The sequence below is a fragment of the Pantoea sp. JGM49 genome (assembly GCF_018257655.1).
In the GTDB taxonomy this organism is placed as follows: Bacteria; Pseudomonadota; Gammaproteobacteria; order Enterobacterales; family Enterobacteriaceae; genus Pantoea; species Pantoea communis.
The window spans coordinates 572,154-629,824 of record NZ_JAERJM010000001.1 but is presented as its reverse complement, the minus strand read 5'-3'; the positions used below and the strand labels follow the sequence as shown (position 1 = coordinate 629,824).

Here is a 57,671-nt window from a genome sequence, read left to right as displayed (position 1 = left end):
CTGCATCGCTTGTGGTGTCGACAAACTGATGGCGGAAGCGGGCGGTCCGGCATGGCAACAGGAGAATTTCGAGCAACTACGCGACAAAGTGCGTGCTGAATTGAACGAAACTGTGGTGACGATTGCCAAACAGGTCGAGCAGATTCTGACCAGCGTGTTCAATATTAACAAGTTCCTGAAGGGGCGTGTCGACATGACGCTGGCGCTGGCACTGTCTGATATTAAAGCGCAAATGAGTGGTCTGGTATACCGCGGCTTTGTCACCGGTAATGGCTATCAGCATCTGGGCGATACGTTGCGCTATTTGCAGGGCATCGAACGCCGCCTTGAAAAACTGCCGACTGACCCTTACAGCGATCGTGCGCGCATGCTGAAAGTGCAGGCCACAGAGCAGGCGTGGCAAGCATGGCGCAATAAACTGCCCCCGCAGCGTCAGGATGATGCTGAAGTTCAGGCGATCCGCTGGATGCTTGAGGAGTTACGGATTAGCTATTTTGCTCAGCAGCTGGGCACACCTTATCCTATCTCTGATAAGCGTATTCTGCAGGCGATGGAACAGATTAGCTGAGTCAACAAAAGCACAGAGGCGCTATTTCTGCGCCTCTGTGAGTGAAATATCGCTGACTGCGCATGAAACTCCCTGGCGCGAAGAAGGTGAGCGATTCTGTGGCGAAAATCTTATTTCGCCAGCTCTTCCAGACTGTCTTTAAACGACGTCACCGCGATGGCACGGTTATCCGCGCGATAACGGTCCGCCGGTGCGGGTGCAGAGCTTTGCACCGCAATCAGTTTCCAGCCATCACCACTTTTCAGTAGCAGCGGCGATCCGCTGTCGCCTGGCAACGTATCACATTGATGAGACAGCACCGCGCGTTGCGCCCAGCCGGTAATCAGGCAGTCGCTGTGAGAATAGAGCGTGTCGAGGTGATCAGCCGGGTAACCGGCTTGTGTCACTTTGCGTTCGGTGGTTTTCAACGCATCGGTTAAATCGCTACGTGAGCCGTCAAATAAGGGGATGGGTACGATACCCGACGGCGGATTATGCAAAATGACCAGCCCGTAATCGTAAGGTGCCGCGCCCGGTGGCACGATCCAGCCCTCACCATCGGCCTGTAGCCTGCGCGCCAGTGAAGGTTCTACACGCGCATCAATATCATGTATTTCGTAACGCCAGCCTTTAGCACCTGACATAAAACGCAGCGCCACCGGTTTATCAAATTTACCCGGAGGGGCGAGCAGGCAGTGTCCAGCGGTTAATGCCAGATGGGCGGATATCAGGGTGGCCGTGCAGAGGTTGCCACTTTCGGTCTCCAGTTGGCCAATGGCATCCCAGGGAGCGGCACTCACATCCGTAATGGCTTTGCGGTGGTCTTTGCCAAAAAATAGCGTCTTGATGTCTTCCGGGCTTGGCCCATCTTCATCATCGGCATGTGCTGCGAGGTTAAAACTGAAAATACCAACAAGTAACAGGATAGCCAGGCGCATAGTTCTCTCAATGGCGAGAATAAGAAGTGGTTATTGTCATCACGCTTGAGCGATAACTATAGTCGGAGAGCGGGAAAAAAGGGAGAAATATTGGAGTAATCAGCACGCTACAACGACTAGATAAAAAAGCTGGCTGCAACAATGCCGCACAGGATCATCACAATCAGGATAATTTCGAAGCGATAGCGACGCACCATTTTTCGCTACTCCAGTAAATAAACACCCGGCATAACCGGGTGTTTTCAATCGTTAATGCGGTGTTGGCGCTAAGAGGCCGACTTATTTAGCCGCTTTTTTCACTTTGTGGTGCTTTTTAGCAGCCTGAGCTTTCTGTGCAGCTGGTTTAGTTACTTTTTTGTGGTGCTTTTTAGCAGCCTGGGCTTTCTGTGCAGCTGGTTTGGTTGCTTTTTTGTGGTGCTTTTTAGCAGCCTGAGCTTTCTGTGCAGCTGGCGCTTTCTTCTCTACTTTTTTGTGTTTCTTAGCTGCCTGCGCTTTCTGGGCAACTTTCTTATGATGAACCGCTTTATGTTTAACAGGTGCTGCGGTAGTGGTAGCGGCAGCAGCCGGAGCAGCTGTAGTGGTCTCAGCAGCGAAAGCAACAGAAGACATACCCATAGCAGCGGCGATCACCAGTGCAACTAATTTTTTCATCGCAAAATCCTCGAACTATTTTTTCATGTGTAGCCCACTGCGGGGCCGGTGAAAGAACTATATGAAAAACAATTCAGTCTTTCCGTGAGGCATTGGTATCGGCGTGTAACGGAATGTACAAAGGCGGGTAAAGGAAGTGAAAAGGGCGGCCGATTGGGCCGCCGCGCAGTTTACGCAGAGAGGTAGCGTTGTTCAAGGTGCTGACGGAAATAGTGCGGATTGAGCGTTTCGCCCGTGGCATTCACTAACAGTTGTTGCGTCGGGAAGCGGCTGCCGTGCTGCCAGATGTTCTGTTGTAACCAGTCAAACACCGGCTGCAACTCTCCGTTACGGATCAGATCTTCCACTTGAGGAATCGCGCGCTTCACCGCCTGGAACAGCTGGGCAGCGTACATGGCACCTAAGGTGTACGTCGGGAAGTAACCGAAAGCGCCATCGGTCCAGTGAATATCCTGCATGCAGCCATCACGATAATTGCCACGGGTATCTATTCCCAGCGATTGCTGCATTTTTTCATCCCACAGCGCGGGGATGTCATCAACTTCAATCTCACCTTCAATCAACGCACGTTCGATTTCGTAACGCAGAATCACGTGAGCTGGATAGCTCAGTTCATCCGCGTCCACGCGAATAAAGCCTGGCTTCACGCGTTGTGTCTGGCGAACAAAGTTATCCAACGCTAATGCCGGCTGGTCACCCATTAAGGCGACAACCTGCGGATGGATATGCTGCAGGAATGCCTTGCTGCGCCCTAATTGCATCTCCATAAACAGGCTTTGGGATTCATGCATGGCAGTCGAGCGAGCGTGGGCCACCGGTTGTCCACGCCATTGCTTTGGTAGGTTCTGCTCGTAACGTGCGTGACCGGTTTCGTGGATCACGCCCATCATGGCACTGAGGAAGTCGCTCTCATTGTAACGGGTGGTAATGCGCACATCTTCCGGCACGCCGCCACAGAAGGGGTGTGCACTGACATCCAGGCGACCATGATTGAAATCAAAGCCCAGCGTTTTCATCACACTCAAACCGAGCTGCTTCTGCGCTTCAATAGCAAAGGGACCCACCGGCGCCGAGATGGCGGTTTTCTGCTGCTTCTCGACGGCTTTCTGCAGCAGCGCGGGCAGCCAGCTTTTTAATTCGCCAAAGGTATTGTCGAGTTGTGCACTGGTCATGCCCGGTTCGAACACATCCAGTAACGCGTCATAACGAGACACACCCAGCGCTTCGGCGCGTAACTGGGCTTCCTCACGGCTGAGTTTCACCACTTCTTTTAGGTTAGCCGAGAAGCCTTGCCAGTCGTTGGCAGGGCGCTGTTGGCGCCAGGCATGCTCACAACGCGAACCGGCCAGCGATTTGGCTTCAACCAACGAAGCAGGCAGAATCGTTGCTTGCTGCCACGCACGCTGCATCTCGCTCAGGTTAGCGTGCTCTACATCGTTCAACGATTCCTGCTGGGCGGCGTCGAATAAGCCGGCAAGGCGTTTATCGGTCAACAGTTCATGCAAAAACACACTGAGTTCCGCCATGGCTTCACCGCGCGCCTGGCTGCCGCCGGGTGGCATAGTGGTTTGCATATCGACACCGGCAATAGCCCCAAGATGGCCAAAGCGTGCCAGGCGCTGGAAAGTTTTGCTAAGTTCCTGATAAGCAGAAGTCACAATTAAAGCTCCTTATGACGGTAAACGGGGCGAAATATCTCGCAAGGGTAGATCAACCGGCCAGCAGAAGCGAACGCTGGCGCCACCGAGCGGGCTGCTCTCAATGGTGACCTGTCCCTGCAGTGCCTGTGCAATAGAGTGGACAATCGCCAGCCCGAGCCCACAGCCGCCGGTCGCGCGATCGCGACTAGGATCGAGACGCACAAAAGGTTCAAAAACGCGTGCGCGCTCTTCAGGTGGAATACCTGGACCATCATCTTCTACCTGTAAATTACCGATGGCGCCGTCAAACCACAGACTGACGCGCAGACGCTGTTGGGCATAACGCAGCGCATTATTCACCAGATTATCCAGCACGCGTTCCATCAAACGGGTATCGGCGGAGCCCACATTCTCAAGTTGCGGAATATCCAGCGCGATATGCGCTTGAGGATTCATGGTTTGCACATCTTCGATATGCACACGCAACCACTGCGCCAAATCAAACGACTGAAGATTAAGATCGACACGCGGGCGGTCGAGGCGGGCATAGGTTAACAGCTCTTCAATCAGGCTCTCTAACTGGCCGACATCGCGATTGAGTGCCGCCGACTCGGCTTCGCTAAGATTGTCACTCATCTCTAAGCGATAACGCAGGCGAACCAGCGGGGTTCTTAACTCATGAGCAATGCCATCAATCAACTGTTTCTTACTGGCGACCAGCGTGTTGATGTTATCGGCCATCTGGTTAAACGCCACGCCAAGACTGTGCAGACTTGATGTGCTTTCGAAATGGGTACGTACATCCAGCTCGCCGCGACCAAAACGCTGCGCGGCTTTCTCCAGCCGCTGCATCTCCTGCCAGTGCGGTCGTAGCCAGATAAACACCGGCAGCGCCAAAGACATACCGATGAAGGCCAGCAACGCGATATCCAAAATGCGCATTTGATGCAGATAAAACAGATAAGGAATCGGGCCGACCGACAGCACATAATGGCTGCGTGGAATGTGCTGCAGGAAGGTGTATTGATCGTCGAGCGCGACAATCTCCCCGGCGCGCAGGCGGCGCATGTCCGGTTCATCCAGCTGATATTTACTCATCGGTTCGATATGCAGCTCAAACGACAGATCGAGGTCGAGGTTGCGGATGGTTTTGTTCCAGTCTCGCGGGGGAATCTCACGCAGTTCGCTGCGCATGAGAAACAGCGAACTCGCCATCAAATCATTCATTGACTGGCGGCCCGCACGCTCAGCGGTGAACTTGTACACCAGGCCCACCAGCAAAGTCATCACCAGAAAGCAGACGAACAGCAGCAGATAGAACTGGATAAAGAGCTTTCTCATGCGGAGCGGGTATCCCAGGCCTGAGGCGCGAACAGGTAACCTTTATTGCGGATGGTTTTGATGCGGAACGGTTCGGTGGCGCTGTCATACAGCTTTTTGCGCAGACGAGAAATCGCCACATCAATACTGCGATCCATGCCGTCGTAGCTCACCCCTCGCAAGGTTTTCAGCAAGGCATCACGATTCAGGATCTGGCCTGCATGCGTGGCCAGCTCCCACAGCAGATCAAAATCGGCGGTGGAAAGGGTGATGTTCTCGTCAAACAGCGTGACCTGGCGATTGAGGGAGTCGATGGTCAGCGAACCAAAACGCAAAACCCGCTGGGAACTTTGAATAGCGGGCGCCACTTCAGGCTGAGAACCCTGCGCCTGGCGCAGATGCAGACGCAAGCGTGCCAGCAGAACAGCGGGCGGCGTGGTTTTCAGAATGTAATCGTTGGCGCCCATCTCCAGCGCCAGAATGTGGTTCATGTCACTGTCGAGCGAGGTCAGCAGCACAATCGGCCCTGACCAGTGCGCGCGCAAGTCGCGGCAAACGGTCATGCCATCTTTGCCCGGCAACATAATATCCAGTAGCACCAGATCGGGATCGGCTTCTAAAATAGTCGCTTCAGCACGGTCACCGCGCGTTTCAACAGTCACTTCAATATCGTGGCGGCCAAGATAAGCGGCGATCAATTCACCGACTTCTGGCTCATCTTCCACATAGACAATTTTGTTCATATTTCACGGCAAGTGATGAGAATGACAGCAGCATAACTTTTCCTGGTCCTGAGCTCTACGCTATCGCACGAAATATCCCTGCCTGACTGGTATATTTACGCTGAAATGTGCCATTATTAGCGGCGCGTTGTAGCGCAAGGTTCGGAACCGTAACGAAAACCAGGAGGAGTGCGAGGGTGTCTGATAAAGAGCTGGCTTCAGCCGGATACAGTGACCGCATCTGCTTCAATTACAGCGATTTTCTCTCTGCTTCCTGCAAAAAACGCTGGAGTTTCGTTGACGCCATTTACGGTGTCATGCCGATTTTTGGCATGGTGACGCGTAAATCTGCACATGGCTTAGCGGCAAGCGACGATCATCTGAAAGAATTAGCATTACAAATCATTTCAACGCAGGTCAGCGACGAGATCAATATTGCGCGACTGATTACCCTCGCGGAACAACAGCACATCAGCCGTTTTGACATCCAACTGCCTTATCCGTTGTCAGAAGATCAGCTGGACGCGATTCATCAGGAATATCGTAAAGCGCTCAATCTGACACAGCAGGATGACCTGCTGTGCGTTTCCATCCCGGTTCAGCCTCACTAATTACTGCGTGAGCTGCCACATCGCTGGCAGTGCTGCCGCAATCAGTAATCCAATCGCGATGCGCTCAAGTTGTGACAACACTCTGTTACCACGGCCGCCGCGTCGCGCGTAAAGGAACAGCAGTAATCCCGGCGCGTAAAGCACCACAGACAACAGCAGGTGCAGCGGGCCAGAAGCATAAAGCAGCCAGAATCCGTAAGCACTGGCACCCAATCCTACCGCCAATGCCAGCGGATTTTTTTGTCCGCGAACCACTTTAATTAAATACAGCCCCACCAGCAGATACGGCACCAGAATCATCTCTGACGCGATGGTCAGCAGCGTATTGTAATCCGCGCCAGTGGCCGCAATCAGGATCAGACAAACCTGCACGCTGCCGTTGGTGAGCCACAACGAAGCGGCTGGCGAATTGTGACTATTCTGTCGCGCAATGCTGCGGGGAAAAGCCCCTTGCTGTGCCGCCAGAAAAGGGACTTCTGCCGCCATAATTGTCCAGCTTAAATACGCGCCACACACGGAAATAATCAGACCCACCGCAATCACCGTATTACCCCAATGCCCCAACAGATGCTGCATCAAGCCGGCCATGGAAGGATTTCGCATTTGCGCCAGCTCTGCACGCGGCACCACGCCCAGCGCCAGCAGGGTAACCAGCAAGTAAACCAGCAGTGCGGCGATAACCGCCAGCATGGTGGCGCGTCCCACATCTTTCTTATGACGTGCACGCGCGGAGACCACCACCGCGCCTTCCACGCCAATAAACACCCACAAGGTGATCAACATGGTCTGCTTGACCTGCTGCCAGAGCGGCTGGCCTAACGCAACGCCGCTGAAGTCGAAGTGGAAGCGATCGTAGTTGAATGCCAGCAGGGCCAGAACCACAAACAGCAGCAGTGGCACCAGTTTCCCCAGGGTAGCGAGCAGGTTGATGCTGGCGGCGGTTTGCACGCCACGCAATACCAGCCAGTGCACCAGCCATAAAAGTACCGACGCACCGAGCATCGCTTGCCAGGTATTGCCATCGCCAAACACCACGTGGTCAGGCGAATCGGTGAAGAAACTCAGCGCCGAAAAGACAATCACCAGATACGACACGTTGGCGATGACCGCACAGAGCCAGTAGCCCCAGGCAGAACAAAATCCTACCAACTCACCAAATCCGGCGCGCGCATAGGTAAAAATCCCGCCGTCCAGTTCGGGTTTTAAGCGTGTCAGCAGCAGCATGGCAAACGCAAGAAACAGGATGCCCACACCAGTGATCAGCCAGCCAATCAGCAGTGCAGCGGGGCCGGCGACGGCAGCCATATTTTGTGGCAGGCTAAACACACCCGCACCGAGCATCGAGCTGAGTACCAACGCAGTGAGCGCGCTCAAACCTAATTTTTTATCCAAAACACCATTCCTGGGCAGCAGAGTATGCTGGTTAGTGACGATTCCGCTGGAGTGTAACGTGGCAATTGGCCGGATTTAAAACGGAATACCCTGAAAACAGGCGAAGGATTTTACGGAGAGCGAAAAGGGAAGGCAATGCAGGATTATGCAGATCTGCGCAGAGACTATGCAAACAGAAGCACAGGGCGACAAAAGCCGCCCTGCAGGGGAATTACTTGAACAGATCCGCGGTCACGGTCAGGTTGCCACCGCTCTGGCTCGACCATTGACGGGTGATGTGATAGTACTTCGCACCCTTATCTGCTGCGCGTTTTGCCACGGCTTCAGACACTTCAGTCGGCGTTCCGAAGTGATCAGAGAAGGTCACAGTATCAAACGGCTGCATCTGTGCGGCAGTAATCGCATTCACTTCCTGCACGCTACGACCATCTGCCAGCTTAACGGTATAGCGCTGACCCGTTGAACTCTGCGTTTCAAAGAAACGGCCTACGCTACGGCTAGGGGTATCAGAAGAGGCAACACCCGGAATGGCCACTTTGCTGGCTGCAGCGCCGCCAGCAGCCAGTGCTGCTTTGCCGGCTTCAGAATCGGCAGGAATCGAATCTGAAACATTCTGCACCTTACGTTCTGGTGCATCCGCTTTATAGACATAAGCAGTCACGTACTGGTTACCGCCGTTATTGGCATCAACCTGACGCACAATAAAGAAGGATGCCGCGCCTTTGTCTTTCGCCTGTTTGGCAATGGCATCATTCACATCTGGCTGGCTGGCGAAGAAACCGCTAACAGAAACAGTATCGAATGGCTCTAAACGATAGGCTTCGGCTTTTGGCAACTCTTTCACACCGCTAAAGATGCGGTATTTGGTGGTGTCATCCGCTTTTGGGGCATCAGCTTTGTACAAATCAGCCGTGACGCGCCAGTTGCCGCCGTTGCCGTTGGTATCGTTGATACCCTGTACATAGAAGGAGTCAGCGCCTTTTTCATCGGCTGCTTTAGAGATGGCATCGGTAGCATCACCGATGGCATTGAAACGACCGCTGATATTAATACGTTCGAATGGTTTCAACGCGGCCGCTTGTTCTGGCGTCAACTCTTTGGCGGCAAATGCATTTGCTGCCAACAGGGATAACAAAGTGGTCGCCAGAATGGTGTTCTTCAGCTTCATAAAAATGATCCTTCGCCTTACGCAAAATGAGTACGAAAACGTGCTGGACTCTTGATGTATAACAGATTAGCCGCTGATTATTGCATGTAATAATCAACCTGTCTCAGCCAATTTATGCGCATAAGATTGACAATCTCCGCAAATAATTCATCAACATGTCATTTACCTATGCTATGGCTTTTTTTTGACCGCTTTACCACTTATTCTGGTAACACATAGCATCATAATAGTTAAAGTATTGTTAAATAAAGGTTTTTGAAAACACTAAATTCGACATGACACGATTTTGCGCAGCAGAATATTTTTTATTATGTCGCAAAACTAGTGGCAAAAGGCGGCATTCAATCTTTGCATCTGAATATTAGTGTGAATGTCATAAGTGTGCGTTATCGCTGTGGATCACTTTTCACATTTTCAGTAGGTTATAAAGACTTTGTTACATTGCGCATTTTGCTCATAAAAAGCTGAAACGCTGTTTCAGCCTTATGGGCTTGTGCCACTTACAGAACCTCATCCTTTAATTGTTGAAAGGAAACAGTATGTTAATTGGGATACCCAAAGAGCGGTTAGCCAATGAGTCGCGCGTTGCTGCAACGCCAAAGACCGTTGAGCAACTGATCAAGCTGGGATTCAGCGTCACGGTCGAGCAGGGCGCAGGTATTCGCGCAAGTTTTGACGATGAGAGCTTTATCGCCGCTGGTGCCACTGTCAGCACCACCGAAAGTGTCTGGCAGTCTGACATCGTGTTAAAAGTGAATGCGCCAGACGATCAGGAGATCGAACTGACACGCGCGGGCAGCACTTTAGTTAGCTTTATCTGGCCCGCACAAAATCCGGCACTGCTGGAAAAACTGGCGGCGCGCCAGGTTACCGTCATGGCGATGGATTCTGTGCCACGTATTTCTCGTGCCCAGGCACTGGATGCGCTGAGTTCCATGGCGAACATCGCGGGTTACCGTGCCATTGTTGAAGCGGCGCATGAATTTGGCCGCTTCTTTACCGGGCAAATCACCGCCGCGGGTAAAGTACCACCGGCGAAAGTGATGATTATCGGCGCGGGCGTGGCGGGTCTGGCGGCAATCGGTGCAGCGGGCAGCCTTGGGGCTATCGTTCGTGCGTTCGATACCCGTCCAGAAGTGAAAGAACAGGTGCAGAGTATGGGCGCCGAGTTCCTTGAGCTGGATTTCGAAGAAGAAGCCGGCAGTGGCGATGGCTATGCCAAAGTGATGTCAGAAGCCTTTATTAAGGCAGAGATGGAGCTGTTTGCCGCGCAGGCGAAAGAAGTCGATATCATCGTCACTACCGCTTTAATCCCGGGCAAACCGGCACCGAAGCTGATTACCGCTGAAATGGTTGCCAGCATGAAGCCAGGTAGCGTGATTGTCGATCTGGCGGCAGCAACCGGCGGTAACTGCGATCTCACGGTAGCTGATCAGGTGACTTTAACCAGCAACGGTGTGAAGATCATTGGTTATACCGATCTGCCTAGCCGTCTGCCAACACAGTCCTCTCAGCTTTACGGTACCAACCTGGTGAACCTGCTGAAACTGCTGTGCAAAGAGAAAAACGGCGAAATCACCGTCGACTTCGATGATGTGGTTGTGCGTGGCGTCACCGTGATTCGTGAAGGCGAAGTGACCTGGCCAGCGCCACCGATTCAGGTATCAGCTGCACCGAAAGCGGCGCAGGCGGCCATTGAGCCAAAAGCAAAACTGGAAGCCAAACCGGTTTCACCGTGGCGCAAATATCTGCTGCTGGCATTGGCTGTGGTGCTCTTTGCCTGCCTCGCTAACGTGGCACCGCCTGAATTCCTCTCCCACTTTACTGTCTTCGCGCTCTCCTGTGTCGTCGGTTACTACGTGGTGTGGAACGTCAGTCACGCTTTGCATACGCCATTGATGTCCGTCACTAACGCCATTTCCGGCATAATTGTGGTGGGTGCGGTGCTGCAGATGGGACACGGCGGGTGGGTGACTTTCCTTGCCTTCGTCGCAGTACTGATTGCCAGCATCAATATCTTCGGTGGATTCACCGTCACCCAGCGCATGCTGAAAATGTTTCGTAAGAATTAAGGGGTAACAACATGTCTGGCGGATTAGTGACTGCAGCATACATTGTTGCCGCAATTCTGTTTATTTTCAGCCTGGCTGGCCTCTCAAAACACGAGACGTCAAAGCAGGGTAACATCTTTGGTGTCAGCGGCATGGCGATTGCGCTGCTGGCGACCATCTTCGGCCCCAACAGCGGCAACGTGGCGTGGATCCTGCTGGCGATGGTGATCGGGGGTGCAATCGGTGTGCGTCTGGCGAAGAAAGTCGAAATGACTGAAATGCCAGAGCTGGTAGCGATTCTGCACAGCTTTGTCGGTTTGGCTGCGGTGCTGGTGGGTTTCAACAGCTACATCGATCATGCACCAGGACTGGCGCCGGTGATGGAAAATATCCATCTGACGGAAGTGTTCCTCGGCATCTTTATCGGCGCGGTGACCTTCACCGGTTCTATCGTGGCGTTTGGTAAACTGCGCGGCAAGATTTCGTCGAAAGCGCTGATGTTACCACATCGTCATAAAATGAACCTGGCAGCGCTGGTGGTTTCCTTCTTGCTGATGCTGTGGTTTGTACAGACGAATAGCACCGGTTCACAAGTCGTCGCGCTGTTGTTGATGACGGTGATTGCGCTGGTGTTCGGCTGGCATCTGGTGGCGTCGATTGGCGGTGCGGATATGCCGGTTGTGGTGTCGATGCTCAACTCCTACTCCGGTTGGGCGGCAGCGGCTGCGGGCTTTATGCTCAGCAACGACCTGCTGATTGTCACCGGTGCGCTGGTGGGTTCTTCGGGTGCCATCCTGTCCTACATTATGTGTAAGGCGATGAACCGCTCGTTCATTAGCGTGATTGCCGGTGGTTTTGGTACCGATGTGAGTGTCGGTGGCGAGAGCGAAGAAGAGGGTGAACATCGCGAAATCACGGCAGAAGACACGGCGGAATTGCTGAAAGGCTCAACGTCAGTGATCATCACCCCAGGCTACGGCATGGCAGTGGCGCAGGCACAGTACCCGGTGGCGGAAATTACCGAAAAACTGCGTGCGCGTGGCATCAAAGTGCGTTTCGGCATCCACCCGGTTGCTGGCCGTTTGCCTGGCCACATGAACGTGTTACTGGCTGAAGCCAAAGTGCCGTATGACGTGGTGCTGGAAATGGACGAGATTAACGATGATTTCAGCGATACCGATACCGTGCTGGTGATCGGTGCCAATGACACCGTTAACCCGGCGGCGCAGGAAGATCCGCGCAGCCCAATCGCTGGTATGCCCGTACTGGAAGTGTGGAAAGCGCAGAACGTTATCGTGTTTAAACGTTCAATGAATACCGGTTACGCTGGGGTGCAGAACCCGCTGTTCTTCAAAGACAACACGCAAATGTTGTTTGGTGATGCGAAGGCGAGTGTAGAAGGTATCCTGCGCGCGCTGTAATCTGTAGTGCGATTAAAAAGGCGACCATCTGGTCGCCTTTGTTGTTTTAATCGTCTTCGTCTTCTTCATCGTCATAATCAATCGGCGATTTGAAATCGTCCGGTTTGATTGCCAGCAAATCACAGCGGAGATGATCGATAACCTGCTCAGCGGTATTCCCCAGGAACGCGGCCGAAAGGCCAGTGCGGCCGATGGTGCCGAGTACCACAATTCCCGCCTCCAGATGAGAGGCGATATCCGGTATCACTTCCTCCGGCAAGCCTTTTGCCACATGCGTAAACTCTTCGCCGATGGAGAATTTCTGGCGTAGCGCTTTCATCGCCACCAGATGTTGTCCGCGAATCGCATCGTTATACACGCTGGGGTCAAAGTCGGGGAGTTCAATGGCGATATTGATTGGCGTGATGGGATAAGCACCGACAAGGTGCACTTCTGTGTGATTGACCATATCGGCCAGCAGCACTGTTTCACGAATCAGCTTTTGGTTTAATTCATCGTGATGGGGCTCTTCACTGGCCAGATTGACCGCCACAACGGCTCTGCCACCTTCCGGCCACGGCTGATCTTTCACCATCCACACCGGGCAGGGGCATTTGCGTAGCAGATGCCAGTCTGTCGGGGTAAAAATCACTGCTTCCAGGCGATCGTGCTGATGGGCCATTTTCAACACCAGGTCGTGCTGGTGCGCCATCACTTCCTGAATGATCGCTTCGTACGGACGGTTATGCCACACCACTTTAATTTCAATATCAACACCGGCCTCAAGATAGGCGTGGGCCTGTTGACGAATCCATTCAGTACGCTGACTGATCACACCTTTACGCATGTTGGATCGCTCATCAGGCGACAACAAGGTGGTCATTTCATAGGAGAAGTCGTAGATAGGCAGGAAAGCTTTGATTTTTCCGCCGATACGTTGATTCAGATACACCGCACGACGCAGCGCGGGTTGATCGTCCTGTTGGGCGTCAATCGCCACCAGAATATTTTGGTACCGGGACATAAGGCAATCTCCTCAAACCAAAGCAAGTTGGATTAAAGATAGCCTAAGTTGGCGCAGGGCAGAAGGGGAAAAGTTGTTGCCGGATCAATAAACTAACATTTATCGACCCGGCATAGAATCACGCAGCTTGTTCAGTCTGACCCGCCAGTTCTGCCAGCAACGCATGGTTCTCGATAGTGATATATTTGCCTTTAACGGCCAGCATGCCACTTTTCTGGAAGCGGCCCAGCAGACGGCTAATGGTTTCTACGGTTAGTCCCAGGTAGTTACCAATGTCACCACGCGTCATGGTCAGGCGGAATTCGCGTTGTGAGAAGCCACGTTGACCAAAGCGGCGTGACAAATTCCAGACAAAGGCCGCCAGACGCTCTTCCGCGTTTTTCTTGGAGAGCAGCAGGATCATATCCTGATCGCCTTTAATCTCACCGCTCATCAGACGCATCATCTGCTGGCGCAGTGCCGGCATTTTACCGGAGAGATCGTCGAGAGTTTCGAAAGGAATTTCACACACCATCGCTGTTTCCAGCGCCTGAGCAAAACTCGGGTGGTGCGCGCCGACAATCGCATCAAAGCCCACTAAATCCCCTGCCAGATGGAAGCCGGTAATCTGCTCGTCACCCTGTTCAGTAATGGTATAACTTTTGATGGTGCCGGAGCGGATAGCGTAAAGCGATTTCAGTTCATCACCGGCTTTGAACAACGTCTGACCTTTCTGAATCGGCTTTTTGCGCTCAATGATATTGTCCAGCTGATCCAGCTCATGCTCGTTCAGTGTGAAAGGGATACACAACTGGCTGATACTGCAATCCTGACAGTGAATGGCACAACCGCCAGACTGAATACGTCGAATGCTGCGTTTTTCCGGGATCATATAGGTACGCTCGATGATTATTGACTGCCGTCAATTTTAACATTTTTACGCGTTAAGGGAACTCATCCGAGCAGTAATTCCCCTTAAACCCCCACTAACGTAGGGTATACCTGAGTTTGCGCAAGGTTTGCCTGACATTATTTTTTGACCTGGAACGTTTTGTTGCCATATTTACATCTGGTCACAACTTGTCTCAGCGCAAAAAGTGACAGATGTGATGCCAAAAATCCTTTGCTACTATTTTGTTTTTGAGCGGCAACTTGCGCTCAGCAAACCACCAGGCGTGAGAAAACACCATGAACCTAGACGATGAAGACCTTTTCCGGGATGCCATGGGCGATGTGACGCCACTGAAAGATTGTGCCAATACCCAATGGTTGCGTTCCCCTTCGACCAAAGCGCCGCGCCCGACGCAAGCCAATGACGAACAGGAAAATTTCCTCACGCGGGGCTTTCTCGACATCATCCCGCTGACGACTCCGCTGGAATACAAAACAGAAGGGATTCAACAAGGTGTGTTGGATAAGTTGCGGCTGGGGAAATATTCCCTGGACGCCAGCCTGAACCTGCTGCGTCAGCCGATAGAAACCTGTCGAAAGTCATTGTTCAGTTTCATGCTGCAGGCACGCAAGCAGGGGCTACGCAATCTGCTGATTATCCACGGTAAAGGCCGTGATGATGAAGCCCATGCCAATATCGTACGCAGTTATCTGGCACACTGGCTGACGCAGTTTGACGAGGTGCAAAGCTTTTGCGTGGCGCAGCCCCAGCACGGAGGTGCCGGGGCACTGTATGTCAGTTTAAGAAAAACGGATCAGGCGCGGCTGGATAATCGTGAGCGCCACGCCAAACGCAGTCGCTAATCAGGTGTGAAATTTGCGAATGGTCGCCAGCAACACTTCGGCACTCAGGCTGAGATGACTGCCGCTGCGGGTGATAATCCCCACCGGCTCTCCCGGCCCAGGGGAGTTAATCGGCAGTGCAATAACGGCATTGTGGCTAAGGTCTTCCTTGATGGCGCCTGAGGGGACAAACCACACATAGTCATAACGCAGGGCCAGCTGACGCGCCAGCGAAGTGGATGAGGTTTCCACACAATTAGCGGGAAGCGCACAACCTTGCTCGTCCAGCATATGTTGAGCGATACGACGCGGGGCGGTGCCCTCCGGCGATATCACCACTGGCCACTGCATCGCGCGGGATAACGTGACGTTGTCACTGAGGAGCGGGTGTTCCGGACGTACCACCAGTTTAAGCGACTCGAGGAATAGCAATTCATAACTCAGACCCGCCATCATTTCACTGTCGGCCATGCGCCCAATGCCAATATCAAACTCACCCGCGCGCAACCCGGCCAGCAGAACATTATTATGTAATGTCGCCACTTGTACCGTGGTGTTCGGTTGTTGCTCGTGAAAGCGATCGAGAATCTGTGGCAGCATACCCATTGCCGCTGTGGTGAGCGCGCCGAGGCGAATCACGACCGGTCGGCCGGGTTGTGGGGCGTTAAAGCTTTGGCCTGCATGGTTAAGCGCATCCAGCACTTTTACCGCATGGACAAGAAATTGCTCGCCGAGCGTCGTTAACTGGGCACCGAGACGACCACGTTCAAACAGACGCGCGCCAGCCAGTTCTTCCAGCTCATTCAGGGTTTTTGAGAGCGCAGGCTGGCTGAGATTGAGTGTCTCTGCCGCGCGCCCCAGCGTGCCTTGCTGCGCGACCGCAACAAAGGTGTGTAAATGGCGCAAGCGAATGCGCTGATTGAAAAGGGAATTTTTGTCCATAGCCTCAAACATAATGACTTTTACCTGATGGCGGCAATGGGAAAACTGGAATTATGTTAACTTCACTGCAAAATTATATTAACAAAAGCCCTGATATTGCTAACCTGATGTTTTAACTCGAATTAGTAAAAATCAGCGCCAATGCAAAATTATCACCTATTGCAATATCAAGCGCTTAATCTCGCATAATTTGAATAATTCTCACTTACACCTAAAAATCCTGCCCGTTATTGTTAACGATGAGCTATCATTATCGCCGTTTTTTTTACCAAAACTGATGATTAAACGATGAATGTGCAGGAGTTGATCCGTGACCACCGTTGAGGCCGTAGATGTTCGCCAGCTGATTAATCAGAGTGCGCTTAGCCGTTGGCAAAAACGCCTGATTGCGCTGTGCTTCATCGTTGTTGCGTTGGATGGCATGGACATCGCGCTGATGGGCTTTATCGCTCCTACATTGAAAGCCAGTTGGGGCGTCACTAATCATCAGCTTGGCATGGTGATCAGCGCTGCGCTGATTGGCCTGGCCTTAGGTGCCATGGTGGCAGGGCCATTGGCCGATCGCTACGGGCGGCGTGTGATGATACTGCTCAGCGTGGGTTTTTTTGGCTTGTGGACGCTGGCCACCGCCATGGCGCAAAACATCGATCAAATGATGTTATTCCGTTTTCTCACCGGCCTTGGCCTCGGTGCAGCCATGCCAAACGTTGGAACGCTGGTAGCAGAGTATGCACCAGAGCGTCGACGTTCATTCATTATCACCGTGGTGTTCTGCGGTTTCACCTTTGGTGCCGCATCGGGCGGATTTGCAGCTTCCTGGCTGTTGCCTCGCTATGACTGGCACTCCGTGATGTTGATGGGTGGCGTCTTGCCGCTGATTGTTTTGCCTTTCCTGCTGCGCGGCTTACCGGAATCCGTGCGCTTCCTGATTAGCCGTCGCGCACCTGCTGCACGTATACATGCCATTTTGGATCGCATGCTGCCTGGCGTCGTTGAGCCGAACAGCCATTACCAGTCCACTGAACAGGTTATCGTGCGGCGTGGCGCAGTGGCGACGGTGGTTTCCCGGCGATATCTCTTCGGCAGCCTGATGTTATGGGGCGGCTACTTTATGGGGCTGTTCCTCGTCTATCTGATTGGCAGCTGGATGCCCTCGCTGATCAACACGCTGGGAATGTCGGTGACGGAAGCGGCTATCGTCACGGCGATGTACCAGGCGGGCGGCACGGTAGGTTCGCTGTTTGCGGGCTGGCTGATGGATCGCATTAATGCCAATATCGCGCTGGCGGTGATCTACTTCTGTGGCGGCATTGCGATTGTCGCGCTCGGCTTCTCCCCGGCGGAAGTGGGATTAATGAGTGCCATCGCCTTCTTTAGCGGCTTCTGCTTTAACGGCGCCAATACCGGCATGAATGCGCTGTCCGCCAGCTATTACCCTACGCACGCGCGTGCGACCGGTTCCAGCTGGATGCACGGTGTGGGTCGTGTCGGTGCGATTATGAGTGCTTTTGTCGGCGCAGAGCTTCTTTCGCTCGGGTGGTCGTTCAGCCAAATCTTCCTGTTGCTGGCGATTCCAGCGGTGCTCACCACGATCATGCTGGCCCTGAAATGTCGCTTTGGTGACCCGTCAGACCGGGCTGAGTGACAGGGCGATCACAGTTCCACGAAATTCCTCCACGGCGATAAAGGGTTGATCTACATTAGCAACAACCCTTAACGCCGAGGTGATGACCATGGAAAACTTTCTCACCAGCGATGCGATTCGCACGCTGTTCTCGCAAGCGATGTCCAGTATGTATCAGCAGGAAGTGCCGCAATATGGCACCCTGACGCAACTGGTCACGGCCGTGAATGAACGTACGCTGGAAGCACAACCCGCTTTAAAAAACCGCCTCGCTGCCGCCGATGAACTGGACCGTCTCAGCGTGGAACGTCACGGTGCGATTCGTGTGGGGACTGCCGAAGAACTCAGCACGCTGCGCCAGATGTTTGCGGTGATGGGGATGGAACCGGTGGGATATTACGATCTCTCCCAGGCGGGCGTGCCGGTTCACTCCACCGCTTTTCGTCCGGTTACGGACAGCGCATTGCGCCGCAATCCGTTCCGCGTGTTTACCTCTCTGTTACGTCTTGAACTGATTGATGATGCCGCGTTGAGAGAGAAAGCCGCCGCGATTTTAGCCGCGCGCGATATTTTCACGCCGGGTTGCCGCGCATTGATCGCGCAACATCAACAGCAGGGCGGTTTAAACGCCGCTGATGCCGCTCGCTTTGTCAAAGAGGCGCTGGAAACCTTCCGCTGGCATGCCCATACCCTCGTGGACAGTGAAACCTACCGCGCACTGAGCCAGCAACATCGTTTGATTGCCGACGTAGTGTGCTTCCAGGGGTGCCACATCAACCATCTGACCCCACGCACGTTGGATATAGATCGCGTGCAAACCTTAATGCCCACGCGCGGCATCGATCCTAAAACCCTCATCGAGGGCCCCCCCCAACGTCAGGTGCCGATTCTGTTACGTCAAACCAGCTTTAAAGCGCTGGAAGAGGCAGTCCATTTTAATGACGGCACCCCCGGCACACATACTGCGCGCTTTGGTGAGATCGAACAGCGCGGCGCGGCGCTAACCCCCAAAGGCCGCACACTCTACGACCGTCTGTTGGCAGAAGCGGGCACCGGCAGTGATAACCAGCATCATCAACAGCATCTGAGCGCGGTGTTTCGCGATTTCCCAGATGATGAAGATACCTTGCGCGAACAGGAACTGGCGTGGTTCCGCTATCGTTTGACCGCTAAGGGCACCCAGCATCCTCCGCAAACGGGAGAAACTCTGGTTCAACTGCTTGCTGAAGGGCGCGTGCTGGCAGAACCGATAGTGTATGAAGATTTTCTGCCAGTGAGCGCAGCGGGGATATTTCAGTCTAATTTAGGCGACGAAACGCACGCACGTAGCGCGGGCAATGCCAGCCGGGCGGATTTTGAAGCCGCGTTAGGTGCAGCGGTGCAGGATGAGATGGCGTTGTATCAACAGATGCAGCAGCGCAGTCTGGCTCGTTGCGGTATACGTTAAGGGCATAAGAAAACCGGTCTGTGAAGTGGCATCAGCACTTCAGCAGACCGGCTTCATTTATTTTGATTTTTATTGCAAGCGCGAATCACGCACCAGCGTGTACTTCCCGGCACCCAAGAACATGATGGCGAGTGCGCCCAGCAGATAAAGCGCCTCTGTTTCCAGAGACCAGGCGCCAACATCTGTGCGATGCCAGACCGCGCCCATTTTTACCAGCAAGGTCGCAACAACCATGTTCACCGCAATAATGAAAGCCGCAGGGCGCGTCATTAAACCGATGATCACCATGACAGGTGCCACTATTTCCCCGATGTAAGCACCGTAAGCGATGAAACCTGGCATGCCTTTAACGGCCAACATATGAGCGATCCAATCGACGCCATGCATCACCTTGAATTCGCCATGAAATAACAGCAGGCCGCCAAACGTCAGACGTAACAGCAGTTTACCGAAGTCCGGGTGATCGCTCATCCGATTGAACATCTGGTTGATACCACCAAACATCGCGCTTCTCCGTCTCGCCAGGTTAACTTGTAACCTTAATGCAATTCGCCATGCCAGGGTTAGCCAAATAATTTGATGGAGATGTTCAACGGATCGAAAGCATATTCGGCTTAATCTGCAAATGCTTTCAGAACATGGACATTCGCTCAAGGCCTGCAAATAATGGAACCAAGCTTGATCTGGGAACCCGAGATGAAAAACGAACGACGTCTGAGGATCATGACCGCAGAGGGTGAACTCAGAGGCCTGATTGACGATGATCTTTTTGTCTTCAAGGGAATACCTTACGCCGCGCCACCTGTGGGCGCACTGCGCTGGCGTCCGCCACAGCCGGTTGCACACTGGCAAGAAGTACGTGAAGCCACGCAATGGGGTGATGCCAGCTGGCAAAACCGGGATTATTGCGTGGCAGTGGGTGGCGGCGATCCGGGCCGGTTCAATGAGGATTGTCTGTACCTGAATATCTGGACCCCAGACGTTGAGCCCTCCCGTCCCTTGCCGGTGATGGTGTGGCTGCACGGCGGAGGCTTTACCATCGGCGCGGGTAGTCTTGATCCCTATCGCGGCAAAGCCTTAGCCGCGCAGGGCGTCGTAGTGGTCACGCTCAATTATCGTCTTGGCCATTTTGGCTTTTTCGCCCATCCGGCGCTGGATGCTGAATACCCGCAAGAAGCGGTGGTAAATAACTTTGCCTTGCTGGATCAAATCGCTGCGCTGCAATGGGTTCAACGCAATATTCCTGCCTTTGGCGGCGATCGCCAAAATATCACACTGTTTGGCGAATCATCGGGGGCGCGCAGCGTGTTGTCTTTGTGCTGTTCTCCGCTGGCTGAAGGGCTGTTCCACAAAGGTATTGTCCAGAGTGCATACAGCTTGCCGGATGTGCCGCGCAGGAGGGCGCAACAGATCGGTAAACAGGTTGCAGCGCATTTTGGCCTGCCGGATCACGCCTCTGCCGAACAGCTTCGTCAGTTACCTGCCGATCAATTCTGGCCGCTGCAACGTCCACTGGGATTAGGTCCAGTGGCAATCAGCGGTGATGCGGTGCTCCCCAAACCGATGCTCGAAACCTTTATGACCGGTAAACAGCATCGGGTGCCGTTGATGGTGGGAAGTAACAGTGATGAAGCCAGCGTATTGGATTATTTTGGTGTTGATCCTGCAACGGTGTTACAACAAATTCGTCGCAAAAATCGCCTGAGTTATGGCCTGATGAAATGGCTATACGATATTCACGACGATACCTTACTGGGCCGGGCAGTGGCGCGAGACATGGCGTTTACCGTGATCCCGTTACTGGTGGCGCAGTCTCAACACAGTATTGGCATGCCTGCCTGGCGATACTGGTTCGACTATGTGTCAGAGAACGCCCGCGACCTCTATCCACATGGCACCTGGCACGGCAACGAAATCCCCTATGTGTTCAACACGCTGACCTCACTGAAACCGCTGCCTGAGCGGGATTACACTGCCGCAGACAAGCGCTTCGCCGACATGGTCAGTACCTATTGGGTGACCTTCGCCCGGGATGCCAGTGAGTTTAGCTATCGGCTACAGGGCAAAATCGACTGGCCGGTGTGGCGTCCCCGTGAAGACCTGACATTAGCCCTCGGTGATCAGGGTAAACCGCAAGCGGTGTTGAAGGCGCGTTTTATGCGTGGGCGGCTGCGTTTGTTCCGTCTGATGATGCGCAGTCACGTTAAGCTTTGATGAGCAGGCTAATAGTGAAATTGCGCAAATGAATTTATAAGGCAAATTTTCGGCTAATCCATTGATTTTCAGGAATAACATTTCCTATCCGGCTTAAGCAGACAGCAATTAATTAGCTTATTAAACCGTTACATTTTCCCAATCCACTGCCGATAAACGCAATATGCCCGATTTTATCGGGCCTCCTACGCGTTTCACACCAAGGGATTATGTATGGGAATCTTAAAAAACTTCACTATTCGCGCCGTCATGCTGACTATTCTCGGGCTGTTCTGCCTGCTGTGGTGCGGTGTCGGATTATTTAGCGTGCACTCGCTCAATGCCCTCGGCGAAGGGAATGAGATAGACCGTGAGCTGGTTAATCAGATGACGGTACTGAGTAAAGGCAACGATCAATATTTTCGTGTGGTGACGCGTCTATCCCGCGTGATGGAAGGGCGTGCATCGGGCGCGGCAGTAAGCGCGGATGCCTTCGCACCGGTGCAACAGGCGCTGGAGAGTATGAAAGCGCAGCTGGTGCAATTCAAAGCGATGGCACCTGGCCCGATGGACAGTGAAACGGTTAACAGCGTTATCGCCAGCTGGCAGAAATTGCTGGATGAGGGGATTGCGCCGCAGGTGTCGCTGGCACAGCAGAGCACCGTTGAAGCTTACCGCACACAGGCTAATAACGTGACGCCCGCCCTCAGCCGCGCCTTTGGCACCAGCGCGGAGGCGTTTAATAAAGCCGCCGGCATTAAGCTGGATGAAACCCGTGTCACCGTCGATAAACTCACCAACATTACTAAGGTGATTATTTTGGTTGCTGTGGTGTTCGGTCTGGTGATTTTGCTGTTCACCGACCGTTATCTGGTAGCGATGCTGGTGAAACCACTGGAGCGCGTACGTAACCATTTTGCAGTGATTGCCCAAGGCGATCTTAGTCAGCCCGTGGAAGATTTCGGCCGCAACTGTGTTGGCAAACTGGTGCCGCTGCTGCGTGCGATGCAGGACAGCCTGCGTGAAGCCGTGAGCGCCATTCGCAGCGGAACCGAGAATATCTATCGCGGCGCGGCAGAAATCTCATCCGGTAACAACGATCTCTCCTCCCGTACCGAAGAGCAAGCGGCCGCGCTGGAGCAAACTGCGGCCAGTATGGAGCAGCTCACGGCAACGGTGAAATTCAACGCCGACAACGCCCGTCAGGCCAGTTCACTGGCAGAAACGGCTACCGGCACCGCGCAGCAGGGCGGCCGTCTGGTAGGGGAAGTGGTCACCACCATGCAGGGCATTTCCGGCAGTTCGAAGAAAATTGCTGAGATTACCAACGTGATCAACAGCATTGCTTTCCAGACCAACATCCTGGCGCTTAACGCCGCCGTTGAAGCCGCGCGTGCGGGCGAACAAGGCCGTGGTTTTGCGGTCGTGGCCAGTGAAGTGCGTAATCTGGCACAGCGCAGTGCCGGGGCGGCGAAAGAGATCGCCACGCTGATTGAAGATTCCGTCCAGCGCGTGGATAAGGGCTCTGCATTGGTCAGCAGCGCAGGCAGCACCATGAACGATATTCTGAAGTCGGTGCAGGATGTGAATGAGATCATGAAGCACATCGCGGCCGCCTCCGAAGAGCAGAGCAAGGGCATTTCGCAAGTTGGCACCGCCGTCACGGAAATGGACAGCGTGACTCAGCAGAACGCCTCGCTGGTAGAGCAGGTTTCTGCGGCGGCCAGTGCGCTGGAGCGTCAAACGGAAGAGTTGCAGGCTTCTGTCGCGAAATTCCGTCTGTCGGACAGTGCGCCGTTAGGTAAAGCTCAGGCCGCGCCAGCCAGCACCGTTCTGCGCCGTCCGCTGTTAACCAGTACGCCTGTCGCTCAATCGAAGTCGGCCAGCGCCGATGAGTGGGTTTCATTCTGAGGCTGACACAACCACGCCACCAGATCCGGCAGGAACGGTGGCGCATCCTGTTCTGCGCACTGTAAAAGGCTGTACGCTGCCCCGGTGGCCACGCTGTTGGCAAACGGGGCAATCAAGCGACCATTCGCCAAATCATTTTGCACCAGTGTCACATCCGCCACCGTTGCACCAAAGCCCTGAATCGCCGCGCTGATGGCCAGATCCATAGTAGCAAAGTGCTGATTGCGTGCCATCGGCACAGTGGCCGCTTGATCCGCCAGCCACATTTGCCAGTCGCGGGAATCATTGGTGGGATGCAAAAAAGTAAACCTCGCCAAATCGCTGATGCCCACGGGTGGCGTGATGTTGCTGCCCAGGACCGGTGTCAGTCGCTCATCAAATAAACGAATGGAACCGGCAGGCGGCGTGCCAAACACAATCGCCGCATCATAATTTTCCAGCTGTGAAGCGTGGTCCAGCGTGGTGGTCAGTGCCACATGGATTTCCGGCCGCTGTTGCTCCAGCGCCACCAAACGTGGCACCAGCCAGCGCATGGCACAGGTGGGCGCTTTCAGGCGAATTGAGGCATTGCTGCGGCTGGCTTTCTCGGTGGCATTCACCAGCATGGCATAACCTTGTTGCAGTTCGGGCAACAGCACCGCGCCTTGCTCGGTAAGATGCAGACCACGCGCATGGCGTGCAAACAAGGGAAATCCCAGCCAGCTTTCCAGCGTGGCGATTTTACGGCTCACCGCACCCTGCGTAATGCATAATTCGCTGGCGGCGCGCGTCAGGTTAAGATGGCGTGCGGTGACCAGAAAAGCATGGATGGCATTCAACGGCAGGGCGGAGCGGGACATAACGACCTCATGCTATGATTTTTAATCATGGCTATTATGACAACAATTCGCTTGTCGACTCAAGCGTCTCACCGTTGAATAGAAATCTACTTTCCTTACGTGGTTATGCAACCTTGTGGAGCAACGATGACCTTGAATAGCAGTGTTAACATCTCTTCCAAACAGCCCGATGTCGGCACGACGATTTTCAGCGTCATCGGCCAGCTGTCAGCACAACATAAAGCCATCAACCTGTCGCAAGGTGCGCCGAACTTCCCGTGCGATCCGCATCTGGTGGAGCTGGTTAGTAAAGCCATGCGCGAAGGTCATAACCAATATGCCTCTCTGACCGGTTTACCGGCGCTGCGTGAAGCGCTGGCTGAAAAAGTCGAGACGCTTTATGGCCGGCGCTATGATGCGGGCAGCGAAGTGCTGATCACCGGCAGCGCCAGCCAGGGTATTTACATGGCGATTTCGGCGCTGGTGCATCCTGGTGACGAGGTGATCTTCTTTGAACCGGCGTTCGACAGCTATGCGCCGGTGGTGCGTTTACAGGGCGCAACCCCGATTGGCCTGAAGTTGCAGGTGCCGGATTTTGCGATCAACTGGGATGAACTGCGCGCCACCATCACGCCGCGCACCCGCATGATCATCATCAACACGCCGCACAACCCCAGTGCGCAGGTGCTGACGCCAGCCGATTTGGAGCAGCTGGCGGCCTTAACCCGCAACACGGATATCGTGGTACTGTCCGACGAAGTGTACGAACACATCCTGTTTGATGGCCGTGCCCACTGCGGCATGGCAACCCATCCGGAACTGGCACAGCGCAGCGTGATCGTGTCTTCATTCGGCAAAACCTTCCACGTTACCGGCTGGCGCGTCGGTTATGCGCTGGCACCGGCCGCGTTGATGGAAGAAATTGTGAAGGTGCATCAGTTCATGATGTACGCCGCCGATACGCCAATGCAGGTGGGTTTTGCGCACTATCTGCAGAATCCGCAAAACTATCTGCAGCTGTCACCGTTCTATCAGGAAAAACGCGATCGCCTGCTGTCATTGATGCAAGATTCGCCGTTTAAGCTGCTGCCAAGCGCAGGTTCCTTCTTTATGTTGGCCAGTTACGGACATTTCAGTGACGAAAGCGACAGTGAAATGGTAAAACGTCTCATCGTCGATCACGGTGTGGCCACCATTCCGTTGTCGGCGTTTTATATGGACGGCACTGACAATAAATTAATTCGCCTGTCATTCGCGAAAGACGACGCAACACTGCAGGCTGGCGCGGAAGCGCTGTGCCGGGTTAAAGGGTAATTAGGGGAAGAATAATGAAAAAGTTAAACGCACTGTTTGTGGCGCTGGGTATGCTGACTTCTGCACACGCACTGGCACAGGAAACCTTACGCTACGGTCTGGAATCCCAATATCCGCCGTTTGAAAGCCGCAACGCACAGGGCGAGCTGGAAGGTTTTGATATCGAACTGGGTAAAGCGATTTGCGAAGTTGGCAAATTCGACTGTAAGTGGGTGGAAAGCAGCTTTGATGCGCTGATCCCGGCACTGCAGGCGAAAAAGTTTGATGCGATCAACTCGGCGATGAACATCACTGAAGCGCGTGCCAAAAGCATCGATTTCACCAAGCCCATCTACCGTATTCCGACCATGCTGATCGTGAAAGAGGGCGAGAAAGTCCTGCCAACCGCCGAGTCGCTGAAAGGCAAAAACATCGGCGTACTGCAGGGTTCAATCCAGGAAACTTACGCTAAGAAGCACTGGGAGCCGCAGGGCGTGACCGTGACCTCTTATCAGGACCAGAACCAGGTTTATAACGACATGGTGGCGGGCCGCCTTGACGGCACGCTGGTGATGTCAGCTGCGGGTCAGTCTGGTTTCCTCGATAAGCCACAGGGCAAAGGTTTCGCCTTTGTTGGCAAGCCGGTTGAAGATGACACCATCCTCGGTTCCGGTATCGGTTTCGGCCTGCGTAAGGGTGATGCCAAGCTGAAAGGTGAACTGGATGCGGCTATCACGAAAGTGCAGGCTGACGGCACCATCACCAAGCTGGCGGCGAAATTCTTCCCTGGCATTGATGTGACCGCAGCGAAATAACAGCAAGCGCCACTCTGGCGCGCTGCGCCGTTAAAACCGGATTAAATTAAGGCTGCCATTGTTCATCTATGGCAGCCTTTTTCGTTTACGTCGAAGTGGGTGGCATTGCCTCCCAACGGTCGCCGGACCCTCACTGTGCCTCTGACAGCATTAAGATCTGCCGGTAAAGTTCTTGCTTATTTCGCCGCCAGATAACACAGCGCTTCCGCCACCTGATAAGACTTCACAAACGACGGCATCGGTAAAAACTCAAAGCGTGAGTGGAAATTGTGCGCGCCGGTAAAGAAGTTCGGTGTCAGTAATCCTTTGGCCGATAAGGCCGCACCATCCGTGCCACCTCGCATAGGGATCACTTTCGGTTCCACACCCACCTGTTCGAGCGCCGCAAATATCAAGTCAATCGCACGACGGTCTTCCCCAATCGCATTGCTGATGTTGCTGTAAGTATCGTTAATGGTGAGTGAAACATGCCCGGTAGGATAAAGCGCGGCGATCTCATCCGCGACTTCCACCAACTGCTGTTTTTTTTCATCGAATCCCTGTAAATCAAAGTCGCGAATCGATGCTTTCAACACCGCACGGCTGGCGTTGGCATTGATATCGTTAAACCAGATATAGCCTTCGCGTCCTTCGGTATGTTCTGGCGTGGCCAGGCGATCGAAACGTGAAATAAAGTCGTGCGCCATCAGGAGCGGATTCACCAGCACGCCTTTACCGGACATCGGATGCGCCGGCACGCCGGTAAACACCAGTTCCGCCGCCGCCGCATTGAAGTTCTCATACACCACTTCGCCCAGCTCACAGCAGTCGATAGTCCAGGCAAAATCAACGTTAAAGCGTGTCTCCAAATCCAGCGCTTTGGCGCCGCGCAATCCAATCTCTTCATCCGGCACAAATGCCACCACGATGTCGCCATGATCGCCTTTGAGGTTTTCCATCAGCGTCATGACCACCGTCACCGCCGCTTTATTATCGGCGCCGAGCACGCTGGTGCCATCGCTAAAAATAATCTTCTGGCCGTGATAGGGAGCGATCTCCGGATGTTCCGCCACGCGCAGCCAGATATCCTGCTGCGCGTTCAGACACAAATCATCGCCGTTAAACGTCAGGGTTTGCGGGTGGATATCCGGTGATAAACCCACGTCAACCGTGTCGATATGGGTAATAAAGCCAATGCGCGGTGCATCAGGCCGATTGCCCGGTTTTACTGCGGTCACCGTGGCATGCTGATCGATGACGATATCCTGCAGCCCAAGCTCACGCAGTTCCTGCGCCAGCAGCTCCGCCATCGCATGTTGTGAAGGGGTGCTGGGCAGCGTGGTGGATTTGGCATCGCTCTGGCTGGAAACCGCCAGATAACGGTAAAAACGTTGGGTCAGTTGGCGCGCGAGTTGTTCTGTCATCACATTTCCTTATTAGCTTTGCGCGATGTGCATTACACACCTCGGATAAATCGTGTTATTTATCAATACATACCGATGCGGGCTCATGGAAGTCAACAAAAACGAGGATCACAATGAAAAAGATGATGGCAAAGTTCACACTCAGCGCGTTGTGTTTAGCGGTAGCAGGCGGGGTATCGGCAAAAACGCTGGTTTACTGTTCTGAAGGTTCGCCTGAGAATTTCAACCCACAGCTGTACACCTCGGGAACCAGTGTGGATGCCAGCGCAGTGCCGATTTTCAATCGCCTGGTAGACTTCAAGCCCGGCACCACAGAACTGGTGCCAAGCCTGGCTGAAAGCTGGGATATCAGCCCGGACGGCACGGTATACACGTTTCACTTACGCGAAGGGGTTAAATTCCAAAGCAACAAACTGTTTAAACCCTCGCGCGACCTGAATGCCGATGATGTGATCTTCTCGTTTATGCGTCAGATGGATCCCAAAAACCCCTACCACAACGTCTCCGGTGGCAACTACAGCAATTTCGATAGCCTGGAACTGGCGAAGCTGATCAAGAATATAGAGAAAGTGGATGACAATACGGTGCGCATCACGCTGGCGCATGCGGAAGCGCCGTTCCTCGCGGATTTGGCCTGGTACTTCGCCTCCATTCACTCTGCGGAGTATGCCGATCAGATGCTGAAGGCCGGTACGCCAGAAAAAGTGGACATGGAGCCGATCGGCACCGGGCCATTTGAGCTGGTGCAATATCAAAAAGACTCCCGCATTCTCTACAAAGCCTTCCCGGATTACTGGCAGGGCAAAGCGAAACTGGATCGCATTGTCTTTTCCATCACCCCAGATGCCTCAGTGCGCTATGCCAAGCTGGAAAAAAACGAGTGCCAGATTATGCCGTTCCCTAATCCGGCCGATCTGGAAAAAATGCGCACCAATCCTGACCTGACGCTGGAACAGAAATCGGGACTCAACACCGGTTTCCTGTCGTTCAACACCACTAAAGCGCCGCTGGATAACGTTAAAGTCCGCCAGGCGCTGGCGATGGCCATTAACAAGCAGGCGATAATTGACGCGATCTTCAAAGGCACCGGCACGGTGGCGAAAAATATTCTGCCGCCGGATGTTTGGAGCGCCGACAAGGATCTGAAAGATTACGATTATGATCCGCAGAAAGCCAAAGCGTTGCTGCAGGAAGCGGGCATAAAACCCGGCACCGAAATCTCACTGTGGGCGATGCCGGTACAGCGTCCTTACAACCCGAATGCGCGACGAATGGCAGAGATGATTCAGGCAGATTGGGCGCAGGTGGGCATTAAAGCCAACATCGTCAGTTATGAGTGGGGTGAATACCTGAAGCGCGTGAAGGGCGGCGAGCATCAGGCGGCGCTGATGGGCTGGACCACGGCGACTGGCGATCCGGATAACTTCTTCGGCCCGCTCTACAGCTGCACCTCGGCCAATGGCGGCTCCAACTCCTCCAAATGGTGCTATCAGCCGTTCGAGAAGATCATCACCGAAGCACGTGCTGAGCAAAACCATGACAAGCGCGTCACCCTGTATCGCGAAGCGCAGCAGATGATGCATGACCAGGTGCCTGCCGTGATGATCGCCCATTCGACAATTTTCGAGCCGGTGCGCAAAACGGTGAGCGGATATACCGTCGATCCGTTTGGCAAACACATTTTCTTTCCGGTCGATATTAAGGATTGATGATGGCAGCGGGCAATCCAAAGGCGGCCCGCTAGATTGCCAAAATCCTGGCGATTATGGCTTCCAGCGTTGACGCAACGGCTCTTCCAGCGCGTTCATTTGCTGCAGTAAAAACGTCATAAACACATTCAGGGCGGCACTGCGAGGTCGCCCTGATTGCGCCTGTAGCTGCAGGTTGCGCTGACTCAACTGATCAATTCCCACAGAACGTAATATCAAGCCGTGCGTTTCCGCCTCTTGCAGCACGGTAAAGGCGCTGCAAATGGTCAGGGCCAGCGGTGTACGCAGCAAGAAGTGGAACAGCGTTGAGAAGGTATCGCAGGTGATCACCGGTTCAATCAAATTGCCGCTCATATGGCTCGCCAGCTCAAACAGCTGGCGCACCGTGGTGTTTTGTTGCGGCAACGCCAGCGGATAGTGGCTGACATCGTTCAGGGTCACGTGTGTTGCGCTAGCCAGCGGATGGCTCTGATGCATCACCAGCAGCACCGGCGCTGGCCAGGAACCGATCACCTCCACACCGCGTTCAGCGTGCAGGCTAAATTGCAGTGCCAGATCGCATTCACCACTGCGCAATAACTCGGCGACACCCTGCGTACTCGCCACTTTGATATCAAACAGCACGCCGGGATTATCCTCACGGAAGGCGGCAATCATGCGCGGCAGCAGCGTAAAGGCCAACCCATCGGTACAGGCCACGCGAATCAGCGTGCGTCGTACGGCCTTTAATCCTTTGATTTCTGCCAGCGCGTATTCCATCTCCAGCATATTTTTGCGCACGTGATGAGCGTAAATTTCACCGGCTTCATTCAGCACCATACCGCGCGCATGGCGATCGAACAGCGGTACGCCGACCTGATTTTCCAGTCGCTGGATCTGCCTGCTGATGGCCGACACCGCCACAAACAGCTGTTCACTGGCCGCGCTGAGCGAACCGGTATTGGCGACAGCCAGAAAATAGCGGATCTCGTTGCTTATCATGCGAATGCCTCATGCTGGTGCATGCCTCGAAATCGGGCAGCGGAGCTTTGCCAAAAAAGCAAATCATACTCGATAAATTGATAATTGTGGCAAAGCAAGGTTTCCGCAAAGATGACAAAACCAAAATACCAATAAAAGACATGCAAACATGACAGCTAAAGAAGCGGTACAACAAGCCACCGCCTGGTTCGACAGCGGGGAGTTTCAGGAAACACTGGCCCGACGCGTGGCACAGCGCACCGAAAGCCAGCGCCAGGATCGCGACAACGAATTACAGCATTACTTACAGGATGAAATTGGCCCTCAGCTGATCGCACTGGGGTTTACGCTGCACTTTATCGATAACCCTGAAGCCGCTCATCGCCCCTTCCTGGTGGCGGTGCGCATCGAAGATCCGTCTCTGCCGACCTTGCTGAGCTACGGCCATGGCGATGTGGTGTTCGGCGATGACGAAAACTGGCGCGAAGGCCTATCGCCGTGGCAGTTGGTGGAAGAAGGCGATCGCTGGTACGCACGCGGCAGCGCGGATAACAAAGGCCAGCACTGCGTTAACCTTGCTGCGCTGGAGCAGGTATTTAAAGCACGTGGTGGACGACTCGGATTCAACTGCAAAATGCTGTTTGAGATGGGTGAGGAGATCAGCTCTCCGGGTCTGGCTCAGCTGTGCCAGCATCATGCTGAACTGCTTAAAGCCGATCTGTTTATCGCTTCTGACGGCCCGCGTCTCAATGCGGTGCGCCCAACCCTGTTCCTTGGCTCCCGGGGTGCGGTCAACTTCCGTCTCACCGTCACCGCGCGTGACAACGCCTATCACTCAGGTAACTGGGGCGGCTTATTGACCAATCCGGGTACTCAACTCGCCAACGCCATTGCTTGTCTGGTGAACGAAAGGGGCGTGCTGCAGGTTGATGCGCTGAAACCTGACTCTCTCACTCAGCAAGTGCGCGACATCCTCAGCGACATCGAAGTGGGCGGGATGCCAGGCGATCCAGAGATTGATCCCACCTGGGGCGAGCCGACGCTTTCTCCGACAGAAAGACTCTACGGCTGGAATACACTGGAAGTCCTCGCGTTCCTGACCGGCAATCCTGCGCGTCCGATGAATGCCATTCCCGGTGAAGCCACGGCGGTGTGCCAGTTGCGCTTTGTGGTCGGTACCGATTGGGAAAACCTGGCTCAGCATGTGAGCGAGCACCTGGCGCAGCACGGTTTTGGCTACGTAAAAGTGGAGTTTATGCGCGGCTCACCGGCGACGCGACTCGATCCTACCGATCCGCTGGTGGATTGGGTGCTGGCGAGCATGGCAGAGACCAGCGGCAAAAAACCGGCGCTGCTGCCGAATCTGGGCGGTTCACTGCCCAACGAAGTGTTCTCAGACATTCTCGGCCTGCCAACCTTGTGGGTGCCGCACTCCTACCCGGCCTGCGGTCAGCATGGCGTCAACGAACATATGCTGAAGTCGATTGCGCGTGAAGGTCTGCAAATTATGACCCGACTGCTGTGGGATTTGGGCGAGCAGGGCAGCGAACTGGTGGCTAAACACCGTCTGCACGCAGGAGGTGCTGCATGAGTACGCTTAACACGGCTGCCCCATTGAGCAGCACCAAACCAAATCTGCACAAAACGCTGTTTGCCACCTGTATCGGTAATGCACTGGAGTGGTTTGATATTGCGGTGTACGGCTTCTTTGCCAGCTACATTGCCCATGCGTTCTTCCCCACCAGCGATCCCTCGGTCTCTTTGCTGCTGACCTTTGGTAGCTTCGGCGTCTCCTTCCTGATTCGTCCGTTAGGCGCGATTGTGCTGGGTAACTATGCCGACCGCCACGGGCGTAAAAAGGCGCTGCTGCTATCCATTAACCTGATGATGCTGGGCGGCGCGGTGATCACCTTTATGCCGAGCTACGGCACTATTGGTTTGATTGCGCCGTTGCTGATTCTGCTGGCGCGTTTGGTACAGGGCTTCTCAGCGGGTGGCGAATTCGGTAGCTCAACGGCGTTTCTGGTCGAGCATTTCCCGGAGCGCAGGGCGTTTATCGCCAGCTGGCAGTTTGCCACGCAAGGCGCGAGTACGCTGCTGGCCTCGGCGTTTGGATTGGGGTTGACGCAGATCCTCACGGAGAGCCAGATTCAGGATTGGGGATGGCGTATCCCGTTTGCCTTCGGTCTGCTGATTGGTCCGTTGGGGATCTACATCCGCCGCCATGTGCATGAGCCTGCCAGTTTTGAAGCGCAAGCGCCGGAGGCCGCACCGTTGAAACGTCTGTTCGGGCGTCAGAAGGAGCTGATGCTGCTGGCGATTGGCCTGATGGTGATCTCCACCGCAGTAAACTACATGCTCAACTACGTGCCAACTTACGCCACCAAAAACCTGCATCTGCCAGGTTCCGCCGCGTTCACTGCGACCTTGCTGGCAGGGGTGATCCTGACGGTGGTGACGCCGCTGATGGGCTTACTGGCGGAGCGTGTTGGCCGCGTGCCGTTGATGTGGGGCTCGCTGATCCTGTTGATCATCACTATCTATCCAGCGTTTAAGCTGGTGGTGAATCACACCACGCCGACCACCTTGATTATTCTGGTGTGCTGGATGGCGTTGCTGAAATCAATCTATTTCTCGACGGTACCGTCGGTGATGGCCGACTTGTTCCCAATTGGTACTCGCGCCAGTGGGATGGCGATCAGCTATAACGTCGCGGTGACGGTGTTTGGTGGTTTTGCACCGCTGATTTGTACGCTGCTGATCACTGCCACCGGCACCAGCCTGGCACCCGGTTATTACCTGATGGCGATGTCGGTACTAAGTGGATTAGCCTTGCTACGCAGCCAGAAGCGTATCGCTTAAAAGCGGTTGAGCGGATTAGTTTGCCCCCCTATCTAAAGGCGAAGAGCTTAGGCATACCGGAGCTGCGCATTCCATTGCGCAGCCTGAAGAAATGCGCCAGTTATGGCGCGACTTCACCTCATGACGATACCTGGCTGGTAACCTATTCAGCCAGGTATTTCACTCAGGAGAACTGCAAATACGCCAGGTGGGTCTGCAGATACTCTTCCAGTCCGTGACGTCCATCCGCACCACCAATACCCGATTTGCGCCAGCCTGCATGGAACCCTTGCATCGCCTCGAAGTTCTCGCGGTTGATGTAGGTCTCACCAAACTTCAACTGACGCAGCGCAATCATCGCCGTGTTCAGATTTTGCGTGTAAATCGAAGAGGTCAGGCCATATTCACAATCGTTAGCCAGCGCGACGGCTTCATCAAGGGTTTTAAAGGTCATCACTGGTAATACCGGACCAAAGATCTCTTCACGCATGATCTCCATCTCCTGACGCACACCGGTAATAATCGTCGGTTCGAAGTAGAACCCTTTATCACCGGCGCGTTTGCCGCCCAGCACTACTTTTCCGCCTTCAGACACTGCTTTGGCGACTTTCTGCTCCACGCGTTCCAGCGCGGCGGCGGTGATCAGCGGGCCCATGTCGATATCGGTTTGTTCGGCCGGATTGCCAAACTTCACCTGCTTCATTGCGGCAGTCAGAGCGGTGATAAAGCGATCATAAATGCCTTCCTGGACATACACGCGTTCCGCACAGTTGCACACCTGTCCGGTGTTGATCACGCGTGAGCTGACAATCGCCTTCACAGCGAGATCCAGGTCTGCATCATCCATGACAATCGCGGGGGCTTTGCCGCCGAGTTCCAGCGACACCTTGGTGACATTTTTCGCTGCGGATTGCATGGTGGCAATGCCCGCGCCGACGCTGCCGGTCAGGCTCACCAAACCGACTTTCGGGTTCGCCGCCAGCTCCTGACCGACTTCAGGACCATAACCAAACACAAAGTTGATCACGCCCTTCGGCAGGCCAATCTCATGCACAATCTGCGCGAAAATCGCCGCGTTGTTAGGGGTGAGCTCACTGGGTTTGATGGCAATAGTGTTGCCGGTAATCAGCGCCGGAGCGGCTTTACGCGCAATCAGGAAGAAGGGGAAATTCCACGGCAGGATACCGGTGGTGACACCGATGGCTTTCTTAAATACAAAGATATTTTCATTTGGGCGATCGCTATTGACGATTTCACCTTCATAACGACGCGCCCATTCGGCCATGTAATCCAGATAATCGGCAGTGAAAAGCACTTCAGTTTGCGCCAGCCCCTGCGTTTTACCGCCTTCCGCCACAATCGTGGACGTCAATTCGGGTTCACGCTGGCGGATACCGGCGGCAATTTTACGCAACCAGTTGCCGCGTTCTACTGCGGGCAACGCTTCCCAGCCGGGTTGTGCAGTTTCTGCTGCCGCAATTGCCTGTGCTGCATCTTGCTGAGTGCCTTGCGGCACGCGAGACAGCAGCGCTTCAGTCGCCGGATTGATGACCTCAATCCATTTATCGTTCTGATCGTTTACAAACGCGCCATTAATGTAATGTTGATGGTGTGTTGTCATCTGTAGGGTCTCCGCGATCGGTTTCGTTATCAGGGTGTGAATCAAGAGTGAAACAGATCAAGGTGTAGCACCTTTTTGTCAGTGCCAGAGCGGATGACGAGATGGCAGAGAAGGGAAGAACGGTACGACAGACGCAGCATTCCTGATGAAATGCCGCGTATTCAGCGTGTTAGCTAATCATCCTTTTCAGCAAAAATATCAGGAGCCCGGCACCGCCGCGCCGCTGGCGATAAACCAGGCGAGGAAACTGACGCCAGCAATGATGATGGCAATAGGGAAGAGCAGTCCGATTTTCATAATTATCCTGATCGTTAAGCGAGTTGAACAATGGCGCGATGGGTTTTCATCATACTGAACAGCTGGAATTGGCTGGCGTCATCCACCTCGCGCAGATGTTCGCCTTTCTGATACCGAATGCGGTGAACATGCCCGAGTTGACGCCACACCACGATGGCCGAAGCCAGCAGGGCGCAGTTCTCTTCGCTCTGGATGCAGTCAAGTGTGGCGTAACGTTCTTCATCCAATCCATTAATGAACACGTTTAACGCCTGGGGCGGCACAATGGCGCGGATATCATCCAGCATCACGCGGCTCACCTGCTGCGACAACAGCAGCGTCAACCTTTTGCTATTCATCTCATTCCTTCGTTGCGATGATTTTTCCAACGTTATACGGAGTTCGCCACGTCGGGGAAAGCTCATCGGGCGGCTTTGCGTGACTGCCATGTTAAACAGCAGGCTGGCAGTCAGTCAAAAACTGTGTCGATCAACACAACAAAAATAAAAAATATCCCCAATAATAAGTCACTTATAAAAATCAGTCAGAATGTTGCCTGCAAATGCGATTTTGTGATCCTCATGTTGAAGACCCGCCGAATTTTGCCAGCAGTGCGCGCTTTCCGGCAGCCATCCAAAGGCTGAAGAAAAGCTGCGCACCGTAGACTGCTGCTAATCGGGAAACTGTCGGTTTCCTGTGGGCCTCAACCTTACGAAGGAATAACAATGAACAGTGCCATTCTTGCCGGTATTTTATGGCATCTGGTGGGTGCCGCCAGTGCCGCATGTTTTTATGCTCCGTTTAAGCAGGTAAAAAAGTGGTCATGGGAAACAATGTGGTCAGTGGGCGGCGTGATGTCATGGCTGATTCTGCCATGGGCGGTCAGTGCCGTGCTGCTGCCCAACTTCTGGGCGTATTACGGTAGTTTTAGCTTCTCGCAGCTGCTGCCGGTGTTTCTGTTTGGTGCCATGTGGGGAGTCGGAAATATCAACTATGGCCTGACCATGCGTTATCTCGGCATGTCGATGGGCATTGGTATTGCCATCGGTATCACCCTCGTGGTGGGCACCCTGATGACGCCGCTGTTGCAGGGACGCTTTGTAGAGCTGTTCAGCTCGCCGGGCGGACGAATGACGTTGTTAGGCGTACTGGTGGCGTTGGTGGGTGTGGCGATCGTTTCACGTGCCGGTTTGTTGAAAGAGCGTGCACTCGGCATCAATGCAGAAGAGTTTAATCTGAAGAAAGGGCTGGTGCTGGCGGTACTGTGTGGCATCTTCTCCGCCGGGATGTCGTTCGCGATGGATGCGGCAAAACCGATGCATGAAGCGGCAGCCAATCTGGGTATCAACCCGCTGTACGTGGCATTGCCAAGTTATGTGGTGATCATGGGCGGCGGTGCGCTGGTTAACCTGGCCTATTGCTTTATCCGTCTGGCGATCAAACCTGAACTGTCGGTGCGCCGTGACTTCTCAGTGGCGAAACCGATGCTGATCGCTAACGTGGCCTTCGCCGTGCTCGGCGGCACCATGTGGTATCTGCAGTTCTTCTTCTATGCCTGGGGCCACGCGAAAATCCCTCCGCAATACGACTTTGTCAGCTGGATGCTGCACATGAGCCTGTATGTGCTGTGCGGTGGTTTGGTGGGTCTGGTGCTGAAAGAGTGGAAAGCGGTGGGGCAGCGTCCGGTTCGCGTGCTGTCGCTGGGTTGCGTGGTGATCATCATTGCCGCCAACATCGTCGGATTGGGCATGGCCAACGGCTAATGAATTGGCCGCTTTAGAACAAGCCTGACGCGCGGCAAGGTGCGTCAGGCTTTTATTTTGTCGCTCAGTGAGGCGTGCTGAGGAAGAAAACGCTGGCGCCAGGCGCTGGGTGTCAAACCGGTATCCCGCGTAAACACCACCGAGAAGTAATTGCTGTCATCAAAGCCGCAGCGAGCGGCCACTTCACTGATTAAACAATCCTGCGTGCGTAACAAATATTTTGCCTGGCACAGTTGCAGCTGCCGTAAATAGTGGCCCACCGTCATGCCGGTTTGCTGACGAAACAGCTGCTTCAGTGCACGCTCATTTAATTCATTTTGCTGGCAAAAATGGGCCAGGTCGAATGGGCGGTGCAGTGCACCCTGTAAGGCAGACATCAGTAAATCAAGCTGTTCACCCTCCGGCAGCGCCCATGGACGGTCGGCGGCATAACCATGCCGACGCAAGATCAGTGCCAGCTGCAGAAACAGGGCTTCAGAGAGCTGGATCGACAACGAATCGCTTTTACGGCTCTCCCGCTCCAGCTGGCTGATCACGCCACGCGCCAGCGCCATGCCGCGCGTGGTTAAGCGCCAGCAGCTGGGTGCATCATCGTCCTGCGGGGGCAGCAGTTGGCTCCAGTCCAGACTCAGACGAAAGCGATCGCGGCAGTAAAGAATGTTATCCAGCGCCAAATCGTTGACGCTGTCATAACTGTGGCAATCATTGTCGCGGATATAGAACACATCGCCGCAGGTAATCAACCACGGGCGTTCGTTGAGCACGTGCAAGCCGTTGCCGCGCCAGACGATCACAATTTCACTGAATTCATGACGATGCGGGGGGAAGGAGGGTTGAGGCATGCGTTCGGCCACCGCAATCGGCAAATTGGTGGCCGGGAAATAGTCTTCGCGCGTCAAAATCAGCGACATGGGAACCACTCCAGTTACATCATCTGCTGGCGCTCCGCTCGGGGCGCGCAGCCAAATTCCCGCCGAAACAGCGTGGAGAAGTGGTTGCTGTCACCAAATCCGCACTGATAGGCGATGTCCGTTATGCGCATATCACTATGGCGCAGTAGATGCCGGGCCTGCAATAAGCGCAGACGATTCAGGTAGCGCTGCGGCGTATTGCCGGTTTGCTGCTTCATCTGGCGATGCAGGGTGCGCAGCGAAAGCGAGAAGCGATCGGCCAGCGCATCCCATTCAATATCTTCACTGTAGTGCTCATTGAGCCAGTCAAGCAACCGATGCAGACGCGCTTCCTGATCCTGCGCCTGATCGTTGTGACCCGCCTCGCGCAGCAGCACCAGCAGTTGCAAAAACAGCTGCTCCTGATGCGCCTGTCGCTCCAGCGACCAGACCTCCTGCTGTTTCATCTGCGTCACAATCTGCAGCGCCTGCGCCATCACCTTGTGATTGATACGCCAGTGCGACAGATAGTTGCCGTTTTCATCACCGGGCAGCAATGACTGTAAACCAGAGAGAAAACGAAACGCTGCCGGGCTGCGGTACAGCACATTGGTCAGGCACAAATTCTCGGTTTGTTCATACAGATGGCGATCGTGATCGCGTACAAAGCACACGCAACCGGCGCACAGGGTCTGCGGCTGGCCGTTAAACACGTGAATACCGGAACCTTGCTCAACCAGCACGATTTCGTGGAAATCATGATGATGCTCGGGAAAGGCCTGCTGAGGCACGCGCGGCTCAATAGCAATCGCGTAGTTTCCTTCCGGAAAGAAATCAGCACTGTGCAGAACGGTCATGATGCGCCTCTCGATTAACAATTTTGTAACCGAGTCTACGCAGGCGCTGTGCACCTTACCTTGAAATTTAAACCGCACAGCGCAGGAAAATGGCGAATTATTCAAGATCGGCCAAGTGATTGATGGAATTGCGGTAAAGCTCACAACTCTGTTGTTCCCCGGTTCTGTGAGCTTTCTCACGATCATCTTTGCCAGCCTGCCATCGACTATCACGCGCTGGCAGTAAGGGGAAGGTGGCAAAGCGCCAGTATTCATACGCTAAAGCCATCTCATCACAGGAAGAAACGCCATGAGTATGCGTAACATTGTTGCCATTGATTTAGGCGCATCCAGCGGGCGCGTGATGCTCGCACAATGGACCTCTGCTAACCAGCGCATCACCCTGCGTGAAGTGTGTCGTTTTGCCAACCAACGTGTTCGTCGCGCTGGTTATGACTGCTGGGATCTCGACAGTCTGGAGCAGGCGATTCGCGCAGGGCTGGCGCAGTTAGATGATGAGGGCATCGTGCCGGACAGCATCGGCATTGATACCTGGGGCGTGGATCTGGTGCTGCTGGATGCCAACGGCGATCGGGTGGGCGAAACGGTCAGTTATCGTGATTCGCGCACCGATGGCGTGATGGCACAAGCGATCAATGAGCTGGGTAAAGCCGCGATTTACCAGCGCACGGGCATCCAGTTTCTGCCCTTCAATACCCTTTATCAGCTGCGTGCGTTGCACCAGCAACAACCGGGCTGGCAGGCACAGGTCAAACATGCGCTGATGATCCCGGATTATCTGCATTACCGTCTGACCGGCAATATGAACTGGGAGTACACCAACGCCACCACCACGCAGCTGCTCAACATTGACACCGGCGAGTGGGATCGCGAGTTGCTGGCGTGGGCGGGGATTGATGCCGACTGGTTTGGCAAACCGACTGCGCCGGGCAACACCGTGGGCAACTGGGTTAACGCCAGTGGTAAAAAGATCCCGGTGGTGGCCGTCGCCACCCACGATACCGCCAGCGCGGTATTGGCCACGCCGCTGATGCAGGATGATGCCGCTTATCTCAGTTCTGGCACCTGGTCGTTAATGGGCATAGAAAGTCTGCAACCCTGCGTCAACCGCACGTCGCTCGACGCCAATATCACCAACGAAGGTGGCGCGGAAGGCTATCGGGTGTTGAAGAACATCATGGGACTGTGGCTATTACAGCGCGTATGCAGCGAATTGCACATCTCAGATCTCTGCGCATTGATTGACGAAGCAAAAAATGAATCCGCCTGTCGTGCCCTGATCAATCCTAATCATACGCGTTTTATTAATCCCGCCAGCATGGTGCAGGAGATTCAGGATGCCTGCGCTGAGCAGCATATGCCGATTCCACAAAGCCCTGCAGCGCTGGCACGCACCATTTTCGACAGCCTGGCGCTGCTGTATCGCCAGGTGATAGGCGAACTGGGCAACCTGCGCGGAACCGCGATTCGCCAGTTACATGTGGTCGGCGGCGGCAGTCAGAACCCATTACTGAACCAACTCTGTGCCGATGCCTGCGAAATGCCCGTACTGGCCGGCCCCATTGAAGCCTCAACGCTGGGTAATGTCGGCTGCCAGCTGATGGCGTTGGGTGAACTGCGTGATGTGGCCGAATTGCGTCGCTGCATCGATAAAAATTTCCCGTTAGAAACGTTTGCACCTCAGAACGCCAGCATCTTTGCTGCCCACCAGGCACGCTTTGCGGCACTGAGCCAACCTGCTAAGGAACTTGCATATGACAAAGCTGATTGAACAAGCCTTTGAACTGGCGAAACAACGCTACGCGGCGTTGGGTATTGATGTGGACCAGGTAATGACCCAACTGGATGGCATCCCGGTGTCGATGCACTGCTGGCAGGGGGATGATGTTCGTGGCTTTGAAAACCCGAATGGCGAACTGACGGGCGGTATTCAGGCCACCGGCAATTATCCAGGACGCGCTCGCAACGCGGATGAGCTGCGTGCGGACATAGAAAAAGCCATGTCGCTGATCCCCGGCGCCAAACGCCTCAACCTCCACGCCATTTATCTGGACAGCGATTCGCCAGTTGAACGCGATGCCATTGAGCCGAAGCACTTTAGCGGCTGGGTAGAGTGGGCGAAATCCAACAAATTAGGACTGGATTTTAACCCCAGCTGCTTCTCACACCCGCTGAGCGCCGACGGCTTTACGCTTTCCCATGCTGATAAAGGGATTCGCCAGTTCTGGATCGACCACTGCAAAGCCAGCCGCCGTATTTCAGCGCACTTTGGTGAACAGCTGGGAACCCCATCGGTGATGAACATCTGGGTGCCTGATGGCATGAAAGATCTCACCATCGATCGTCTGGCACCGCGCGAGCGTCTGGCCAGCGCGCTGGATGAAGTCATCAGCGAGAAGCTCGACCCGCGTCATCATATCGATGCGGTGGAAAGCAAACTGTTTGGTATCGGCGCGGAGAGTTACACCGTGGGCTCCAACGAGTTTTGCCTCGGCTACGCCGCCAGCCGTCAAACGGCGCTGACGTTAGACGCCGGACATTTCCATCCTACCGAAGTGATCTCCGACAAGATTTCAACCGCCATGCTGTACGTGCCGCGCCTGCTGTTACATGTCAGCCGCCCGGTACGCTGGGATAGCGATCACGTGGTGCTGCTCGATGATGAAACGCAGGCCATCGCCACTGAGATCGCCCGCCACAAACTGTTCGACAAAGTGCATATCGGCCTGGACTTCTTTGACGCCTCGATTAACCGCATCGCAGCCTGGGTGATTGGCACCCGCAACGCCAAAAAAGCGCTGCTGCGCGCACTGCTGGAACCCAGCGATCAGCTGCGAAAATGTGAGCAGGAAGGGGATTACACCGCGCGTCTGGCACTGCTGGAAGAGCAGAAATCTCTGCCATGGCAGGCGGTCTGGGAAGCCTGGTGTCTGCGACATGATGTGCCCGCCGATGCCAGCTGGCTGAGCGAAGTGCGTCATTATGAACAACAAACATTGCGTCTACGATAAGGGATCTACCATGCAAAATATTCTCTCTTCTTCATTCGTTCAGAACATGGTGAAGGCGACCAGTGATATGTGGCTGAAAGGCTGGGATGAGCGCAATGGTGGCAATGTCAGCCTGCGTTTGCTGCCGGAGGAAGCGCAGGCCTGGTCAGCTGATTTTTATGCCGAACCGCGCTGTATTGAGTTAACCAAACCGGCGCCCGCGCTGGCCAACGATTGGTTCCTGGTCACCGGTTCTGGCAAATTCTTCCGTAACGTTCAACTTGATCCCGCCGACTGTCTGGCGCTGTTACAGGTGGACGACAAAGGGCTGTCGTACAAAATCCACTGGGGTCTGAGCAACGGCGGGTTGCCGACCTCGGAACTGGCGGCGCATTTCCAGTCGCATAGCGTGCGCAAGCAGGTTTCCAATGGGGCTGACCGCGTGATTATGCACTGCCATGCCACCAATTTTATGGCGTTGAGTTACGTAGTGAATCTGGATTCCGCCCGTTTCACGCGCTTGCTATGGGAAGGCAGCACCGAATGTCTGGTGGTGTTCCCGGATGGCGTCGGTATCCTGCCGTGGATGGTGCCGGGAACCGATCAGATTGGTCAAGCCACTGCCGATGCCATGGCATCACACAGCCTGGTGATGTGGCCGTTCCACGGCATTTTCGGTGCCGGTCCGAATCTGGATGAAACTTTTGGACTGATCGACACGGCCGAGAAGTCTTCAGAAGTGGTGGTCAAAGCCTTGTCGATGGGTGGGATTCGCCAGAGCATCACCACCGAACAGCTGGTGGCACTTGGAGAACGCTTCAGTGTGCAACCGTGGCAAGCGGCATTGGATGCGGAGCGCAGTGATGTTGCGTAAAGCCTTTGTGATGCAGGTGCATGCGCACTGTCATGATGAATATCTGCGTCGCCATTCACCGATCTGGCCTGAGCTGGAACAGACGTTGAAAACTCACGGTGCGCACAACTATGCGATTTGGCTGGATGCGGAGCGTAATTTGTTATTCGCCAGCGTTGAGATAGAGTCGGAAGCACGTTGGGAGGCGGTCGCGAACACGGAAGTGTGCCAGCGTTGGTGGGCATCGATGAAAGATTTGATGCCATCGAATGCGAACAATAGCCCGATCAGCCAGGTGTTAAAACCGATGTTTTTTATGCCTTAAGGATTTCAAACATTACACTTTGGTGCAAGTCAGGGGCGGCCTGGAGGTCGCACCTGACTGCAAAGTGATAAAACATCGTCAGCAGGCTATGACGCGTTCAACGCGCAGTAGCCTGCCAGAGCGGGCCAGATGGCCATCTGCGTATCGACTATTCCATCGAGATCGTCACGGCTTGCGCCTTCACGGGCGCGCACTGACATGCCCTGCAACACGCAGGCCAGATAGCTGGCCAACGTACCGCTGTTGGCACACTGCGGCAATTCGCCACGCTGTTGCCGGACATCCAGAAATTGCTGCAAAGCCCGTTCCTGTGCATGGTGCTGCTTAGCCAGCATCTGTGCAATCTCGTCTGAGCCTGAAGAGAGCGCACTGGAGGTGCAGATAAAGAAACAGCCAGCGGGCTTATCGCACTCGGTAAAACAGGCTGCAGTAGCACGAAAATAGGCCTCAATCGCGGCTTTGACATCGAGTGTTTCATCCTTAAGCACCTGATTACGCTGCGCGCTGAAGGTATCGATGTAGCGCTGCATTGCTGCGCGGAACAAGCCTTCCTTATTCTCAAACTCCGCGTAAAGCGTCGGCGCTTTCGCCCCCGTCGCGTTCACCAAATCTGACAGCGAGGTGCCTTCATAACCGTGTGCCCAAAACAACATTAACGCTTTATCCAGCGCATCGTTGCGATCAAACACTTTGGGGCGACCACGCGTTTTGCGATTAAGCGTGTCGGTCATTTGCGTCATAGGGACACCTCACTGCATGAAGAACATGTGATTAAATTACCGATCGCTAACTAAATATGCAAGCGCAGCCGACATTCCCTCTCATTCACTTTGCCCGTTTGTGCTTTACCTGCGGCACAACACTCAAATCGATAAGTGAAAAAGGGCGCTAAAGCCCATAATCACGCCTCTTCTTAATAAAATAATGACCGTTAATAAAATGATTGACGAGATGCCCAGTTCGGCGCTAGCATTTAATTAACGGTTGTTAACTTAATTCGGCCGACCCCTTTCATCTGCATAAGAGAGACGATCATGAAAAGCATCAAAATGGTATTAGCCGCAGTCGCACTGTCATCCATCGCGTTTGGTAGCATGGCTGCTGAACTAGTGAATCAGGCACCATTGAACCAGCAGCAAATTGGTGTGGTCAGTGCATCAGGTAGCACTAACCTGACTTCACTGGAGAATCAGCTATCGGAGAAGGCGAGTGCTGCCGGAGCAAAGTCGTTCCGCATCACTTCGACCTCTGGCAACAACAAGCTAAATGGCACAGCGGTAATTTATAACTAATTACCAAAGCGCGAATAATGGCGCAGGGGCGCACCGATGTGGGCCCCTGGTTATGAGCGGATTATCCGTTTGAACGGAGTTGCGGATACCGACGGAAGATGGCGATACACCAGAACAACGCAACCAGTCCAATTAACCCCCCCACGTTACCCACATCCGACATTTTCATATGCAGGCTGACCTGGTTCCCCAACAGGGCACCCGCACCAATCCCGATGTTATAAATACCTGAGAACAAGGACATCGCCACATCGGTGGCATCCGGTGCCAGTGACAGCACACGAACCTGCATCGCCAGGCCGATCATCATCATTGCCATGCCCCAGAAAATGCACAGCAGCGAAATGGCTGCAGGGCGCACGGCGGCAAACAGCAACAGCCCCATACTCAACGTGATGATGCCAATCGCGGCGAGTAACATCGCTGAGGGGAATTTGTTGCCCAGCGAACTGAACAGCACGCTGCCGATAATCCCGGCTGAACCGAACAGCAACAGCAGTAAGGTCGTGAAGTTCTCATCCGCATTCGCGACCACCTGCATAAAGGGTTCGATGTAGCTGTAAGCGGTGTAGTGCGCGGTGACCACCAGCGTCACCAGAATATACATTGCTACTAACGCCGGACGGCGGAACAGCATCGGTACGCTACTCAGTGAGCCTGTGTGCTCGCTCGGCAGACGTGGCAGTATCCGCACCAGCAAAATTAGCAGCACCAACGCTGACAAGCCGATCATGCCGAAAGTGGTGCGCCAGCCGAGGTATTGCCCAACGATTCGGCCAATGGGCACGCCCAACACCATCGCCAATGCCGTACCGGTTGCCAGCATACTCAACGCCTGGGTTTTTTTGCCAGCCGGAGCAACACGAATCGCGAGTGAAGCAGTAATCGACCAGAATACCGCGTGCGCCAGTGCGATGCCGATGCGCGAAATCACCAGCGAGGTGAAATCCCATGCCACGGACGAAAGCACATGGCTGGCGATAAACAGAATGAACAACACCGACAGCAGCAGACGGCGTTCTATATTCCGCGTCAGTAGCATTAACGGCAGGGATAACAGCGCAACGACCCATGCATAAATGGTCAGCATAATACCGACATCAGCGGTCTTCATGGCGTAGCTCGCCGCTATATCCGACAACAGGCCAACAGGTACAAATTCAGTGGTATTAAAGACAAAGGCGGCAATCGCCAGCAGCACAACGCGTAGCCAGGCTGTTTTACGTGAGACAGTAGTTGGTTGCATGGGGTTCAAATCGATCTGACAGCGAGTGAGGGGGCGAAACGAGCCCAGTTAAGTGACCTGCATCACAAATTGGGGCTATTGTGGAGCATTAATGAGCGGATGAAAACCATATAGACCGTTTTTATTCCTGAATATTTTTTATCGCTGAAGACCTGGTTAATAGCCTGGGGTTATTATCAATTCTTGCTTTTTGGTTAAGGGGTGAACGCAGGCAAGAACAATCAAAGCGTAGCGCTTTACGATTCCGTGATGAGGAAGTCGGCTGTTTCTGTATGAGAACGATGTGACAGCCGTACTTAACAACACGCCTTAAGCGCTACGCGATTGTCAGACCAGCATTATCAGAGTTGCACCATGTGTTTTAGCGCCACGCTATGCTGAGTGGTCAGGCTTTTTTTTACCGCCACCGGGCAACAATGCTCGCATCCCATCGCATTGGAATAGAATTTACGGGCTTGTTGAATGGCGGCCGTGGCGGTGTAGAAAGTCCCGAGAAAGCGCCGTGCACCATCGGAAGGGAGGAACGGGCAGCCTGTTGCATGTACCACATGGTTGTCGTTATAGCCTGCATGCTTATCGACGTAATAATAGAGTTGCATCTAACGTCCTCATTGCTGTGAAAAAAGAAAATCTAACTATTGTTGGAATAAAATGGATTATAGCGACGAATTGTCGTTTTGTTTTAAGTGGGACTATTTGAAAGCGCGATTCTGACGGCTTAAGCGAGAAGCGGGGCGCAGCGGCCCCGTCGTTTAGATGAAAGGTATTACAGTTTTCGGCACTGTAAACGCCAGCCAACGAACAAGGCCAGCAACAGCAACACACTGATGAACAGCGTCACGCCCGTCCAGCCATAGCTGTGCCAGAACACACCGCCTAATGTGCCCGCCACGCTGGAACCCACGTAGTAGCTGAATAAATAAAGTGACGATGCCTGGCCTTTGGCGCGGCGTGCGCGTGGACCAATCCAACCGCTGGCAACGGAGTGCGCGGCAAAAAAGCCCGCTGTAAACAGCATCATGCCGGGCAGTATCAGCCAGAGTGAATCAAATGCGGTGAGCAACAACCCAACCAGCATAATGGCGGTGGCGCCAATCATTACCGGACCACGGCCAAAGCGGCTGGTCATCGCGCCTGCTTTAGGAGAACTCCACGAGCCGGTCAGATAAACCACCGACAGCAGACCCACCACCGCCTGGCTTAGCGACCAGGGGGCGCTCAACAAACGGTAGCCAATGTAATTAAACAGCGTCACAAACGCGCCCATCAGCAGGAAACCTTCTGCAAACAGGAACGGCAAACCCTTGTCGCGCCAGTGCAGGCGGAAATTGATAAGTAAACTGCGCGGTCGCAACGAAGCGGGACGGAAATGACGTGATGCCGGCAGAATCTTCCAGAACATTAGTGCGCCTGCTAGCGAGAAGCAACCGATCACCCCAATGGCTACACGCCATGAGAAGAAATCGGTCAGCACCCCGGTGAGCAAGCGTCCGCTCATGCCGCCAATAGAATTGCCGCTGATGTACAGCCCCATCGAGAAGGCAATAACGCGGGGATGAATCTCTTCACTTAAATAAGTCATCCCGACCGCTGCCACACCGCTGAGAGACAACCCAATCAGTGCACGCAACATCAAAATGCCTTGCCAACTGGTCATGGTGGCCGAAATCAACGTGCAAATGGCGGCGAGCATTAAGGCAGTGACCATCACCGACTTACGCCCGATGGCATCGGATAGCGGGCCGGTTACCAGTAAGCCCAGCGCCATCAAACCCGTTGAGAGTGACAATGAAATACTGCTCTCAGCGGGAGAGACGCCAAACTGCTGTGACAGCACGGGCAGAATTGGCTGCACACAATACAGCAGCGCGAAGGTGGCCAATCCAGCGGAGAATAATGCCAGCGTGACGCGCATAAACTGCGGCGATCCACGTTCAATCCATTCGGAGGAGGCTACGGTTGAAGCAGGCTTAACGGACAACTCGTCTTCACGAATTGTCACTGCCTGGGAAGAGCGACTCACGGAATATCCTTAGATGAGAAACGGTCTGATTACTGTAGGAAAATGGGAATAGGTTGTACAATATATTAATAATCTCAAATGAGACGTTTAAAGTATGAATATTGAGTTGCGCCATCTGCGGTATTTCATCGCCGTTGCGGAAGAGCTGCACTTTGGCCGCGCGGCGCAGCGGCTGAATATTTCCCAACCGCCGCTCAGCCAACAGATTCAGCAGCTGGAGCAGGAGATTGGCGCACAGCTGTTTACCCGCACTAATCGCAGCGTGCAGATCACACCTGCCGGTCAGTTGTTTTTACAGGATGCGCGCGTCATTTTGCTGCAGGTTGAACAAGCCGCCAGTAGGGCTGCGCGTGTGCACAGTGGACAGGAAGGCGAGCTGCGTATTGGTTTCACCTCTTCCGCACCCTTCACCGGCCTGGTTTCGGACGCGCTGTATCAATTTCGTCAGCGTTGGCCGGAAGTGCATATTTCGATGCAGGAAAATAACACGCGTCAGCAGTTAGCACCGCTGCACGAAGGTCGGCTGGATTTGGGGGTGATGCGCAACACACCGTTGCCAAGCGATTTACAGCATCGGGTGCTGTTGCGCGAGCCGTTGTGCGCGCTGGTGCACTGGGCACATCCGCTAGCTGATGCCGAAACGATCTCTATTCAGGCACTGGCCAACGAGCCCTTCGTGTTTTTTGATCCACAGGGGGGGACCGCGCTGTACGGGGAAACACTGGCGCTGTTGCACCGTTATCAAATCAAACCGTTTATTACACAGGAAGTGGGCGAAGCGATGACGATTCTCGGTCTCGTTGCTACCGGATTAGGAGTGTCCATATTACCGGCTTCTTTCCGGCGTGCGCGACTGGCTGATGTGGTGTGGATTCCCCTGCAGGAGCACGATGCCATTTCTGAAGTCTGGCTGGTCTGGTCAGCCACGCGGCAACCCACTGCGCAAATGCACAATATGATGCAATTGATGATGCAGAATGCCGAAATTTAAATCGTCTGATGATCAATGGCCCGATCTTTATGTGCGATAAATCACATTTCTAATCAAATATTTGACGCTGCCTGCCAATCTGCATCACCATAGCTGCTGTTTATTTAGAAGCGCGAAAATATCCGGGAGCAGGGCGTGAATCTGGACAGTCAGCCTGGCCACATTGACCAAATAAAACAGACCAACGCAGGTGTGGTTTACCGACTGATTGACCTTTACGGCCCGATTTCGCGTATTGAGCTTTCTAAACGTGCCCAGCTGGCACCCGCCAGCATCACCAAAATTGTGCGTGAAATGCTCGATGCGCATCTGGTGCAGGAAACCGAGTTCCAGGATCCAGGCAGCCGTGGCCGTCCGGCCATTGGTTTGATTCTTGATACCCTCGCCTGGCACTATCTTGCCATCCGTATTCAACCGGGACATATCACGTTAACGCTGCGCGATCTGAGCAGCCGTGCTTTGCAGGAAGATCGACTGCCACTGCCTGCCAGCGCTGACCAGCCGCTGCTGCAAACGCTGCAGCAAATGGTTAATGACTTCTTCGTCCGCCATCAGAACAAACTTGAGCGTCTTACCGCGATTGCCATCACCTTACCCGGTTTAATTAACGCGGCATCGGGTGTGGTGCATCGCATGCCGGGCTATGACGTGCAGGAAATGCCGTTAGGTGAAACACTTTCCTCGCTTACAGGGTTACCGGTATTTGTGCAACATGACATCTCCGCCTGGACGCTGGCCGAAGCGCTGTTCGGTGCTTCGCGCGGTGCGCAGGATGTTATTCAAATAGTGATTGATGAAACGGTTGGTGCGGGTGTGATCAGCGGGGGCCAGCTTTTGCACAAACGAGGTCGTGCGCTGGTAGAAATTGGGCATACGCAGATCGATCCTTACGGCCAGCAGTGTTACTGCGGTAATCATGGCTGTCTGGAAACCGTGGCCAGCACAGGCAGTTTATTGCAGCTGGCGGCCCAGCGTTTATCTTCGCAACCCGACAGTTTGCTGCATCGGGAACCGCTAACCATCGCCAGTTTATGCGCAGCCGCGCAGCAGGGCGATCGACTGGCGCGTGATGTGATTGCCGGTGTCGGCCACCACATTGGTCGCATGTTGGCAATGATGGTGAATATCTTCAATCCCCAACAAATCCTGATTGGTTCTCCGCTTAATCAAGCCGCTGAGGTGCTGTTTCCTGCCGTTAGCAGCACCATTCGTCAGCAGGCGTTACCCGCATACAGTCATGAGATCCAACTCGCCCCTACCAGCTTTAGCGATCCGGGCACTTTTGGTGCCGCCGCGCTGATCAAAGACTCACTTTATAGCGGCCATTTGCTGGTAAAACTGTTGCAAGGCTAATCACTGCTCGCCTTAAGTTTGCGCTAACGCAATCTGCCATCCGAGACATTTCCTTAAACTGCCTTCTTCGCAGGTTACACATCGCTTCAACGAAGGAGGAATAAGGTGAAAACAATCTTTGTCACCGGTACCGACACTGCGGTGGGTAAAACCGTCGTGTCACGCGCGCTTCTGCAGTGTTTCGCCAAAGCGGGTCTCTGTGCAGCAGGCTACAAACCTGTTGCTAAAAGTGCACAGCACACGCCAGACGGATTGCGTAATAAAGATGCTTTGCTGCTGCAGCAGGCATCGGGGCTTGAACTGCCTTACCAGGCGGTGAATCCCATCACCCTGGAAGAAGATGAAATCAGCACCAGCGCATCCGTGCGAATGGATTATCCGTTGCTGAGCCGCAGCCTTGAGCAGTTACAAAGCCGCGCCGCGCGGGTGGTGGTGGAGGGAACTGGCGGCTGGCGCAGTCTGATGAATGATCTGCAGCCGTTGTCCAGTTGGGTTCAACAGGAACAACTGCCGGTCGTCATGGTGGTGGGCATTAAGGAAGGTTGCATTAGTCATGCTTTACTGACCGCTGATGCCGTTGCTCGTGATGGGCTGTCTTTGGTGGGCTGGGTCGCCAACCGGATTAATCCAGGATTGGCTCATTACGCTGAAATCATTGATGTTCTGCGTGAAAAGCTAGGCGCACCGCTGCTGGGTGAGTTGCCTTATCTGCCGCGTGCCGAGCAGCGTGAGCTGAGTGGTTATCTGAACATTTCCCTGCTGGATGAGGCATTAATGCACGTTGATAGTGCACAGCCTGCGGCCTGATGAAACGAAGTGATGCAAATGATCGGTGGCTGAATCTAAGGTTTCGGGTTCAGCATCCGAGCTCGCTCTGCTTAAATCAGCTTATAATCATGCGGTTATAAATTTTTTACTCAATGTGAGTGCCAGTGGCGTGAATCATGCATCAGCCATGCTGATGAATATTCTGCCGGAGCACACACATGTCGCACTCCCCTAAAGGTTTATTGTATGGGCTTGATGCCCGTATTGGTCCTGTTCCCGCCTTTTTCGCTGCGTTGCAGCACGTCCTTGCCAGCGTGGTGGGGATCATTACGCCGCCACTGATTATTGGCTCAATCCTCGGATTGCAGACTTACATTCCGTATCTGATCAGCATGTCTTTGCTGGTTTCCGGTTTAGGGACATTTCTGCAGGCGCGTCGCTTTATGGGGATTGGGGCGGGCATGATTTGCCTGCAAGGCACCAGCTTTGCTTTTCTCGGCGTCATCTTATCTGGCGGTTTGATGGTGAAAGCGCAGGGCGGTTCACCGGAAGCAATCATGGCGATGATCATGGGCTGTAACTTTGTGGCCGCGTTTATCCCCATGTTGATCAGCCGTTGCGTAGCGCCGTTGCGGAAAGTGCTGACGCCGGTGGTGACCGGCACGGTGATTACCTTGATCGGCATCAGCCTGATTAAAGTGAGCATCACCGATTGGGCTGGCGGCCATAACGCCACTGACTTTGGTGCGCCAGGAAATCTGGCGCTGGGCGCGCTGACGCTGCTGGTGATTATTGTGCTTAACCGTTCCCAGAATCGCTGGATGCGCCTTGTTGCGGTGGTAGCAGGTATCGCCGTGGGCTGTCTGGCGGCGGCACTGACCGGCCATCTGCCCATCAAACCGATGATGTCCAGCCACTTGCTGGTTTTGCCTTCATTTTTCCGCTTTGGTTTCGATTTTAGCTGGAGCATTTTCGTGCCGATTGCGCTGGTATCGGTGATTTGCGTGATTGAGGCGGTAGGGGATTTGACGGCGAATTGCCTGATTTCGCAGCAACCCATTGAGGGCGACGGTTTTCAACGTCGTTTGCAGGGTGGCATTTTGGCTGATGGGATTAGCTGTCTGTTCGCCGCGATGTTTTCGGCATTCCCTAATACTACCTTTGCGCAGAATAACGGTGTGATTCAGATGACCGGCGTGGCCAGCCGTTATGTTGGCATGGTGATTGGTGTGATGCTGTTGCTGTTAGGGGTGTTTCCGGTGATCGGCAATGTGCTGCAGCAAATCCCTGCGCCGGTACTTGGCGGCGCCACACTGGTGATGTTTGGCAGTGTGGTGGCGGCAGGCATTCGGGTGATGACGCAATCCCCGTTGGGACGCCGTGAGATGTTGATCGTCGCGGTGTCCTTTGGTATTGGCTTGGGTGTGGAAGCGGTACCCGAGGTGTTGAAGCAGTTGCCACCGTTGGTGAGTAATTTGTTTGGTCATGCGGTGACCACGGGGGGCATTCTGGCGATGCTGTTGAATATCGTGCTGCCATCGGAGCGGGGTGATGAGCGGGTTATCGGTGCGGTGGAGGAAAATCACTGATTTGAGTCTGTGGTTGCGTTGGGAGAGTTGGGGAGCTAAACCGCTGGCTGAGAGTTTGTGCGTACGTCGGAAGAGGTGGGGATTTAAACCACTGGCTGTAAGTCGGTGCGTACGTCGGAAGAGTTGGGGATCTAAACCACTGACTGTGAGTTGGTGCGTACGTCGGAAGAGGCGGCAGATCGTAAAGACGCCATAAACCATCCCTGGGGCTCGGCCCGCGCCATCCCTGGCGCAGGACGCTTTACTCCTCTGCCGCCTCTTCCAACGCTTTAGCTGTTGTGCGGTTTGTCTGGATTCAGGCTGCTGTGCGTCTTGTTAAGGATTCAGTCTGCGGCGCGTACGTCCTGAGCTGAGATAATCCGCGATATAGTCTTGCGAAATCTCACCGCTGTAGCGTCCTTCCTCATCGACGATCGGCATCCAGACGGTGTTGTGCTCATACAGCTTGGATAGCACCACGCGCAGATTCTCTTCAGCCTTACCCGTCACTTTGAAGGTATGCAGCATCTCCTCGCAGCGTCCGGCAGCATTACGTGCTTCGCGACGCTTCACAAATCCCAGCGGCTTGCCATCATTATCTACCACGGTGACCGATCGCATGTCGTTGTCATCCATGGTGGCGAACGCCTCCTGCAACGGCGTGCTGCGCTGCACGGTGATAGTTGGCTGTTGATCGGTGACGTCGCCCGCCTGCACCAGCAGCAGGCGTTTCAGCGTGCGGTCCTGTCCAACAAAAGAGCCGACAAAATCATTGGCCGGTTTTGCCAACAGCTCGTCGGGGCTAGCGCACTGTACGATTTTGCCCTGTCCAAACACCGCGATGCGGTCACCCAGTTTGAGTGCTTCATCAATATCATGGCTTACCAGCATTACGGTTTTCTTCAACTGGCGCTGCATTTCGAGAAACTCATTCTGAATCACTTCACGGTTGATTGGGTCGACAGCACCAAACGGTTCATCCATCAGCAGTACCGGTGGATCAGCAGCCAGCGCGCGGATCACGCCGATACGCTGCTGCTGACCGCCGGACATTTCTCGTGGATAGCGATTCAGGAATTTGCTGGGATCGAGCGCCACCATGCTCATTAACTCGGTAGCACGTTCGCGGCAGCGCTTTTTATCCCAGCCCAGCATGCGCGGCACCACGGTAATGTTTTCTTCGATGGTCATGTTGGGGAACAGACCAATCTGCTGAATTACGTAGCCGATATTTCGGCGCAGCGTCACAGTATCTTGTCCGCTGGTGTCTTCACCGTTGATCAAAATCTTTCCGCTGCTGGCTGGGATCAGACGGTTAATCATTTTCAGCGTGGTGGTTTTGCCACAGCCGGAAGGGCCGAGCAGCACGCACATCTCTCCGGCAGGTACTTCCAGGCTGACGTTGTCCACGGCGTTGAAGGCGGTGCCGTTTTTTTGTGTAAAGGTTTTCGTCAGGTTTTCCAGTTTTATCATTATCGAATCCCCTTAGGAGTCAGCGCCGACTGCAAACGGTGCAGTAGCCAATCAAGCACAATCGCTAATAAACAAATCATTAATGCACCGGCAATCAGCATGCGCACATCACTGCCGCTGATGCCATCCAGCAGTTGTAATCCCAATCCACCTGCGCCGATGACTGCGGCAATCGCCATCACGCCAACGTTCATGACAACCGCAGTACGGATACCGCCGAAGATTACCGGCAGCGCCATCGGAATTTCGACCCAGCGCAGGCGCTGCCAGAAAGTCATGCCTATGCCGCGACCGGCTTCACGCAGCCCTGGCGACAGGTTTTCCAGTGCGGTGTGGGTGTTACGCACAATCGGCAGCAGGGAGTAAAGGAATACCGCGCAGATAGCGGGCAGCGCACCAATACCCTGACCGATCATGGAAAACAGCGGAATCATCAGACCAAACAGCGCGATGGTTGGAATCGTCAGTACGATGGTGGCGATACCGAGCACCGGCGTCGCCAGCCATTTAAAGCGCACAATCAAAATGCCCAATGGCACGCCAACAATGATGGCGAATCCCACTGCAACCAGCACCAGCCAGGTATGCTGCCAGGTTAAGGCCATCAGGGTGTGCCAGTTACTCATGATGTAATGCAAAGTCTCCATGACGCCTCCTTACAGCATGTTTTTCGATTGCAGGAAATCACGCGCCACCTGCTGCGGTGACTGATGATCGATATCAACACGTTTGTTCATCTCGGTGATCGCTTCGTCGGTGATCAGCGGTGAGAGTTGATTGAGGGCCGCATCCAGCCCCGGATGGCTTTTCAACACATCCAGACGTACGACTGGCGTGACGTTGTAACTTGGGAAGAAATGCTTATCATCTTCCAGCACCTTGAGTTCAAAGCCTTTTACTCGGCCATCGGTGGTATAAATCAAGCCCGCATCGACAAAACCATCACGTACCGCGTTGTACACCAATCCCGGGTCCATCTGGCGAATCTGCGGGCGATCTAGCGGCATGTCGTAGGCTTTCTGCAACGGCTTCAGGCCATCGGAACGGCCGGAGAACTCTAAGTCGAGCCCGAGTTTCCAGTTGTGGTCGGGGTCGGTTTTGCGCACCTGTTCCAGTTTGGCAACGAGCTGTGACATGGTGCTGATGCCTTCTTTATCGGCGCGTGCACGCTGCATGGCAAATGCATAAGTGTTGTTCATTGGCGCGGGATCGAGCCACACCAGGCCCAGTTTGGCATCGAGTTGTTTAACGGTTTTATAAGCCTCTTCAGATGACATCGGTTTGTTGATGTGGTTAAAGATGATCAGCGAGGTACCGGTGTACTCCCAGGTCATGTCGATTTGCTTGTTGATCATCGCATTACGACCAATCGTGGTGGCGATATTGGTCTTAGGGACCACCTGAAAACCTTTCTTTTGCAGCCAGAGCACGGTCATGGCAGATAAAATATGCTGTTCGGTAAAGCTCTTGGTTGCCATCACAATCGGTGTTGCCGCGGCGGCGGATTGGCTGATGGCCAGTGTGGCGGCCAGTGCCAGCGCGGTGTGTTTCACCCAGCGCGTTAAGTTATGCGTTTTACCCATCACTTAGCTCCTTGTGTTAAGCCGCAGAGTGCGGGCTGAGGAAACGACCCAATGCTGCCAGCAGCAAATCGAGGATCAACGCAAACAGGGCGGTGGCCACGGCGCCGAGGATCAACGTAGGGAAGTCATTGAGGTAAATGCCGGGGAAAATCAGTTCGCCAAAACTGCTGGCACCAATCAGGAAGGCCAGCGGTGCCGTACCGACATTGATGGCGGTCGCAATGCGCACACCCGCCAGAATCACTGGCAAGGCATTGGGAATTTCTACCTGACGTAAACGCTGGAATTTGGTCATGCCGATGCCGTTGGCAGCTTCAATCAGTGACGGCGGTACGGCGCTTAATCCGGAATAGGTATTACGCACGATAGGTAACAATGAGGCGAGGAACAGGGCGATTAACGCAGGCCGATCGCCAATCCCGACAATGACCATGGCCAGTGCGAGAACAGCCAGCGGCGGCAAGGTATTCCCGACGTTAAAGATCTGCATCACATATTCAGCCCAACGACGAGCAAACGGGCGGCTGAGCAAAACCCCGCTCGGAATGCCAATCAGCAGGGCGAAAAACATTGACCAAAACACTAAAAACAGATGCTGCTGACCCAGATAAATTAAGTCTTCTTGCCGGTCGCGCAACGTATTCAACCCGATTCCCCAAACCAGCAGGGCAATCACCGCGACGATGGCCAGTAGTGCCAGCCCGGCTCTACTAACGAGCGATGCATTTTGCATGCGAAAGTCTCCCTGATTCGACAAATTGTTCGATCTTGTTATGTCATTTCACGGTTGAAGGCGTAGTGGAGAACAAACCACATACGAAAATCCTTCACGTTAATAAATTGCAGATAAAATGACTGTTAGATGGTGCTTTTCCAGCGAATAACTGGAAAGTGCTGTTAAAAGCTATAGCAATGCTTAGCGTATTGCGCCAGTTTTCACGGCAAAATCAGACAGATAGAAGGGCGGTTAAAACCTTCTTAACCCGCATGAAATAAGGCATCATCTGACAATAAAAAAAATTCATCGAATTATGTGACATTGTCACATAATGGGCGCACGCAGAGGAAACTCGTCTGATGGAAAATCAGCTAGCCTTGAGAGAAAAAGGGAGACGTATGACTGAAACTGCAGAATTGAACACGGAACATCGCCACTGGATCCTTATCGCCTGCATGCTCGCCATGTTTATGGCCGCGATTGAAGTCACCATTGTGGCGACCGCGATGCCGACCATTATTGCTGAACTCGGCGGTTTCTCGCAGTTTGGCTGGGTCTTCTCTATCTATTTGCTGACTCAGGCGGTGAGCGTGCCACTGTATGGTCGGCTTGCTGATATGTGGGGGCGTAAACGACTCTTTTTCATTGGCGTTTCGCTGTTCCTGATCGGCTCGGTATTGTGCGGTTTTGCGCATACCATGACGTGGTTAATTCTGTTTCGCGCGTTTCAGGGGCTGGGGGCAGGCGCGATTATGCCGCTCACCAGCACCATTGTGGCCGACATCTACTCCCCGCGCGAACGTGCCCACGTGCAGGGATGGCTTTCCAGCGTCTGGGGTGTCGCGGCTATTATTGGGCCACTGAGTGGTGCCTGGCTGGTTCAGCACTTTAACTGGTCGGTGATTTTCTGGGTGAACGTGCCGATCGGTCTGTTTTCCATGCTGCTGTTAGCGCGTTTCTTACCGGCGCGTGAGCATCACAAAGGGGCGACGCTGAATCTTACCGGCAGCTGCTGGCTGATGATTTGCGTTACGGCACTGTTAGTGGCGCTGTTGCAGGCGGATGCCCTTGGTTACTGGTTACTGGCATTCCTGTTATTGGCATTGCTGGCGGGCTGGCAATTAAAACAGCATGAACAGCGAGCTGAGGCTCCGCTGTTTCCTCTGGCTATCTGGCGCAGCCGGTTAATTCTGGCAGGCAATGCCGGTAATCTGATCATCGGTGCCACCATGATGGGCATCAGCGCGTTTCTGCCAACCTGGATTCAGGGTATCACCGGTGGTACGCCGCTGCAGGCGGGTAGCGCGTTGGCGATGATGTCGATTGGCTGGCCGCTGGCCAGTACGTTGAGTGGCCGATTAATGCTGATCACTTCCTACCGTTTTACCGCGCAACTCGGTGCCTTGTTATTGATTGCGGGCAGCGCGCTGCTGCTGCTATTGCGTACCGACAGTTCAATCATGCAAGCCGGGCTCACTGCTTTTGTCATCGGCACCGGCATGGGCATGACCAGCACCACTTTTCTGGTGTCGGTGCAAAACCATGCGCACTACGACATTCGTGGCATCTGCACCGCGTCTATTATGTTTAGCCGCATGCTGGGTTCAGCGATTGGTACTGCGCTGATGGGCGCGGTGCTGAACTTCAATCTTGCGCAGCGTCTGCCACAGGCCAGTGATCCGATGCAGCAAATCATGTCACATGAAAGCCGTCAGTCACTGTCCGAAGCGACGTTGCATCAGTGGACCGGACAGATCGCTGCTTCGCTGCATTGGGTGTTTGTGGTGGCGTTAGTGATTGCGATGCTAACGTTGTGGATTGCGTGGTTGATGCCGCGTCAGCGCCCAGAGGCAGAATAGAAAAGGGCGGCCATCAGCCGCCCTTTCAGTATTACTGCGCGGGAGCATCCTGTGAACTGCCTGCGCTGGCCGGGACATTGCTTTCACTG

At 54.1% G+C, this 57,671-nt stretch carries 53 protein-coding genes (2 of these 53 cut by a window edge); 25 read left to right on the top strand and 28 right to left on the bottom strand.

Annotated elements, in window-relative coordinates; all coding sequences use genetic code 11:
• A protein-coding gene (gene hrpA / locus JK231_RS03065) for an ATP-dependent RNA helicase HrpA (protein WP_058959774.1) crosses the window boundary here: on the top strand, nucleotides 1–568 show its 3' portion. It extends 3,329 nt beyond the left edge of the window; 568 of the gene's 3,897 nt are visible here — the last part of the coding sequence; the start codon falls outside the window, past its left edge; its stop codon occupies nucleotides 566–568.
• Nucleotides 569–678: 110 nt separating this feature from the next.
• On the opposite strand, the gene JK231_RS03060 is transcribed toward hrpA, so the two are convergent.
• The 5 genes from JK231_RS03060 to rstA form a co-directional block, all read right to left on the bottom strand.
• Entirely contained in the window at nucleotides 679–1,485 is an 807-nt protein-coding gene (locus JK231_RS03060) for a serine protease (protein ID WP_034821307.1), read from the bottom strand.
• A 279-nt stretch (nucleotides 1,486–1,764) separates the two neighbouring features.
• A complete protein-coding gene (gene asr / locus JK231_RS03055) occupies nucleotides 1,765–2,136 on the bottom strand; it encodes an acid resistance repetitive basic protein Asr (RefSeq protein WP_211727961.1) in 372 nt (123 codons plus the stop codon).
• A gap of 170 nt (nucleotides 2,137–2,306) precedes the next feature.
• Nucleotides 2,307–3,794, bottom strand: coding sequence for a carboxypeptidase M32 (locus JK231_RS03050; protein WP_211727960.1), 1,488 nt, complete (start codon nucleotides 3,792–3,794; stop codon nucleotides 2,307–2,309).
• 12 nt (nucleotides 3,795–3,806) lie between these two features.
• Entirely contained in the window at nucleotides 3,807–5,117 is a 1,311-nt protein-coding gene (gene rstB, locus JK231_RS03045; RefSeq protein WP_160832974.1) for a two-component system sensor histidine kinase RstB, read from the bottom strand.
• Nucleotides 5,114–5,839, bottom strand: a complete 726-nt coding sequence (rstA, locus tag JK231_RS03040; protein ID WP_034830927.1) for a two-component system response regulator RstA — start codon at nucleotides 5,837–5,839, stop codon at nucleotides 5,114–5,116. Before rstA ends, rstB begins: the two co-directional genes overlap by 4 nt.
• Before the next feature lie 176 nt (nucleotides 5,840–6,015).
• On the opposite strand from rstA, the gene JK231_RS03035 reads away from it, so the two are divergent.
• Nucleotides 6,016–6,429 (top strand): hypothetical protein, encoded by a 414-nt coding sequence (locus JK231_RS03035; protein WP_038646835.1) that lies wholly within the window; start codon nucleotides 6,016–6,018, stop codon nucleotides 6,427–6,429.
• Here the strand turns inward: JK231_RS03035 and JK231_RS03030 are convergent, their stop codons facing one another.
• Entirely contained in the window at nucleotides 6,430–7,821 is a 1,392-nt protein-coding gene (locus JK231_RS03030) for a basic amino acid/polyamine antiporter (RefSeq protein ID WP_211727959.1), read from the bottom strand.
• A gap of 211 nt (nucleotides 7,822–8,032) precedes the next feature.
• Complete coding sequence (gene ydgH, locus JK231_RS03025) at nucleotides 8,033–8,989, bottom strand: DUF1471 family protein YdgH (protein WP_097117067.1); 957 nt, start codon at nucleotides 8,987–8,989, stop codon at nucleotides 8,033–8,035.
• A 539-nt stretch (nucleotides 8,990–9,528) separates the two neighbouring features.
• Between ydgH and pntA the strand changes: the two genes are divergently transcribed.
• A complete protein-coding gene (pntA, locus tag JK231_RS03020; protein ID WP_211727958.1) occupies nucleotides 9,529–11,061 on the top strand; it encodes a Re/Si-specific NAD(P)(+) transhydrogenase subunit alpha in 1,533 nt (510 codons plus the stop codon).
• Nucleotides 11,062–11,072: 11 nt separating this feature from the next.
• The gene (gene pntB / locus JK231_RS03015; RefSeq protein WP_034830917.1) at nucleotides 11,073–12,461 is read left to right on the top strand and encodes a Re/Si-specific NAD(P)(+) transhydrogenase subunit beta; all 1,389 of its coding nucleotides are present in this window, start codon (nucleotides 11,073–11,075) and stop codon (nucleotides 12,459–12,461) included.
• 46 nt (nucleotides 12,462–12,507) lie between these two features.
• Here pntB and uspE read toward each other — a convergent pair whose 3' ends face one another.
• Both uspE and JK231_RS03005 read right to left on the bottom strand, forming a co-directional pair.
• On the bottom strand, nucleotides 12,508–13,464 hold the full coding sequence (gene uspE, locus JK231_RS03010; RefSeq protein WP_034830915.1) for a universal stress protein UspE: 957 nt from the start codon (nucleotides 13,462–13,464) through the stop codon (nucleotides 12,508–12,510).
• Nucleotides 13,465–13,582: 118 nt separating this feature from the next.
• Nucleotides 13,583–14,335, bottom strand: a complete 753-nt coding sequence (locus JK231_RS03005) for an FNR family transcription factor (RefSeq protein WP_034830913.1) — start codon at nucleotides 14,333–14,335, stop codon at nucleotides 13,583–13,585.
• A 296-nt stretch (nucleotides 14,336–14,631) separates the two neighbouring features.
• Here JK231_RS03005 and smrA point away from each other — a divergent pair, with 296 nt between their 5' ends.
• On the top strand, nucleotides 14,632–15,198 hold the full coding sequence (smrA, locus tag JK231_RS03000; RefSeq protein WP_211727957.1) for a DNA endonuclease SmrA: 567 nt from the start codon (nucleotides 14,632–14,634) through the stop codon (nucleotides 15,196–15,198).
• Here the strand turns inward: smrA and JK231_RS02995 are convergent, their stop codons facing one another.
• Complete coding sequence (locus JK231_RS02995; protein ID WP_034830936.1) at nucleotides 15,199–16,119, bottom strand: LysR substrate-binding domain-containing protein; 921 nt, start codon at nucleotides 16,117–16,119, stop codon at nucleotides 15,199–15,201.
• A gap of 310 nt (nucleotides 16,120–16,429) precedes the next feature.
• Here JK231_RS02995 and JK231_RS02990 point away from each other — a divergent pair, with 310 nt between their 5' ends.
• Both JK231_RS02990 and JK231_RS02985 read left to right on the top strand, forming a co-directional pair.
• Nucleotides 16,430–17,764, top strand: a complete 1,335-nt coding sequence (locus JK231_RS02990; protein WP_211727956.1) for an aromatic acid/H+ symport family MFS transporter — start codon at nucleotides 16,430–16,432, stop codon at nucleotides 17,762–17,764.
• A gap of 88 nt (nucleotides 17,765–17,852) precedes the next feature.
• Nucleotides 17,853–19,190 carry a VOC family protein gene (locus tag JK231_RS02985; protein WP_211727955.1) on the top strand — a complete coding sequence of 446 codons (1,338 nt, stop codon included), beginning with the start codon at nucleotides 17,853–17,855 and terminating at the stop codon, nucleotides 19,188–19,190.
• Nucleotides 19,191–19,259: 69 nt separating this feature from the next.
• Here the strand turns inward: JK231_RS02985 and JK231_RS02980 are convergent, their stop codons facing one another.
• Nucleotides 19,260–19,694: a DoxX family protein gene (locus JK231_RS02980; protein WP_034830906.1), complete on the bottom strand. Its 435-nt coding sequence runs from the start codon at nucleotides 19,692–19,694 to the stop codon at nucleotides 19,260–19,262.
• Nucleotides 19,695–19,886: 192 nt separating this feature from the next.
• Here JK231_RS02980 and JK231_RS02975 point away from each other — a divergent pair, with 192 nt between their 5' ends.
• Nucleotides 19,887–21,404 carry a carboxylesterase/lipase family protein gene (locus JK231_RS02975; protein ID WP_211727954.1) on the top strand — a complete coding sequence of 506 codons (1,518 nt, stop codon included), beginning with the start codon at nucleotides 19,887–19,889 and terminating at the stop codon, nucleotides 21,402–21,404.
• A 213-nt stretch (nucleotides 21,405–21,617) separates the two neighbouring features.
• Complete coding sequence (locus tag JK231_RS02970) at nucleotides 21,618–23,294, top strand: methyl-accepting chemotaxis protein (protein WP_034830905.1); 1,677 nt, start codon at nucleotides 21,618–21,620, stop codon at nucleotides 23,292–23,294.
• Here the strand turns inward: JK231_RS02970 and JK231_RS02965 are convergent.
• Nucleotides 23,252–24,133 (bottom strand): LysR substrate-binding domain-containing protein, encoded by an 882-nt coding sequence (locus JK231_RS02965; RefSeq protein ID WP_097117073.1) that lies wholly within the window; start codon nucleotides 24,131–24,133, stop codon nucleotides 23,252–23,254. The two genes, JK231_RS02970 and JK231_RS02965, sit on opposite strands and share 43 nt — an antisense overlap.
• A 126-nt stretch (nucleotides 24,134–24,259) precedes the next feature.
• Here JK231_RS02965 and JK231_RS02960 point away from each other — a divergent pair, with 126 nt between their 5' ends.
• Together JK231_RS02960 and JK231_RS02955 are read left to right on the top strand one after the other, a co-directional pair.
• The gene (locus tag JK231_RS02960) at nucleotides 24,260–25,426 is read left to right on the top strand and encodes a methionine aminotransferase (RefSeq protein ID WP_211727953.1); all 1,167 of its coding nucleotides are present in this window, start codon (nucleotides 24,260–24,262) and stop codon (nucleotides 25,424–25,426) included.
• A 14-nt stretch (nucleotides 25,427–25,440) separates the two neighbouring features.
• A complete protein-coding gene (locus JK231_RS02955) occupies nucleotides 25,441–26,220 on the top strand; it encodes a transporter substrate-binding domain-containing protein (protein ID WP_058962084.1) in 780 nt (259 codons plus the stop codon).
• 176 nt (nucleotides 26,221–26,396) lie between these two features.
• On the opposite strand, the gene pepT is transcribed toward JK231_RS02955, so the two are convergent.
• Nucleotides 26,397–27,623, bottom strand: a complete 1,227-nt coding sequence (gene pepT, locus JK231_RS02950; RefSeq protein WP_211727952.1) for a peptidase T — start codon at nucleotides 27,621–27,623, stop codon at nucleotides 26,397–26,399.
• Nucleotides 27,624–27,736: 113 nt separating this feature from the next.
• Between pepT and JK231_RS02945 the strand changes: the two genes are divergently transcribed.
• Nucleotides 27,737–29,332, top strand: a complete 1,596-nt coding sequence (locus JK231_RS02945; RefSeq protein ID WP_211727951.1) for an ABC transporter substrate-binding protein — start codon at nucleotides 27,737–27,739, stop codon at nucleotides 29,330–29,332.
• A 54-nt stretch (nucleotides 29,333–29,386) separates the two neighbouring features.
• Here JK231_RS02945 and JK231_RS02940 read toward each other — a convergent pair whose 3' ends face one another.
• Nucleotides 29,387–30,313, bottom strand: coding sequence for a LysR family transcriptional regulator (locus JK231_RS02940; protein WP_160832965.1), 927 nt, complete (start codon nucleotides 30,311–30,313; stop codon nucleotides 29,387–29,389).
• Nucleotides 30,314–30,461: 148 nt separating this feature from the next.
• On the opposite strand from JK231_RS02940, the gene JK231_RS02935 reads away from it, so the two are divergent.
• Together JK231_RS02935 and JK231_RS02930 are read left to right on the top strand one after the other, a co-directional pair.
• Nucleotides 30,462–31,883 carry a M20 family metallopeptidase gene (locus JK231_RS02935; RefSeq protein ID WP_211727950.1) on the top strand — a complete coding sequence of 474 codons (1,422 nt, stop codon included), beginning with the start codon at nucleotides 30,462–30,464 and terminating at the stop codon, nucleotides 31,881–31,883.
• On the top strand, nucleotides 31,880–33,154 hold the full coding sequence (locus JK231_RS02930) for an MFS transporter (protein WP_097117078.1): 1,275 nt from the start codon (nucleotides 31,880–31,882) through the stop codon (nucleotides 33,152–33,154). The genes JK231_RS02935 and JK231_RS02930 overlap by 4 nt, the downstream gene beginning before the upstream one ends.
• Before the next feature lie 163 nt (nucleotides 33,155–33,317).
• Here the strand turns inward: JK231_RS02930 and aldA are convergent, their stop codons facing one another.
• From aldA to JK231_RS02915, 3 genes are all read right to left on the bottom strand, one after another.
• Entirely contained in the window at nucleotides 33,318–34,754 is a 1,437-nt protein-coding gene (gene aldA / locus JK231_RS02925; RefSeq protein ID WP_211727949.1) for an aldehyde dehydrogenase, read from the bottom strand.
• A gap of 198 nt (nucleotides 34,755–34,952) precedes the next feature.
• Nucleotides 34,953–35,051, bottom strand: a complete 99-nt coding sequence (locus tag JK231_RS02920) for a YoaK family small membrane protein (RefSeq protein WP_141399000.1) — start codon at nucleotides 35,049–35,051, stop codon at nucleotides 34,953–34,955.
• Between the two features lie 14 nt (nucleotides 35,052–35,065).
• A complete protein-coding gene (locus JK231_RS02915; RefSeq protein ID WP_097117080.1) occupies nucleotides 35,066–35,389 on the bottom strand; it encodes a hypothetical protein in 324 nt (107 codons plus the stop codon).
• A 366-nt stretch (nucleotides 35,390–35,755) separates the two neighbouring features.
• Here JK231_RS02915 and rhaT point away from each other — a divergent pair, with 366 nt between their 5' ends.
• Nucleotides 35,756–36,793, top strand: coding sequence for an L-rhamnose/proton symporter RhaT (rhaT, locus tag JK231_RS02910; RefSeq protein ID WP_097117081.1), 1,038 nt, complete (start codon nucleotides 35,756–35,758; stop codon nucleotides 36,791–36,793).
• Nucleotides 36,794–36,837: 44 nt separating this feature from the next.
• Here the strand turns inward: rhaT and rhaR are convergent, their stop codons facing one another.
• A complete protein-coding gene (gene rhaR, locus JK231_RS02905) occupies nucleotides 36,838–37,704 on the bottom strand; it encodes an HTH-type transcriptional activator RhaR (RefSeq protein ID WP_160832962.1) in 867 nt (288 codons plus the stop codon).
• A 14-nt stretch (nucleotides 37,705–37,718) separates the two neighbouring features.
• Nucleotides 37,719–38,540 (bottom strand): HTH-type transcriptional activator RhaS, encoded by an 822-nt coding sequence (gene rhaS / locus JK231_RS02900; protein ID WP_097117082.1) that lies wholly within the window; start codon nucleotides 38,538–38,540, stop codon nucleotides 37,719–37,721.
• Nucleotides 38,541–38,829: 289 nt separating this feature from the next.
• Here rhaS and rhaB point away from each other — a divergent pair, with 289 nt between their 5' ends.
• The 4 genes from rhaB to rhaM are packed head-to-tail and all read left to right on the top strand — an operon-like array spanning nucleotide 38,830 to nucleotide 42,708.
• Nucleotides 38,830–40,311, top strand: a complete 1,482-nt coding sequence (gene rhaB / locus JK231_RS02895) for a rhamnulokinase (RefSeq protein WP_211727948.1) — start codon at nucleotides 38,830–38,832, stop codon at nucleotides 40,309–40,311.
• Complete coding sequence (locus tag JK231_RS02890; RefSeq protein WP_211727947.1) at nucleotides 40,295–41,551, top strand: L-rhamnose isomerase; 1,257 nt, start codon at nucleotides 40,295–40,297, stop codon at nucleotides 41,549–41,551. The genes rhaB and JK231_RS02890 overlap by 17 nt, the downstream gene beginning before the upstream one ends.
• A gap of 10 nt (nucleotides 41,552–41,561) precedes the next feature.
• Nucleotides 41,562–42,404, top strand: a complete 843-nt coding sequence (rhaD, locus tag JK231_RS02885; protein ID WP_211727946.1) for a rhamnulose-1-phosphate aldolase — start codon at nucleotides 41,562–41,564, stop codon at nucleotides 42,402–42,404.
• The gene (gene rhaM / locus JK231_RS02880) at nucleotides 42,394–42,708 is read left to right on the top strand and encodes an L-rhamnose mutarotase (RefSeq protein ID WP_097117086.1); all 315 of its coding nucleotides are present in this window, start codon (nucleotides 42,394–42,396) and stop codon (nucleotides 42,706–42,708) included. The genes rhaD and rhaM overlap by 11 nt, the downstream gene beginning before the upstream one ends.
• A gap of 86 nt (nucleotides 42,709–42,794) precedes the next feature.
• Here the strand turns inward: rhaM and JK231_RS02875 are convergent, their stop codons facing one another.
• The gene (locus JK231_RS02875) at nucleotides 42,795–43,448 is read right to left on the bottom strand and encodes a TetR/AcrR family transcriptional regulator (RefSeq protein WP_097117087.1); all 654 of its coding nucleotides are present in this window, start codon (nucleotides 43,446–43,448) and stop codon (nucleotides 42,795–42,797) included.
• A 294-nt stretch (nucleotides 43,449–43,742) separates the two neighbouring features.
• Here JK231_RS02875 and JK231_RS02870 point away from each other — a divergent pair, with 294 nt between their 5' ends.
• Entirely contained in the window at nucleotides 43,743–44,000 is a 258-nt protein-coding gene (locus tag JK231_RS02870; protein WP_034831180.1) for a YdgH/BhsA/McbA-like domain containing protein, read from the top strand.
• 61 nt (nucleotides 44,001–44,061) lie between these two features.
• Here the strand turns inward: JK231_RS02870 and JK231_RS02865 are convergent, their stop codons facing one another.
• The 3 genes from JK231_RS02865 to JK231_RS02855 form a co-directional block, all read right to left on the bottom strand.
• Nucleotides 44,062–45,246, bottom strand: coding sequence for a sugar transporter (locus JK231_RS02865; protein ID WP_211727945.1), 1,185 nt, complete (start codon nucleotides 45,244–45,246; stop codon nucleotides 44,062–44,064).
• A 341-nt stretch (nucleotides 45,247–45,587) separates the two neighbouring features.
• Nucleotides 45,588–45,845 (bottom strand): hypothetical protein, encoded by a 258-nt coding sequence (locus JK231_RS02860; RefSeq protein ID WP_034831174.1) that lies wholly within the window; start codon nucleotides 45,843–45,845, stop codon nucleotides 45,588–45,590.
• 167 nt (nucleotides 45,846–46,012) lie between these two features.
• Nucleotides 46,013–47,269, bottom strand: a complete 1,257-nt coding sequence (locus tag JK231_RS02855) for an MFS transporter (protein WP_211727944.1) — start codon at nucleotides 47,267–47,269, stop codon at nucleotides 46,013–46,015.
• A gap of 94 nt (nucleotides 47,270–47,363) precedes the next feature.
• Between JK231_RS02855 and JK231_RS02850 the strand changes: the two genes are divergently transcribed.
• The 4 genes from JK231_RS02850 to JK231_RS02835 all read left to right on the top strand — a co-directional run bounded on the left by JK231_RS02850 (nucleotide 47,364) and on the right by JK231_RS02835 (nucleotide 51,970).
• Nucleotides 47,364–48,260, top strand: a complete 897-nt coding sequence (locus JK231_RS02850; RefSeq protein WP_097117090.1) for a LysR family transcriptional regulator — start codon at nucleotides 47,364–47,366, stop codon at nucleotides 48,258–48,260.
• Between the two features lie 135 nt (nucleotides 48,261–48,395).
• Nucleotides 48,396–49,613, top strand: a complete 1,218-nt coding sequence (locus JK231_RS02845) for an ROK family protein (RefSeq protein ID WP_160832956.1) — start codon at nucleotides 48,396–48,398, stop codon at nucleotides 49,611–49,613.
• Between the two features lie 105 nt (nucleotides 49,614–49,718).
• On the top strand, nucleotides 49,719–50,420 hold the full coding sequence (bioD, locus tag JK231_RS02840; RefSeq protein ID WP_097117092.1) for a dethiobiotin synthase: 702 nt from the start codon (nucleotides 49,719–49,721) through the stop codon (nucleotides 50,418–50,420).
• Nucleotides 50,421–50,599: 179 nt separating this feature from the next.
• Nucleotides 50,600–51,970, top strand: a complete 1,371-nt coding sequence (locus JK231_RS02835; protein ID WP_097117093.1) for a nucleobase:cation symporter-2 family protein — start codon at nucleotides 50,600–50,602, stop codon at nucleotides 51,968–51,970.
• Between the two features lie 315 nt (nucleotides 51,971–52,285).
• Here the strand turns inward: JK231_RS02835 and osmV are convergent, their stop codons facing one another.
• The 4 genes from osmV to osmY are packed head-to-tail and all read right to left on the bottom strand — an operon-like array spanning nucleotide 52,286 to nucleotide 55,738.
• Nucleotides 52,286–53,422 carry an osmoprotectant ABC transporter ATP-binding protein OsmV gene (gene osmV, locus JK231_RS02830; protein WP_097117094.1) on the bottom strand — a complete coding sequence of 379 codons (1,137 nt, stop codon included), beginning with the start codon at nucleotides 53,420–53,422 and terminating at the stop codon, nucleotides 52,286–52,288.
• Nucleotides 53,422–54,069 carry an osmoprotectant ABC transporter permease OsmW gene (osmW, locus tag JK231_RS02825; protein ID WP_034823432.1) on the bottom strand — a complete coding sequence of 216 codons (648 nt, stop codon included), beginning with the start codon at nucleotides 54,067–54,069 and terminating at the stop codon, nucleotides 53,422–53,424. The genes osmV and osmW overlap by 1 nt, the downstream gene beginning before the upstream one ends.
• Before the next feature lie 9 nt (nucleotides 54,070–54,078).
• Nucleotides 54,079–55,005, bottom strand: coding sequence for a glycine betaine ABC transporter substrate-binding protein (locus JK231_RS02820; protein ID WP_097117096.1), 927 nt, complete (start codon nucleotides 55,003–55,005; stop codon nucleotides 54,079–54,081).
• Nucleotides 55,006–55,021: 16 nt separating this feature from the next.
• Nucleotides 55,022–55,738 carry an osmoprotectant ABC transporter permease OsmY gene (gene osmY / locus JK231_RS02815; RefSeq protein ID WP_034823434.1) on the bottom strand — a complete coding sequence of 239 codons (717 nt, stop codon included), beginning with the start codon at nucleotides 55,736–55,738 and terminating at the stop codon, nucleotides 55,022–55,024.
• 383 nt (nucleotides 55,739–56,121) lie between these two features.
• On the opposite strand from osmY, the gene JK231_RS02810 reads away from it, so the two are divergent.
• Nucleotides 56,122–57,582, top strand: coding sequence for an MDR family MFS transporter (locus JK231_RS02810; protein ID WP_160832953.1), 1,461 nt, complete (start codon nucleotides 56,122–56,124; stop codon nucleotides 57,580–57,582).
• A 31-nt stretch (nucleotides 57,583–57,613) separates the two neighbouring features.
• Here the strand turns inward: JK231_RS02810 and JK231_RS02805 are convergent, their stop codons facing one another.
• Nucleotides 57,614–57,671, bottom strand: the 3' portion of a protein-coding gene (locus JK231_RS02805) for a DUF1161 domain-containing protein (RefSeq protein WP_034823436.1). The gene runs 239 nt beyond the window's last position; only the last 58 of its 297 coding nucleotides appear in the window; the start codon falls outside the window, past its right edge — the gene reads right to left on this strand; it ends in the stop codon at nucleotides 57,614–57,616.

Coding starts and splice junctions, on each gene's coding strand:
- JK231_RS02980 (WP_034830906.1), bottom strand. CDS start 19,694: ATGTTTGGTGGTATCAACCAGATGTTCAATCGGATGAGCGATCACCCG.
- JK231_RS02975 (WP_211727954.1), top strand. CDS start 19,887: ATGAAAAACGAACGACGTCTGAGGATCATGACCGCAGAGGGTGAACTC.
- osmY (WP_034823434.1), bottom strand. CDS start 55,738: ATGCAAAATGCATCGCTCGTTAGTAGAGCCGGGCTGGCACTACTGGCC.
- JK231_RS02915 (WP_097117080.1), bottom strand. CDS start 35,389: ATGAATAGCAAAAGGTTGACGCTGCTGTTGTCGCAGCAGGTGAGCCGC.
- smrA (WP_211727957.1), top strand. CDS start 14,632: ATGAACCTAGACGATGAAGACCTTTTCCGGGATGCCATGGGCGATGTG.
- JK231_RS02865 (WP_211727945.1), bottom strand. CDS start 45,246: ATGCAACCAACTACTGTCTCACGTAAAACAGCCTGGCTACGCGTTGTG.
- JK231_RS03060 (WP_034821307.1), bottom strand. CDS start 1,485: ATGCGCCTGGCTATCCTGTTACTTGTTGGTATTTTCAGTTTTAACCTC.
- ydgH (WP_097117067.1), bottom strand. CDS start 8,989: ATGAAGCTGAAGAACACCATTCTGGCGACCACTTTGTTATCCCTGTTG.
- JK231_RS02955 (WP_058962084.1), top strand. CDS start 25,441: ATGAAAAAGTTAAACGCACTGTTTGTGGCGCTGGGTATGCTGACTTCT.
- pntA (WP_211727958.1), top strand. CDS start 9,529: ATGTTAATTGGGATACCCAAAGAGCGGTTAGCCAATGAGTCGCGCGTT.
- rhaR (WP_160832962.1), bottom strand. CDS start 37,704: ATGTCGCTGATTTTGACGCGCGAAGACTATTTCCCGGCCACCAATTTG.
- JK231_RS02970 (WP_034830905.1), top strand. CDS start 21,618: ATGGGAATCTTAAAAAACTTCACTATTCGCGCCGTCATGCTGACTATT.
- JK231_RS02960 (WP_211727953.1), top strand. CDS start 24,260: ATGACCTTGAATAGCAGTGTTAACATCTCTTCCAAACAGCCCGATGTC.
- JK231_RS02890 (WP_211727947.1), top strand. CDS start 40,295: ATGACAAAGCTGATTGAACAAGCCTTTGAACTGGCGAAACAACGCTAC.
- osmV (WP_097117094.1), bottom strand. CDS start 53,422: ATGATAAAACTGGAAAACCTGACGAAAACCTTTACACAAAAAAACGGC.
- aldA (WP_211727949.1), bottom strand. CDS start 34,754: ATGACAACACACCATCAACATTACATTAATGGCGCGTTTGTAAACGAT.
- pepT (WP_211727952.1), bottom strand. CDS start 27,623: ATGACAGAACAACTCGCGCGCCAACTGACCCAACGTTTTTACCGTTAT.
- rhaB (WP_211727948.1), top strand. CDS start 38,830: ATGAGTATGCGTAACATTGTTGCCATTGATTTAGGCGCATCCAGCGGG.
- osmW (WP_034823432.1), bottom strand. CDS start 54,069: ATGGAGACTTTGCATTACATCATGAGTAACTGGCACACCCTGATGGCC.
- JK231_RS02875 (WP_097117087.1), bottom strand. CDS start 43,448: ATGACGCAAATGACCGACACGCTTAATCGCAAAACGCGTGGTCGCCCC.
- rhaS (WP_097117082.1), bottom strand. CDS start 38,540: ATGACCGTTCTGCACAGTGCTGATTTCTTTCCGGAAGGAAACTACGCG.
- JK231_RS02965 (WP_097117073.1), bottom strand. CDS start 24,133: ATGTCCCGCTCCGCCCTGCCGTTGAATGCCATCCATGCTTTTCTGGTC.
- uspE (WP_034830915.1), bottom strand. CDS start 13,464: ATGTCCCGGTACCAAAATATTCTGGTGGCGATTGACGCCCAACAGGAC.
- JK231_RS02935 (WP_211727950.1), top strand. CDS start 30,462: ATGACAGCTAAAGAAGCGGTACAACAAGCCACCGCCTGGTTCGACAGC.
- rhaT (WP_097117081.1), top strand. CDS start 35,756: ATGAACAGTGCCATTCTTGCCGGTATTTTATGGCATCTGGTGGGTGCC.
- JK231_RS02850 (WP_097117090.1), top strand. CDS start 47,364: ATGAATATTGAGTTGCGCCATCTGCGGTATTTCATCGCCGTTGCGGAA.
- JK231_RS02810 (WP_160832953.1), top strand. CDS start 56,122: ATGACTGAAACTGCAGAATTGAACACGGAACATCGCCACTGGATCCTT.
- rhaM (WP_097117086.1), top strand. CDS start 42,394: ATGTTGCGTAAAGCCTTTGTGATGCAGGTGCATGCGCACTGTCATGAT.
- rstB (WP_160832974.1), bottom strand. CDS start 5,117: ATGAGAAAGCTCTTTATCCAGTTCTATCTGCTGCTGTTCGTCTGCTTT.
- JK231_RS02820 (WP_097117096.1), bottom strand. CDS start 55,005: ATGGGTAAAACGCATAACTTAACGCGCTGGGTGAAACACACCGCGCTG.
- JK231_RS02870 (WP_034831180.1), top strand. CDS start 43,743: ATGAAAAGCATCAAAATGGTATTAGCCGCAGTCGCACTGTCATCCATC.
- rstA (WP_034830927.1), bottom strand. CDS start 5,839: ATGAACAAAATTGTCTATGTGGAAGATGAGCCAGAAGTCGGTGAATTG.
- JK231_RS02860 (WP_034831174.1), bottom strand. CDS start 45,845: ATGCAACTCTATTATTACGTCGATAAGCATGCAGGCTATAACGACAAC.
- JK231_RS02985 (WP_211727955.1), top strand. CDS start 17,853: ATGGAAAACTTTCTCACCAGCGATGCGATTCGCACGCTGTTCTCGCAA.
- JK231_RS03005 (WP_034830913.1), bottom strand. CDS start 14,335: ATGATCCCGGAAAAACGCAGCATTCGACGTATTCAGTCTGGCGGTTGT.
- asr (WP_211727961.1), bottom strand. CDS start 2,136: ATGAAAAAATTAGTTGCACTGGTGATCGCCGCTGCTATGGGTATGTCT.
- JK231_RS02940 (WP_160832965.1), bottom strand. CDS start 30,313: ATGATAAGCAACGAGATCCGCTATTTTCTGGCTGTCGCCAATACCGGT.
- rhaD (WP_211727946.1), top strand. CDS start 41,562: ATGCAAAATATTCTCTCTTCTTCATTCGTTCAGAACATGGTGAAGGCG.
- JK231_RS02835 (WP_097117093.1), top strand. CDS start 50,600: ATGTCGCACTCCCCTAAAGGTTTATTGTATGGGCTTGATGCCCGTATT.
- JK231_RS02930 (WP_097117078.1), top strand. CDS start 31,880: ATGAGTACGCTTAACACGGCTGCCCCATTGAGCAGCACCAAACCAAAT.
- JK231_RS02945 (WP_211727951.1), top strand. CDS start 27,737: ATGAAAAAGATGATGGCAAAGTTCACACTCAGCGCGTTGTGTTTAGCG.
- pntB (WP_034830917.1), top strand. CDS start 11,073: ATGTCTGGCGGATTAGTGACTGCAGCATACATTGTTGCCGCAATTCTG.
- JK231_RS02995 (WP_034830936.1), bottom strand. CDS start 16,119: ATGGACAAAAATTCCCTTTTCAATCAGCGCATTCGCTTGCGCCATTTA.
- JK231_RS02920 (WP_141399000.1), bottom strand. CDS start 35,051: ATGAAAATCGGACTGCTCTTCCCTATTGCCATCATCATTGCTGGCGTC.